General features: G+C 51.0%; 51 protein-coding genes (1 of these 51 running past the window's edge). 40 read left to right on the top strand and 11 right to left on the bottom strand.

The window, feature by feature from the left end:
• The 11 genes from rpoC to H9I36_RS11705 all read left to right on the top strand — a co-directional run.
• Positions 1–2,490, top strand: the 3' portion of a protein-coding gene (rpoC, locus tag H9I36_RS11755; protein WP_187385541.1) for a DNA-directed RNA polymerase subunit beta'. 1,770 nt of this gene lie to the left of the window's left edge; 2,490 of the gene's 4,260 nt are visible here — the last part of the coding sequence; the start codon falls outside the window, past its left edge; its stop codon occupies positions 2,488–2,490.
• 132 nt (positions 2,491–2,622) lie between these two features.
• Positions 2,623–2,997, top strand: coding sequence for a 30S ribosomal protein S12 (gene rpsL, locus H9I36_RS11750; protein ID WP_016521736.1), 375 nt, complete (start codon positions 2,623–2,625; stop codon positions 2,995–2,997).
• Positions 2,998–3,011: 14 nt separating this feature from the next.
• Positions 3,012–3,482 (top strand): 30S ribosomal protein S7, encoded by a 471-nt coding sequence (gene rpsG, locus H9I36_RS11745; protein ID WP_021330590.1) that lies wholly within the window; start codon positions 3,012–3,014, stop codon positions 3,480–3,482.
• Positions 3,483–3,678: 196 nt separating this feature from the next.
• Entirely contained in the window at positions 3,679–4,692 is a 1,014-nt protein-coding gene (locus tag H9I36_RS11740) for a BMP family ABC transporter substrate-binding protein (RefSeq protein ID WP_187385540.1), read from the top strand.
• A gap of 29 nt (positions 4,693–4,721) precedes the next feature.
• Positions 4,722–6,155, top strand: coding sequence for an ATP-binding cassette domain-containing protein (locus H9I36_RS11735; protein ID WP_187385539.1), 1,434 nt, complete (start codon positions 4,722–4,724; stop codon positions 6,153–6,155).
• A complete protein-coding gene (locus H9I36_RS11730) occupies positions 6,152–7,168 on the top strand; it encodes an ABC transporter permease (protein ID WP_187385538.1) in 1,017 nt (338 codons plus the stop codon). Before H9I36_RS11735 ends, H9I36_RS11730 begins: the two co-directional genes overlap by 4 nt.
• A complete protein-coding gene (locus H9I36_RS11725; protein ID WP_187385537.1) occupies positions 7,149–7,982 on the top strand; it encodes an ABC transporter permease subunit in 834 nt (277 codons plus the stop codon). The genes H9I36_RS11730 and H9I36_RS11725 overlap by 20 nt, the downstream gene beginning before the upstream one ends.
• Before the next feature lie 284 nt (positions 7,983–8,266).
• Positions 8,267–9,949 carry a 2-isopropylmalate synthase gene (leuA, locus tag H9I36_RS11720; protein WP_187385536.1) on the top strand — a complete coding sequence of 561 codons (1,683 nt, stop codon included), beginning with the start codon at positions 8,267–8,269 and terminating at the stop codon, positions 9,947–9,949.
• Positions 9,950–10,262: 313 nt separating this feature from the next.
• Entirely contained in the window at positions 10,263–12,128 is a 1,866-nt protein-coding gene (locus H9I36_RS11715; RefSeq protein WP_187385535.1) for an ABC transporter permease, read from the top strand.
• A gap of 2 nt (positions 12,129–12,130) precedes the next feature.
• Entirely contained in the window at positions 12,131–13,261 is a 1,131-nt protein-coding gene (locus H9I36_RS11710) for an ABC transporter ATP-binding protein (protein ID WP_187385534.1), read from the top strand.
• A gap of 295 nt (positions 13,262–13,556) precedes the next feature.
• Positions 13,557–14,726 (top strand): ABC transporter substrate-binding protein, encoded by a 1,170-nt coding sequence (locus tag H9I36_RS11705; protein ID WP_187385533.1) that lies wholly within the window; start codon positions 13,557–13,559, stop codon positions 14,724–14,726.
• Positions 14,727–14,855: 129 nt separating this feature from the next.
• Here H9I36_RS11705 and H9I36_RS11700 read toward each other — a convergent pair whose 3' ends face one another.
• From H9I36_RS11700 to H9I36_RS11680, 5 genes are all read right to left on the bottom strand, one after another.
• Positions 14,856–16,397 carry a hypothetical protein gene (locus tag H9I36_RS11700; protein ID WP_187385532.1) on the bottom strand — a complete coding sequence of 514 codons (1,542 nt, stop codon included), beginning with the start codon at positions 16,395–16,397 and terminating at the stop codon, positions 14,856–14,858.
• Between the two features lie 61 nt (positions 16,398–16,458).
• Positions 16,459–17,286: an outer membrane lipoprotein-sorting protein gene (locus H9I36_RS11695; RefSeq protein WP_187385531.1), complete on the bottom strand. Its 828-nt coding sequence runs from the start codon at positions 17,284–17,286 to the stop codon at positions 16,459–16,461.
• 524 nt (positions 17,287–17,810) lie between these two features.
• Positions 17,811–20,684, bottom strand: a complete 2,874-nt coding sequence (locus tag H9I36_RS11690; protein ID WP_187385530.1) for an efflux RND transporter permease subunit — start codon at positions 20,682–20,684, stop codon at positions 17,811–17,813.
• Positions 20,685–20,845: 161 nt separating this feature from the next.
• Positions 20,846–23,515 carry a polynucleotide kinase-phosphatase gene (locus H9I36_RS11685; RefSeq protein WP_187385529.1) on the bottom strand — a complete coding sequence of 890 codons (2,670 nt, stop codon included), beginning with the start codon at positions 23,513–23,515 and terminating at the stop codon, positions 20,846–20,848.
• A complete protein-coding gene (locus tag H9I36_RS11680; RefSeq protein ID WP_187385528.1) occupies positions 23,505–24,905 on the bottom strand; it encodes a 3' terminal RNA ribose 2'-O-methyltransferase Hen1 in 1,401 nt (466 codons plus the stop codon). The genes H9I36_RS11685 and H9I36_RS11680 overlap by 11 nt, the downstream gene beginning before the upstream one ends.
• A gap of 279 nt (positions 24,906–25,184) precedes the next feature.
• On the opposite strand from H9I36_RS11680, the gene infC reads away from it, so the two are divergent.
• From infC to H9I36_RS11650, 6 genes are read left to right on the top strand one after another with little or no spacing between them, the layout of a single operon-like run.
• On the top strand, positions 25,185–25,739 hold the full coding sequence (gene infC / locus H9I36_RS11675; protein WP_187385527.1) for a translation initiation factor IF-3: 555 nt from the start codon (positions 25,185–25,187) through the stop codon (positions 25,737–25,739).
• Positions 25,732–25,932, top strand: coding sequence for a 50S ribosomal protein L35 (gene rpmI, locus H9I36_RS11670; RefSeq protein WP_016520365.1), 201 nt, complete (start codon positions 25,732–25,734; stop codon positions 25,930–25,932). Before infC ends, rpmI begins: the two co-directional genes overlap by 8 nt.
• A gap of 17 nt (positions 25,933–25,949) precedes the next feature.
• Positions 25,950–26,309: a 50S ribosomal protein L20 gene (rplT, locus tag H9I36_RS11665; protein ID WP_187385526.1), complete on the top strand. Its 360-nt coding sequence runs from the start codon at positions 25,950–25,952 to the stop codon at positions 26,307–26,309.
• 1 nt (position 26,310) lies between these two features.
• Positions 26,311–26,667, top strand: a complete 357-nt coding sequence (locus H9I36_RS11660) for a cell division protein ZapB (RefSeq protein ID WP_187385525.1) — start codon at positions 26,311–26,313, stop codon at positions 26,665–26,667.
• Positions 26,668–26,970: a cell division protein ZapA gene (gene zapA, locus H9I36_RS11655; RefSeq protein WP_187385524.1), complete on the top strand. Its 303-nt coding sequence runs from the start codon at positions 26,668–26,670 to the stop codon at positions 26,968–26,970. It begins immediately after the preceding gene.
• Complete coding sequence (locus H9I36_RS11650) at positions 26,967–27,464, top strand: DUF188 domain-containing protein (RefSeq protein ID WP_187385523.1); 498 nt, start codon at positions 26,967–26,969, stop codon at positions 27,462–27,464. The genes zapA and H9I36_RS11650 overlap by 4 nt, the downstream gene beginning before the upstream one ends.
• A 101-nt stretch (positions 27,465–27,565) precedes the next feature.
• Here the strand turns inward: H9I36_RS11650 and H9I36_RS11645 are convergent, their stop codons facing one another.
• The 3 genes from H9I36_RS11645 to H9I36_RS11635 form a co-directional block, all read right to left on the bottom strand.
• Positions 27,566–28,852: an HD domain-containing phosphohydrolase gene (locus H9I36_RS11645; protein WP_187385522.1), complete on the bottom strand. Its 1,287-nt coding sequence runs from the start codon at positions 28,850–28,852 to the stop codon at positions 27,566–27,568.
• A 155-nt stretch (positions 28,853–29,007) separates the two neighbouring features.
• Positions 29,008–30,375: a sensor histidine kinase gene (locus H9I36_RS11640; RefSeq protein WP_187385521.1), complete on the bottom strand. Its 1,368-nt coding sequence runs from the start codon at positions 30,373–30,375 to the stop codon at positions 29,008–29,010.
• Positions 30,372–31,100 carry a response regulator transcription factor gene (locus H9I36_RS11635; RefSeq protein WP_187385520.1) on the bottom strand — a complete coding sequence of 243 codons (729 nt, stop codon included), beginning with the start codon at positions 31,098–31,100 and terminating at the stop codon, positions 30,372–30,374. Before H9I36_RS11635 ends, H9I36_RS11640 begins: the two co-directional genes overlap by 4 nt.
• Before the next feature lie 257 nt (positions 31,101–31,357).
• On the opposite strand from H9I36_RS11635, the gene H9I36_RS11630 reads away from it, so the two are divergent.
• The 20 genes from H9I36_RS11630 to H9I36_RS11535 all read left to right on the top strand — a co-directional run bounded on the left by H9I36_RS11630 (position 31,358) and on the right by H9I36_RS11535 (position 50,047).
• Positions 31,358–31,555 carry a flagellar FlbD family protein gene (locus H9I36_RS11630; protein ID WP_187385519.1) on the top strand — a complete coding sequence of 66 codons (198 nt, stop codon included), beginning with the start codon at positions 31,358–31,360 and terminating at the stop codon, positions 31,553–31,555.
• Between the two features lie 6 nt (positions 31,556–31,561).
• Positions 31,562–32,344: a motility protein A gene (locus H9I36_RS11625; RefSeq protein ID WP_187385518.1), complete on the top strand. Its 783-nt coding sequence runs from the start codon at positions 31,562–31,564 to the stop codon at positions 32,342–32,344.
• A 2-nt stretch (positions 32,345–32,346) separates the two neighbouring features.
• Positions 32,347–33,075, top strand: a complete 729-nt coding sequence (gene motB / locus H9I36_RS11620; protein ID WP_187385517.1) for a flagellar motor protein MotB — start codon at positions 32,347–32,349, stop codon at positions 33,073–33,075.
• Positions 33,076–33,138: 63 nt separating this feature from the next.
• Entirely contained in the window at positions 33,139–33,687 is a 549-nt protein-coding gene (locus H9I36_RS11615) for a flagellar basal body-associated FliL family protein (protein WP_187385516.1), read from the top strand.
• 25 nt (positions 33,688–33,712) lie between these two features.
• Positions 33,713–34,750, top strand: coding sequence for a flagellar motor switch protein FliM (gene fliM / locus H9I36_RS11610; protein ID WP_187385515.1), 1,038 nt, complete (start codon positions 33,713–33,715; stop codon positions 34,748–34,750).
• Positions 34,743–35,879 (top strand): flagellar motor switch protein FliN, encoded by a 1,137-nt coding sequence (fliN, locus tag H9I36_RS11605; protein ID WP_187385514.1) that lies wholly within the window; start codon positions 34,743–34,745, stop codon positions 35,877–35,879. The genes fliM and fliN overlap by 8 nt, the downstream gene beginning before the upstream one ends.
• A 25-nt stretch (positions 35,880–35,904) precedes the next feature.
• The gene (locus tag H9I36_RS11600; RefSeq protein WP_187385513.1) at positions 35,905–36,543 is read left to right on the top strand and encodes a flagellar biosynthetic protein FliO; all 639 of its coding nucleotides are present in this window, start codon (positions 35,905–35,907) and stop codon (positions 36,541–36,543) included.
• A gap of 1 nt (position 36,544) precedes the next feature.
• Complete coding sequence (fliP, locus tag H9I36_RS11595) at positions 36,545–37,414, top strand: flagellar type III secretion system pore protein FliP (protein WP_255422746.1); 870 nt, start codon at positions 36,545–36,547, stop codon at positions 37,412–37,414.
• 8 nt (positions 37,415–37,422) lie between these two features.
• Entirely contained in the window at positions 37,423–37,695 is a 273-nt protein-coding gene (gene fliQ, locus H9I36_RS11590) for a flagellar biosynthesis protein FliQ (RefSeq protein WP_187385551.1), read from the top strand.
• 17 nt (positions 37,696–37,712) lie between these two features.
• Positions 37,713–38,510: a flagellar biosynthetic protein FliR gene (gene fliR, locus H9I36_RS11585; RefSeq protein WP_187385512.1), complete on the top strand. Its 798-nt coding sequence runs from the start codon at positions 37,713–37,715 to the stop codon at positions 38,508–38,510.
• Complete coding sequence (gene flhB / locus H9I36_RS11580; RefSeq protein WP_187385511.1) at positions 38,507–39,628, top strand: flagellar biosynthesis protein FlhB; 1,122 nt, start codon at positions 38,507–38,509, stop codon at positions 39,626–39,628. Before fliR ends, flhB begins: the two co-directional genes overlap by 4 nt.
• Before the next feature lie 17 nt (positions 39,629–39,645).
• Complete coding sequence (locus tag H9I36_RS11575) at positions 39,646–41,823, top strand: flagellar biosynthesis protein FlhA (RefSeq protein WP_187385510.1); 2,178 nt, start codon at positions 39,646–39,648, stop codon at positions 41,821–41,823.
• A complete protein-coding gene (locus H9I36_RS11570; RefSeq protein WP_187385509.1) occupies positions 41,816–43,072 on the top strand; it encodes a flagellar biosynthesis protein FlhF in 1,257 nt (418 codons plus the stop codon). Before H9I36_RS11575 ends, H9I36_RS11570 begins: the two co-directional genes overlap by 8 nt.
• 3 nt (positions 43,073–43,075) lie before the next feature.
• Complete coding sequence (locus H9I36_RS11565; protein WP_187385508.1) at positions 43,076–43,963, top strand: MinD/ParA family protein; 888 nt, start codon at positions 43,076–43,078, stop codon at positions 43,961–43,963.
• Positions 43,964–44,443: 480 nt separating this feature from the next.
• Positions 44,444–45,166, top strand: coding sequence for a hypothetical protein (locus tag H9I36_RS11560; protein ID WP_187385507.1), 723 nt, complete (start codon positions 44,444–44,446; stop codon positions 45,164–45,166).
• 14 nt (positions 45,167–45,180) lie between these two features.
• The gene (gene whiG / locus H9I36_RS11555; protein ID WP_187385506.1) at positions 45,181–45,969 is read left to right on the top strand and encodes an RNA polymerase sigma factor WhiG; all 789 of its coding nucleotides are present in this window, start codon (positions 45,181–45,183) and stop codon (positions 45,967–45,969) included.
• Positions 45,969–47,933, top strand: a complete 1,965-nt coding sequence (locus H9I36_RS11550) for a FapA family protein (RefSeq protein WP_187385505.1) — start codon at positions 45,969–45,971, stop codon at positions 47,931–47,933. The genes whiG and H9I36_RS11550 overlap by 1 nt, the downstream gene beginning before the upstream one ends.
• A complete protein-coding gene (locus tag H9I36_RS11545; protein ID WP_187385504.1) occupies positions 47,914–48,249 on the top strand; it encodes a hypothetical protein in 336 nt (111 codons plus the stop codon). Before H9I36_RS11550 ends, H9I36_RS11545 begins: the two co-directional genes overlap by 20 nt.
• 2 nt (positions 48,250–48,251) lie before the next feature.
• The gene (locus H9I36_RS11540; protein ID WP_187385503.1) at positions 48,252–48,926 is read left to right on the top strand and encodes a hypothetical protein; all 675 of its coding nucleotides are present in this window, start codon (positions 48,252–48,254) and stop codon (positions 48,924–48,926) included.
• Positions 48,927–48,985: 59 nt separating this feature from the next.
• Positions 48,986–50,047: an aldose epimerase family protein gene (locus H9I36_RS11535; RefSeq protein ID WP_187385502.1), complete on the top strand. Its 1,062-nt coding sequence runs from the start codon at positions 48,986–48,988 to the stop codon at positions 50,045–50,047.
• 250 nt (positions 50,048–50,297) lie between these two features.
• Here the strand turns inward: H9I36_RS11535 and H9I36_RS11530 are convergent, their stop codons facing one another.
• A complete protein-coding gene (locus H9I36_RS11530; RefSeq protein ID WP_187385501.1) occupies positions 50,298–50,471 on the bottom strand; it encodes a hypothetical protein in 174 nt (57 codons plus the stop codon).
• 174 nt (positions 50,472–50,645) lie between these two features.
• Here H9I36_RS11530 and H9I36_RS11525 point away from each other — a divergent pair, with 174 nt between their 5' ends.
• Positions 50,646–51,554 carry a phosphatase PAP2 family protein gene (locus H9I36_RS11525; protein ID WP_187385500.1) on the top strand — a complete coding sequence of 303 codons (909 nt, stop codon included), beginning with the start codon at positions 50,646–50,648 and terminating at the stop codon, positions 51,552–51,554.
• A gap of 237 nt (positions 51,555–51,791) precedes the next feature.
• Positions 51,792–53,960 carry a DEAD/DEAH box helicase gene (locus H9I36_RS12980; protein WP_255422745.1) on the top strand — a complete coding sequence of 723 codons (2,169 nt, stop codon included), beginning with the start codon at positions 51,792–51,794 and terminating at the stop codon, positions 53,958–53,960.
• Between the two features lie 73 nt (positions 53,961–54,033).
• Here the strand turns inward: H9I36_RS12980 and H9I36_RS11510 are convergent, their stop codons facing one another.
• Together H9I36_RS11510 and H9I36_RS11505 are read right to left on the bottom strand one after the other, a co-directional pair.
• Positions 54,034–55,488 carry an NFACT RNA binding domain-containing protein gene (locus H9I36_RS11510; protein ID WP_187385499.1) on the bottom strand — a complete coding sequence of 485 codons (1,455 nt, stop codon included), beginning with the start codon at positions 55,486–55,488 and terminating at the stop codon, positions 54,034–54,036.
• 37 nt (positions 55,489–55,525) lie between these two features.
• The gene (locus H9I36_RS11505; protein WP_187385498.1) at positions 55,526–56,839 is read right to left on the bottom strand and encodes a cyclic nucleotide-binding domain-containing protein; all 1,314 of its coding nucleotides are present in this window, start codon (positions 56,837–56,839) and stop codon (positions 55,526–55,528) included.
• Between the two features lie 233 nt (positions 56,840–57,072).
• Between H9I36_RS11505 and H9I36_RS13110 the strand changes: the two genes are divergently transcribed.
• Entirely contained in the window at positions 57,073–57,351 is a 279-nt protein-coding gene (locus H9I36_RS13110; protein WP_486389540.1) for a WCX domain-containing protein, read from the top strand.
• Positions 57,352–57,671: the final 320 nt, after the last annotated feature.

The following is a 57,671-nucleotide window of genomic DNA, read 5'->3' as shown; positions in this document are numbered from 1 at the left end:
AAGGGCCCCTGGCTCACGATAAAGATGCTCGACGCGATCAAAGCGTGCGGCTATAAAAATGCGACGTTCTACGGCGCGACGCTCTCCATGGACGATATCCTCGTTCCCGACGAAAAGAAAAAGATGGTCGACAAAGCGAACAAAGAAGTCGAAGAGATCGTCGGACAGTATTCGAAAGGTATCATCACCGCCGAAGAGCGCTATCAAAAAGTTACCGACTTGTGGGCGAGAACGAACGACGAACTTTCAAAGATAATGATGGACAACCTCGCCAAAGACAAAGACGGCTTCAACACGATCTATATGATGGCAAAGTCTGGCGCGCGCGGTTCTCCGAAACAGATTTCGCAGCTTGCGGCGATGCGCGGTCTTATGGCAAAACCGAACGGCGACATCATCGAACTGCCGATCCGCTCGAACTTTAAAGAAGGTTTGTCCGTTATCGAATTCTTTATTTCGACGAACGGCGCTCGAAAAGGTTTGTCCGATACCGCGCTCAAAACCGCGGACGCAGGTTATATGACGCGGCGGCTCGTCGACGTTGCGCAGGACGTCGTCGTCAACGAAGACGACTGCGGTACGATAAACGGCATCGACTATGCGGCGATCGAAGACGGAGACGAAGTGATCGTCCCGCTTGCCGAGCGCATCGTGGGGCACTACACGATAGAGCGCGTCATCCATCCGATTACCGGAGAACTCTTGTGCGACGTCAACCGCTATATCGACGGAGATTTGGCGAAAAAGATCGATGAAGCGGGCGTAGAAAAAGTAAAGCTGCGCACCGTACTCACGTGCGAAGCGCACCACGGCATCTGCGTGCGCTGCTACGGACAGAACCTCGCGCGGAACAAAATCGTCGAAATCGGAGAAGCCGTCGGTATCATCGCCGCTCAGTCGATCGGACAGCCGGGTACGCAGCTTACGCTCAGGACCTTCCACTCGGGAGGGGCTGCCGAAAAGACGACGGAAGAAAACCACATCGTTCTCAAATTCAACGCCTTTATCAAAGACATCACGGGTACGCACGTAGAGATAAAAGGCGGCAAGTGGCTCTTTACGCGTAAAGGCTTTATGACCGTCATCCGCATCATCGACGAAATCAAAATCGGAAAAGACGCGTCCGTCAAAGTAAAAGACGGCGGCCGCATCTTAAAGGGCAGCGTCGTCATGACGATGAAAAGCGGAGAAGTAAAAGCAGCCGCCGACGCAAAGGTAATGATCATCGGCGATACGGTCTATTTGACGAGCAGCGAAGTAAAAGTCGAAATCGCAAACGGTTCGACGATCTATGTTAAAACGGGCGATATCGTCTCGGCGGGAAAACCCATCGGCGAGTTCGATCCGTTCAGCGAACCGATCATCGCCGAAAGCGACGGCTACGTACACTTCGAAGATATCATCGTCGGATCGACGCTCGAAGAGCGGCACGATATACAGACGGGAAACATCGAACGCATCATCACCGATTTGCACTTGGACGTAAAACAGCCGCGCATCCTCATCACCGACGAAGCGGGCAACGAACTCGGAAGCTATTATCTGCCGGCGGGTGCCGTCCTCAACGTCGATGACAAAAAGCAGATCTCCGCGGGCGTTACGCTTGCAAGATTGCCGAAAGTCGCCGCGAAATCGAGCGATATCACCGGCGGTCTTCCGCGCGTTTCCGAACTCTTCGAAGCGCGTAAACCGAAAAATCCGTGCGTGCTCGCAAATATTTCCGGCCTTGTCAAATTCAAGGGGATCATCAAAGGCAAGCGTATGGTGACGGTCGAAGACGAATTCGGCAAACAGGAAGCGCACGCCGTTCCGATGAACAAGCGTATGCTCGTGCGCGACGGCGACCATGTGGAAGCGGGAGAGCCGTTGTGCGACGGTTCACCGAGCCCGCACGACATCCTTGCCATACTCGGTGAAAACGCGCTGCAGAATTACCTCATGGATGAAATCCAGCAGGTGTACCGCGCTCAGGGCGTCGATATCAACGACAAGCACATCGGTATCATCGTGCGGCAGATGCTGCGCAAAGTGAAAATCGTCACGGTCGGCGATACGAACTTTATTTACGGTCAGCAGGTGGATAAATACAAATTCCACGAAGAGAACAAACGGGTCAAAGATGAAGGCGGAGAGCCCGCTACCGGCAGACCGATGTTCCAAGGAATCACAAAAGCCTCTCTCGGCGTCGATTCCTTTATTTCGGCGGCATCGTTCCAGGAGACGACGAGGGTGCTCACGAACGCCGCGATTTCCGGTTCGACCGATTATCTGCACGGCATCAAAGAAAACGTTGCGATCGGCCACATGATCCCCGCGGGAACGGGCATCAGAAACTACCGCAATATCAAACTCTTCGACGGAAGCGACAAAGATTTGGATATTCAGATGGCTGAAATTCTCGAACGTCGCCGTATCGAAAAAGAGCAGGAAGCGCTGCGCATGACCGAAGAGGATGCCGCGCTCGATGCGGAAGAGCCGGAAGCCGATTGAGCTATTGACGAGAGATGAGGGAATGAAGTATGATATAATTCCCTCGTTTTTCAGGATAACGAGGGCTTGTGTTCCGGGGTGCTGACCGGGATTTTGTTAAAGATTATTAATTATTGCGATAGGAGATAGGCAATGCCTACAATTAATCAGTTGATTCATCAGGGACGCAAGTCGAGCGCAAACAGAACGAAAGCGCCCGCTCTCGATTCGTGTCCGCAAAAACGCGGCGTGTGCACTCGTGTTATGACGATGACGCCGAAAAAACCGAATTCCGCGCTTCGGAAAATCGCGCGTGTGCGCCTCAGCAACGGTATGGAAGTGACCGCATACATTCCGGGCATCGGACATAATTTGCAGGAACACTCGGTCGTGCTCGTGCGCGGCGGACGTGTAAAGGATTTGCCGGGTGTGCGCTATCACATCATCCGCGGTACGAAGGATACGCTCGGTGTCGACGGACGCAAACGCGGCCGATCGAAATACGGTGCAAAACGCGCTAAAGCCTAACGGAGGAACGGAAAATGGGAAGACATAAAAAATCGATCGACCGTCCCGTTATGCCGGACGTAAAATACAACAGCAAAGTCGTTTCGAAATTCATCACGCGTATGATGTTGCAGGGCAAAAAAGAAACGTGCAAGCGCCTCATGTACACGGCGATGGATAATTTAAAAGCGAAAACCGACAAAGATCCGCTCGAAGTGTTTTTGAAAGCGCTCGAAAACGTCAAGCCGATGGTGGAAGTAAAATCCCGCCGCGTCGGAGGCGCAACATATCAGGTTCCGGTGGAAATCCGCGACGTGCGCAAAGAAGCGCTTGCGATGCGCTGGATTATCACCGCTGCGCGCAACAGAAACGGACACGGCATGGCCGAAACGCTTGCCGCCGAACTGCTCGATGCGTACAACAGCACGGGCACCGCGTTCAAGAAAAAAGAAGATACGCACAAAATGGCCGAAGCGAACAAAGCGTTCGCGCACTACCGCTGGTAGTTTTTGGCGAACCGAAAATCTTTCAAAGCGCGCCGCTCACGTCCGTGGGCGGCGTTTTTTTATGTGCGGCGGAGGGGGAGTGTGCGTGCGCCCCCTGTCGGGTGTGCGTCGCGGGCGTCAGCGTTTTTTTATTCTGCTACGGCTTGACAAAAGTTTTATATAAAACTATATTTGTCGGCAAGAGGTTTACTGTTTTATGAAAAAATCGATATATGCTGCAGTTTTTGCCGCATTCGCCTTCGCTTTGTTTTCGTGCGGTGCAAAAAAAACACAAACTTTATCAGTTGCAGTCTTTGTGCCGGGTATCATAGCCGACAGCCCCATCTACGCGATGCTCGCCGAAGGCGTACAGCATGCCGTCGCTTCGTATAACGACGGAAAAGACGGAAGCGCACAGGCTTCAGTCACGGTACTCGAAGCGGGAACAAACCAAGCCGAATGGTCGGCAAAGCTCACCGCCCTCGCAGCGGAGCAAAAATACAGCGTCATCATTTCGTCGAACCCGTCTCTGCCGGAACTCGTCGAACCGCTTACCGTGCAGTTTCCGAATCAAAAGTTTATCCTTCTCGACGCCTATAAGTCGGGAAACTCGTCGGTCGCAACCGTACGCTACAATCAGCACGAACAGTCGTATATGACAGGCTATATGGCGGGCCTCATGTCGAAGTCTAAAAAGATAGGTCTCATTGCGGGGCAGGAATATCCGGTCATGAACGGCGTCATAGTTCCGGGCTACAAAGAAGGCGCGGAAGCTGCTTGCCCGGGTACGACAGTCGATTTCCGCGTCGTCGGTAACTGGTACGATGCGACGAAGGGCGCCGAATTTGCAAACGCGATGTACTCTTCCGGAGTCGATGTGATTCTTCCGATCTGCGGAGGGGCATCGCAAGGCGTCATCAACGCGGCGAAGGAAAAGGGAAAATATCTCGCATTTTTCGATAACGCGAGTTTCGATCGTGCGCCGGACAATATCATATCGTGCACACCGCTCGATCAATCGAAGATGGCGGAAAACGTAACGGTCGATTACCTTGCAGGAAAAACCGAATGGGGTACGGCGAAAACCGTCGGCGTCGCGGACGGCTTCGTGCACTTTGTGCAGGATGCGCCGGATCACAAAAACGAAGCGGTCACGGATGAAATGCGCGCAAAGATGCGTGACGTCGTCGCGAGCATAGAAAACGGTACGCTCGTTCTTCCGCAAAATTGACATGACAAATTTTTATTAATTAATTTACTATGAACGTTGCGCTCGAACATATTTCCAAGCGGTATCTGCACAAAACGGTACTCGACGACATTTCCCTCGTCTTTCAGGGCGGTATGATTCACGCGCTGCTCGGAGAAAACGGCGCGGGAAAATCGACGACGGCGGCTATTTTAAGCGGCGCGCTCGAAGCCGACGGCGGTACGATCCTCATCGACGGAAAGGCCGTACATTTTTCTTCTCCGCGCGATGCTCTTCGCTCAGGTATCGTCTGTGTGCGTCAGAGGCCGCTCATCGCCGACGGTATCAGTGTATGGGAAAACATTCTCCTCGGAACGGAATACGGAGCTGCGGGAAAAAAGCTCAAAAAAGGTGAAATCTTTTCGCGCGCGGAATTGTTAAAATCGAAATGGGCGCCGCACTTAAACTTCCGCGCTCTCGCCGCGCATATTGGCGGGGACGAACGCTTTTATACGGCGCTCATATCTGCCCTTATACGCGAACCTCTCATGCTCATCCTCGACGAGCCGTCCGCGCTGCTCGACAGGGAACAGAGGGTTTCCCTCTATGCAAATATCCGCGAACTTGCAGATGCGGGTATGAATATCATCGTCATCACGCACATCATGCAGGAAGCTTCTCGCTATACCGATACGGTAACTGTGTTGCAAAAGGGGAAGGGTGCCGAATATTATGAGCGGAGCGCGCTGTATGCGCTGAAGACGAAATCGGAAACCGTGCACCTTCATGCCGTTCGGGCGGAAAGGGCGGGCGACGATTGCATTTCGTTCGAGCATATCGGCGTGCGGCCGAAAAAGCGACCGGCTCTTTTCGACGTGTCATTTACTGCGAAGAGCGGCTGCATTACCCTCATCGAGGGATTGCCCGAAAGCGGACTCGGCACGCTTGAAAACGTCATCACGGGTATGGAAAGCGCGCGTACGGCGGGATTGTGCCGCATCAAAACGGCGGAACGAAGCTTATGCATCGATCTCAAATCGGGAAAGTGGACGCCGTATTTTTTACGAACCGAAGCGAAACTCCGTACGGCTATCATCCCGTCGGACAGAACGTTCCGCGCGTCGAATCCCGACCTTTCGATCGAACAGCTTTTATGCGCAATGTACGGCGGAAAGAGCGCGGACGAATATACGAAGCGACTGATAGAAAAAGCGAAGGTTTCCATTCTGCCCGATGAAAAAGCGGCATCTCTTTCGGGCGGCATGCTGCAGCGTTTGATCCTCGCGCGCGAATTCGAAAACGATCCGAATCTGATCATTGCGTGTGAGCCGCTGCAAGGACTCGACGGCAAAGCTGCCGAACGTACGCAGGAGCTGCTTTTAAACTTTGCACATCGCGGCGCCGTCGTCATCGTGCTTTCGTCGTCGGAATTTCCGAAAGCGCTCTGTACGGCGCACTACGTACTCGAAGGCGGCGCTCTCCGCGAAGTGCGGGAGGCTGCGTGAAAAAATTAACAATATTCGATGCGCTCCCCGTTATCGCAGGTCTCGTTCTCACCGTCGCAGTCCTCGCTCTCTTTTCGCGCACCCTCGTTTCCGCCCTCGATTTTTTGGGGGGCTCTTTTACGTCGCGCTACTATTTCGGAAGCGTGCTCAATACGGCAGCCCTCCTCGCTTGCGGCGCGCTCGGAGACGCGATCGTGCTCGCGGCGGGTGAATACAATTTAGGCGGTGAAGGTCAGATTTATGCCGGAGGATTTGCCGCAGCCGTCGTCTTTACGCTTCCCGTCGGATGGCCGCCCGTCTTCGTTACGGCTGCCGCCTTTGCCGCCTCTCTTTTGCTTCCCGCCGCGATGGCCCTCGTATCGGCATCTCTTCGACAATTAAAAAACGCCGACGTACTTCTCACGTCCTTTCTCGTTTCGGCGGCGGCGATTCCGTTTATCGATTCGCTTATCGCGGGAAAGTTCCGCGGACAAACGAACAATCTTCTTGCGACACCGTTTATCGCGGAGCGGTTTCGCTTTGCGCATATTTTAAATCCATCCCCGCTTTCGGCTTTGGCGCTTATTCCGATTGCACTGTGCGGCGCGGTATGGTACGTCAAATACCGCACGGTAAGCGGAAGACACCTTCAGATCACGGGTATATCGAAAGAGTTTGCAAAATATTCGGGCTATCGGCAAAGCCGCACGCTCTATGCGACGCTCGCAGCGGCAGGCGCGCTTCACGGGCTTGCGGGTTTTATCGCCGTTGCGGGAACGTACTACACGTGCCACGCGGGATTTTACGGCGGTATGGGATGGAATGCGCTCTCGTGTGCGCTCATCGCAAATTCAAATCCTGCAATGATCGTTCCGGCAAGTCTTGTGCTCTCGTGGCTTTTTACGTCGGCAAACAGGGTTGCGCTCAACAATAACTTCGGCTTCGATATGGGCTCTCTCATTCAAGGCGTCATGCTTTCGTGTATCGCCGTCAAATATGCGGGAGGTATGCGGCATGCAAAACGCGGTCTTTAGCATAGCGCTTTTATCCGCACCCCTGCTTTTGGCGTCGTTCGGCGCGCTCACAAGCGAATACTCCGGCCGCATGGCGGTTTTTCTCGACGGCATCATCAATCTCTCGGCATTTTTCTGTTATGCGTTCAGCGTATTGACCGGTTCGTTTATTGCAGGCGTTTTCCTTTCAGTCTTCTGCTGTACGCTCATCATATTCGTTTCGATCCGCGCCGTGGAATCGCTTCACGCAAATCCCTTTTTGGCGTCTCTCGGTTTAAATCTTTTTACCGGTGCGCTCGCATCCGTCATCTCCGTCGCGCTTTTCGGCACCCGCGGCGTACTCACCTCTCCTCTATTTTCGTTTCCTGCAGCGAGTGCACGCCTTTGGACGGGAGTCGTCGCTCTTGTGTTTATGGCGGCGGGCTTCGCATTCTTGTACGGAACAAAATACGGACTCTACATCCGCATCACCGGAAAAGATGCCGACGTTCTCGTGTCGCGCGGCATCGATGTGTCGTCGTGCAGGACGGGGGCGTGGTGCATCGCAGCTTTTTACGGTTCCCTTGCCGGCTGCATACTGTCGTTCAGGCTTTCGTCGTTCGTGCCGAATATTTCAAGCGGACGCGGATGGCTTGCCCTTGCGGCCGTATTTTTAGGCAGGCGGACGGGATGGGGTACGATTCTGGCAGTGATCGTGCTCTGTGCGGCGGAGTATGTTGCGGCGAACTTGCAAAACGTTTTTCAAAACATCGCCTCTCCTCTTTTGATCGCGCTGCCCTATATTGCATCTCTCGCGCTCATCGTGCTCGTACCGGATACGAAGCGGGGCGAATAGATTTGCAGATCGGCGATCGCGTATATCGCTCCTCGATGCAAGGCTGATATTGTCTGCTGCAGGCTGTCATCGGCTGCTCTCGGCTGCCTTGACACAGCCGTCCTTTTGTGCAATACTGATTTTATGATATATGCAGCGCTACTATATGTAAATGCTTTCTCGATGTGTCGACGGTGACGGTGCTGTATATCGTTATTCTATAAATTACAGACCTGTCGCTCCGGCGGCAGGTCTTTTTGTTTTTTAAACAGCGGTGTGCGGCGCGATGCGCAAGGAGCAATACAATGGCAGGAATGGATGCAAAAGGAAAGTACCGGCAGTTTCCGCAAATCGATATCGGAAAGCGCGAGTGGCCGGATAAGCTTATCACAAAAGCGCCGGTGTGGTGTTCGGTCGATCTCCGCGACGGCAATCAGGCGCTCGTCAATCCGATGGGCGTAGAGCAAAAGCTCGATTTTTTCGATCTGCTCGTAAAGATCGGATTCAAAGAAATCGAAGTGGGATTTCCGTCCGCATCCGAAACGGAGTATATATTTTTACGCAGGCTTATCGAAGAAAACCGCGTGCCCGAAGACGTAACGCTGCAAGTGCTCTGCCAGGCGCGCGAACACCTTGTCAAAAAAACTTTCGCATCGCTGAAAGATGCGCCGAAAGCGATTTTCCACATATACAATTCGACGTCTCCCGCGCACCGAAAATATACGTTCGGCATGACAAAGGCGCAGGTTACGCAGCTTGCCCTCGACGGCGTCAAGTGCGTACAGGACTGCCTTTCGGAGGCGGGCGACACTCACATCCGCCTCGAATATTCGCCTGAAAGTTTTTCGACGACCGAAATCGAATACGCGGTCGAAATCTGCGAAGCGGTAAAAGAAGCGTGGGCGAAAACGACGAGCGATAAAATTATTTTGAATTTGCCGACGACGGTCGAATGTGCGACGCCGAACATCTTTGCCGATCAAATCGAATATTTTTGCAAACACATTTCGAACCGCGAAAACGTCATCGTCAGTTTGCACAATCACAACGACCGCGGGGAAGCCGTCGCATCGTGCGAACTCGGCTTGCTTGCGGGAGCAGACAGAGTTGAAGGTACGCTTTTCGGAAACGGCGAGCGCACGGGAAACCTCGACATAGTAAACGTCGCCCTCAATATGTATACGCAGGGTGTCGATCCCGCTCTCGATTTTACGCATATCGACAGTGTGCGCGAACGCTACGAAGAGTTTACCGACATGGCCGTCGGCCCGCGCGTGCCTTATGCGGGCGAGCTCGTATTTACCGCGTTTTCGGGTTCCCATCAGGATGCGATCCGAAAAGGCATGGCCTATCGCGCGGAAGCCGGAGAAAATGCGCTGTGGGATGTGCCTTATCTTCCGATCGATCCTCACGACATCGGAAGGCAATACGAAGGTATCATCAGGATCAACAGCCAAAGCGGAAAGGGAGGCGCGGCTTTTATCCTCGAACAGGACTACGGCATCATGCTGCCCAAAGCGATGCATACGGCTTTCGGCGATATCGTTAAAGCTGCTGCGGACGAAGCGCAGAGGGAACTCAAAAGCGAAGAGATATACGATATCTTTGCAAAGACATGGCTCAATAAAACCTCTCCGCTTAAAATACTCGATTTGAACGAAACGCATCTCGACAGCGGCAGCGAAAACGCAGACAACGAACAGGTTATGTGCCGCGCCGCAGTCGAATGGAAGGGTGAAAAGTACACGATCGGCGCAAGGGGAAACGGTCCGCTCGACGCTTTCGTCAATGCGCTGAAATCGACACCGGTTCCGAAATTCAATATAACATCGTTTCACGAACACAGCATCGGACGCGGCAGCGATACGAGCGCTGTGGCGTACGTGCAGATTACGACGGAAGACGGAAAACAAGTGTGGGGCGCCGGCAGGAGCAGTAACGTCGGGCGTGCGGGGGTCGCCGCAGTCGTAAGCGCGGTAAATTTTTAATAATTTTTCGAAAAGTGTACGGCTTTAAAGAATTATTAATTTTTGTTTGCGATCTTAACTGCCGCACGTAAGCGGCAGCGACGTACGCTGTGGTGCATGCAGCAGTGTGCGTGCAATGCGAAATGTGCAATGCGAAATGTTGACTTTTCACAAGATGTGCTATACACTTATATCAATCGATTAAATCATCGCGGTTTTGCTTTGCATAAACCGCGTTTTTTGTATCGGTGAACCTTTAAAAATGCAACCGAGTTTTTCGGGGGTGCCCCTCAGTACCCTGTGACCGATGTCGGATCTTTCAATGGAGTATGTGATGCAATCTGTTTCGAACGATGCCGCTTCTCCGTTTCCGCCCTTTTCCCGGCGGAGGCGGCTGCAAAATCGCCTGAAAAATTATTTTACCGATCCGTACAATATCATCATGCTCGTTTCCGTAGCGATTTTATGCTATCTCATCGTCGTGCCTCTCGTGCAGATGATCGGTACGACCTTTACGATGGCGAAAACCGACCTCCGTCGCGTGCGCGGTGCGGTCGAAGGTCAGTTTACGCTGTACTATTGGAAGCGGCTTTTGGCAAGCGATGTTTCGCGTAATCTCTTTTGGATTCCGCTCCGCAATTCCCTTGTCATCGCCGTTTGTACGAGTGCGCTTTCGATCCTCATCGGCTCTCTTGTCGCGTGGCTTTTAGTGCGTACCGATCTGCCGGCAAAAAGATTTTTCTCTCTTGCGGTGATCGTGCCGTATATGCTGCCGTCGTGGTGCAAATCCATGGCTTGGCTCACCGTGTTCCGTAACGAAACGATAGGCGGGGCTGCAGGATTTTTGAGCTATTTCGGCATCAACGCTCCCGACTGGCTCGCCTACGGGCCGCTTCCGATCGTATTCGTGCTTTCCATACATTATTATGCCTATGCGTATCTCCTCGTTTCCGCAGCTCTCCGTTCGATCAATTCGGAACTCGAAGAGATGGGAGAGATCGTCGGCGCGTCGAAGGGGCTTATGCTTAGGAAGATCACCTTTCCGCTCGTGCTTCCGGCCATCCTTTCGAGCGTCATATTGACTTTTTCAAAAGTGATGGGCACTTTCGGCGTTCCGTCTTTCCTCGGTCTCAAAGTCGGCTACTATACGATTTCGACCTCGCTCTATGCGACCGTTCAATCGCAAAAGGGTACGGGTTTTGCGATCAGCATCATGCTCATCCTCATCGCGTCGGTAAACATCTTCGTCAATCAAAAGCTCATCGGTTCGCGGAAATCCTATGCGACGATCGGCGGAAAGGGCGGCCGCTCGACGCCGCTTTCGCTCGGTTCGTGGAAAGCGCCGACGGTCGTTGTGCTCTCCGCGTTTTTGGCCGTAGCCGTCATACTGCCGCTCGGCATTTTGCTTTATCAAACCTTTATGCTCCAAGCCGGTGATTACAGTTTTTCGAATTTTACGCTGCATCACTGGCTCGGCGAAAGCGACCCCGCGATTTCCGACGGACTTCCCGGCGTTTTCAAATCGCCGCAGTTTTGGATGTTCGTCAAAAATACGCTCTTACTTGTTGCGTGGACGGCCGTCATCGCGACGATCTGCGGACAGGTCATCGGCTATATCAATTCGCGCGGCAGGCATTTAAAAAGCGGAAAGCTCGTCGAACAGCTCGTGTTTATCCCGTACCTCATTCCGTCGATCGCTTTCGGTGCGATGTACCTTGCCATGTTCGCATCTCCGACCCGCGTTTCGTTTTTCGGACATCCGCTGACGCTCATTCCGTCGCTGTACGGTACCTTTGCCGTACTCGTTCTCGTTTCGATCGTAAAGCATTTGCCCTTTGCTTCCCGCGCGGGTACGTCCAATATGCTCCAGATAAGTACGGAGCTTGAAGAAGCGGGGCAGATCGCAGGTGCGAATTTTTTAACGCGCTTTTTCAAAATCGTGTTTCCGCTTTCCAAAAACGGTTTTATGAGCGGTCTCATGCTCATTTTGATAAGCATCGCAAAGGAGCTCGATTTAATCGTCATCCTCATGACGCCGACGCAGGCGACGCTGCCGTATATGGCGTACACGTATTCGACGAACGGCTTTCAACAGCCGGCGAGCGCCGTCGCAATCGTACTCTTTATCCTCGTGTTTTTATTTTATTGGATCGCAAATAAATTTTTCCACGCCGATATTGCCGGCGGGCTCGGAGGCTAGACGTGAGCAAAATCGTATTGACCGGCATCAACAAATATTACGGAACGAACCGCGTTTTAAAAGACGTCGATTTGACGATCGAAGACGGAGAGTTTATGACGCTGCTCGGTCCTTCGGGCTGCGGCAAAACGACGACGCTGCGCGTTATCGCGGGACTTGAAAAACCGCAGTCGGGTTCAATCGTTATGGACGGAAAGCGCATCGTAAACGCGGCCGAAAGTTTTTTCGCACCTCCTGCAAAGCGAGGCTTAAATCTCGTGTTTCAGTCGTACGCTTTGTGGCCGCACATGACGGTATTCGATAACGTCGCCTTCGGTCTTCGCGTAAAGCATACGCCGAAAGACGAAATCAAAAAGCTTGTCGAAAGCGCGCTCAGCCGCATGCAGATCGGCGAATATGCGGGGCGCTATCCGTCCGAGCTTTCAGGCGGACAACAGCAGCGCGTCGCGATCGCCCGCGCTATCGCTTCGCCGGTCGAACTCCTTTTGCTCGACGAACCTCTGTCGAATCTCGACGCAAAGCTCCGCGTCGATATGCGCAGCGAACTGAAGCGATTGCACGAGGAGATGGGTACGACGATCATCTACGTAACGCACGATCAGGTGGAAGCGCTCACGCTGTCGACGCGCATCGCCGTTTTTTTCAACGGGCACATCGAACAGGTTGCAAGTCCTATGAGCTTATACCAAAATCCTGCAAGCGTGCGCATCGCGGAATTTATCGGAAATCCGAAAATAAATCTCACAGGCGGAAAAGCGAAACGGACGGAAGCGGGACTCGAAGTCGAAAGCGCGCTCGGAAATTTCACATTTCAAAAAAGCGACTGCACCGATGCTCTTTCCCAAGGCACATTCGACTGCAGAATAGGCTTTCGACCGGAAGAAGTGACGGTTTCCAATACGGCTTCCAAGGGCGCCGTCGAGTGCCGCGTGTATTCGAGCATGCCTGCGGGAAGTGAAACGCTCATACGCCTTTCCCTCGCCGGAGAAGCTTTCCTTGCAAAGCGGCTCGGTATCCGTCACTACAAAGCCGATGAAACGGTTTACGCGGCGATAGCCCCCGAAAAGCTCAACGTGTTCGACGCGTCGTCCGGCGTTCTCGTAAAAAAATCCGCCGAAGGCGAAAGCGATTGATCGTATCGAGGTAATTATCGGATATTGTAATTAATTATTAGGTCGAATGTCGAGTTTCGAAAGTATTTCTAAATAAAGGTATGCTTTCGGCGAGGACCCGTCCGCTTAGCCGCGGTCGAGCTTTTTAAGTCAGGCTTCCGTAAGCCTAACGCTCGAAACGGCACGCAGCCGGAACCTCGCCTCCACATCATTTTATTTGTTTTCGAAACTCGCCATTCAATTGATGCGCGAAACGGATGGAAAATTTCGAGTTTTCGAAAACTCGAAATTAAACTTATGAATATAGGAGTATATGATGAAAAAGATTGCAGTAGCGATGTTGTTGGCGGCGGCGATGTTTTCGTCCGCATTTTCGATGGGACAAACCGAAACGAAATCGAACAGCCAAGAAGCGAAGTGGGCGAAGGACAACGGACTCGATAAAGACGAAAGCGTCGACGAGCTCTATCAAAAAGCGAAAGCCGAAGACTCCCTCGTCATTTATTCGATTTCGAGCCGTACGCAAACAGTCGCAAACGCTTTTAAAGAAGCGTACCCCGGCATCAACGTGGAAGTCTACGATATTTCTTCGAGCGTATTGAAAGAAAAATTCACGACCGAATATAAATCGGGCATCCGCACGGTGGATATTTTGCATTCGAAAGAGCAGGTCGGCGAATACACGTATGAAATGTTTTCCGAAGGCATGCTGCACAACTATCAGCCTGCATCGATTTTCAAAAACGTTCCGGCTTCTTATATGACGCTCACTCCGCTCATGCTCGAACTCAATCTGTGGTTTTACAATACCGAAGTGTATAAGACGTGCCCGATCACGTCGTGGTGGGATCTTACAAAACCCGAATGGAAGGGGCGCGTCGTATTTCAGGATGCGGCGAGCAACGATGCCTACTGCGCTCCGCTTACGGCTATGGTGCAGCACGCGGACGAAATGGCGGCTGATTACCAAAAAGTGTTCGGTAAAAAAATTCAGCTTGAAAAAGACGAGCCGAACGCGGGCTATGCTTTTATCAAGCGCTTTCTCGCAAACTCGCCGATCATCGCAAAGGGCTCCGATGAAGTTATCGAACTCGTCGGTGCAAAGGGACAAAAAAATCCGCCGGTCGGCTACGCGTCTTCCGTAAAGCTTCGAAAGCAGCGTGACGGTTACGCGATCAATTACGGTCCGACGACGATGCACGTGTCGAACGGCATTCCCGCGCTGAACTTTATTTCAATCGCGAACGAATGCAAACATCCGAACGCCGCAAAGCTTTTTATTAAATTTTGGATGGGAGGCGAAGACGGAAAAGGGAAGGGCTATGAGCCGCTCGTTTCTCTCGGTTCGTGGTCGGTGAGGCCTGAAAATCCGTCGGCGAAAGGAAACATCCCGCTTGCCGATATTCCGCTGTGGAAGATCGATTTCGATTATATCTACAACAATATCGAAACCGTCCGCGATTATTGGATCGCGCACAGAAACTAAACTGCGGATCGTGCAAAGATCGCATATCGATTTTTGCGCGCCGCATGCGTTTTTGCGCGGGGCTGTCCTTTACGAAGTTTTCAATACTTTCCGGGACAGCTCCTGCTTCCTTGTTTGTTATCCTATTTTTTAAAACCTGTATTTCATACCCAGCTGCACAAAGCTGTTGTGACGGAAGGCGGGGAACTCGCTTTTGTCCGAATCGAATGCGTGGATAAATAAACCCGATGCGATGATGTCGAAGCTGTCGGCGACGTTCCACGTTATCTGCGGCATGACGATGAGGTCTTCGCGCTCGATGCCCCAGATGACGCTCAGTTCCGGTTTGATCTTTTCGTGATTCCAGCTGTCGGAAATGTTTACGACGATTTTGTCGTTCGTGTAGATGCCGTTCGCATTGTAGTCGACGTCGTATGTGCCGTTGTCGCGCACGCCGCCGTCGTTCAGCACGCAGCTTCCGATCGTCTGCACGTTTATGTTGAGGTTATTGAGCGGCAGATCTTTGTCGAAGCCGAATACCCAGCCGATCGAGTGATTGCGGATCGCCGCGTCGCTGCCGGAAAAATCGTTTGTCATCGTGTACGCCGCTTCCGCGCGGAAATTGAATCCGCCGAAGGTTTTCGCTCCTTCCGCGCCGAAGACGTGCAGCCGGTCGTAGTCGATGAATTTGTCGCCCTCGGCGGCATTTCCGGTCTTAAGATACGTTTCAACATAGCTTTGCAGCTTTGCAGCATTGACCGACGCTTTTTTGCTGCGCCCCGTATAGTACGAAAGCCCCACATCCCAAGTACCGAGCGTCGCCGTCGCTCTCACTCCCGCCTGTCCGTATTTCAGCCGGTACAGGTTCGGATAAAAATTATTGCCGGCGAGCGAATTTGCGAGCGAAAGCATTGTCACATATTGTACGGCCTCTTGAGGTGTCGTAACGCTGAAAATGCCGCTTGGAAATTTGTGTTTGACGACACCCGCCGCTGCCGCCGTCACACTTGCTTTCAGCGCGCTCATTTCAGCCGGCTGCCACATACCGCTTCCGTAGCGATCGGCGGTCATAAACGGCGCGTAGACGCCTTCGACGCGCAGGCTGTTTACTATGCCGACATCTTTCGGCGCGTTCCACACGAGGCGCACCATCGGTTCGGAAATGCGCCTGTCGATGTAGTCGGGGATGATAAAATCGGTATAATCGTTCGCGTTGAAGTTGTCGAGCACGTGCAGTTTGTCGCCCTTGCCCCAGACGACTTTCATTTTACCGCCTTCGAGCACGAAATTTCCGAGATACGCGCGGAGCGTCATCTCATCGATGATATCGAAGGGGTAGTCGGCGATGACATCTTTGTTGAACGCGAATGTTACGTCGGCTTCCGTTTTACTCCCTTCGTATGCGAGTTCGATCTTCCCTTTCGGTTTGATATACGTATCCCAATCGGAAAACGATTTATTGTCGCCGTCCGAGTTCCTGCTGTCGACGTAATAGCGGAAATCGATTTTCGCTTCGCCTCCGATGCTGAGTCCCGCGCTTTTAGCGCCCTGCGATGCGCCGCCGAAATCGTCGGACACATCGCTTCCGAAATCCGCGTTTCCGAAATCGAGCGCATCCTGCGCGTGCGCAAAATAGGGCAGTATAAAACACAGTGCACCGATCAGCGCCGCAATGGCTTTTGTCTTTTTCATATCCGTGTCCCCTTTGTTTAATTATTAATAATTTTTACCGTTGCCGATTTCACTGCAGCCTTTATTTGCCCGTGTTGAGAAAGCTCTGAGTAAATACGCGGTCGGGGATCGGCTTATCGAGGACGATGTTGTCAAGCGCGTTTCCGTTTGCGTCTTTCCGCTGCGTGATTGCAATGCGCGTCGAGTGACCCGTCTGTACGTTTTTGAGTACGTTTGACATCGGAATATTGTAGCCGCCGATGTTTTTAAGCTTTTCTACGGTGAGCACTTTTAAAAGCGAGCCGTCTTTTTTATCGTACATTTCCGCGTACACCGGAACGTAGGTCGCTTTATCGATCCACTGGATGCGGTATTTGTACTGCGCTTTCGACGCGTTTACCGGAGTCGATTTGACGACGTAGCAGCCAAAGCCGTTTTTTTGCTCTTCTTTCAGCAGTTCGTGCGTGTCGTCGTCGAGTTCGCGCGTCGACATATCGTCGTAGGTTGCATCCGTTCCGGTAAACGATTTATCGCCTTCGCTCGAATTGACGCGGCGCGTATTGCGGAGCGCCGGAAGGTAGATCCATTTGTCGTCGTCGTCGTTTTTCTTTTCCATTTGGAGAAAGCGCGTGTTGATATTGCCCTTGTTCGTACTGTTTTTGAAAATGATGACGACGTCCGACGTGTCCGTCTGTGCGTTGTGCCGCCCGTATTCTTCGATTTCGCGGCTTTCTTCGATCGAACCGTTTTTTGCAATCAAATCCATTTTAATAAGGGAATGATTGTAAGCGGGCTTTTTTACGTTGAGCACCTTTTCGATGACAGCGCGCCCGTCTTCGGCAAATGCCGCTCCCGCTGCGGCGAAAGCCGCCGCCGCAAAAGTGATTTTAATAAGCGATGCTTTTTTCATAATACCCCCTATAAAGAGTTTTGCAGAAAGTTGCAACTTTCTGCAAAACTCTTTAGCCGTGCGCGTACGCGCACATGTTTAATAATCGAGTTTGCGAAAATATACTGCATCGTATTCATTCGATTTTCATCAGAACGATGCGTGTACCTATCTTCCGCAAACATCCGCGCAAACTCGAGATCCGAAGCGGCGGCGATATTTCAGACGGCGCTTCGGATCGTCCTCCTGATAAAAACTTTTGCAGGAAATTAGAGCCTTCGGCTCGTTCTGCAAAGAACTGATTCTACGTGTCCGCTTTCGCGGACTTCGAATCAATTTCCGAAAAAGTTTTTAGTCGTGCGCGTACGCGCACACGTTTAATAATCGAGTTTGCGAAAATATACTGTATCGTATTCATTCGATTTCCATCAAAACGATGCGTGTACCTATCTTCCGCAAACATCCGCGCAAACTCGAGATCCGAAGCGGCGGCGATATTTCAGACGGCGCTTCGGATCGTCCTCCTATAAAAACTTTCTTATTTCCTATTCCGTGTCGTTTTCGCCGATATCGCGTTCGACCTCCTTTTTCGCTCGTATGAATTTCGGATCGTAGGCGACGAGGAAGCCCGGAATTATCGTCATCGCGAGCGCCGAACTTGTGAACATGACGATCGCGACGAGGATGCCGATAAAGCGGAGCACGACGAATTGCGAAAAATAGAGCACGAGAAAACCGAGTCCGACGGCGAGCGCGTTCGTGATGATACCGATGCCGCTTTTTCTGAACGTCCGCTTTGCCGCGTCTTTTCCGTCTCGCGTGAGCGCCTTCTCGGCGCGGTACGTTTCGAGAAAGTGAATCGTATAGTCGATGCCGACACCTATCGCAACCGACGCGAGAATGCTCGTCACGAGGTCGAGCTTGATTCCGGAAAATCCCATGACCATGTAGTTGAGCAAAATGGTAAACGCGAGCGGCACGGTGCCGAGCAGTCCCGCCCAACCGGAGCGGAACGAAACGGCGATGACGATGAACACGCAGATGAGCGAAAAGAGCAGCGATTTGAGCTGGCTCGAAATGACCATATCGGTCATCGTCGCTTCCATTTCTCCCGGACCGGTGAATTCGACCGTATAGCCTTCGGGAAAATGCTTTTGCGCATAGTCGCTTGCCGTATCGATAAAGTGCGTGATATCGTCCGTACTGTGAGAGCGGAATTGCACTTGTGTGCGCAAAACCGACGGCTGGAGCTGGTTATTTGCAAAGCGGTCGAGCGAACCCGAAAAGAGGAGCAGATACTGCGACACGAGATCCGAAAGCGCTTCGCGGTTTGCCGCGGGATATTTTTTTACGTCGTCGGGGATTTCGTAATAATCGATCCCGTTGTAATTGAATTTCTTTTCGAGGGCGGACACGATTTTTTCGACGGTCGCGTGCTGCCCGCCGGCTTCTACATACGCTGCAGAAAGCATATCGAGCATATCCCGTACCGACATCTTTTCGGAAAGTTTTCGCGCATATTCTATATTCGGATCGATAAAATCGACCGGCGCTTCCGTTTCGGGTGCGGAAGAAGAACCGAAATCTCCTCCGAAATCGCTTGCGGCAAAGTCGTTTCCGAAATCGCTTGAACCGAAATCGCTTGAACCGAAATCGCTGCTTCCGAAGCCGTCATCGGCGATCAGGGATGCGCTTGCATCCGAAACGTTTTCCGTTGACGGAACGTGCATGACTTGATTCATGCGTTTGATAAACGTCGTAAACGAAACGATTTTTCCGACGCTGTCGAAGTTGTCGAGCAGATAGGTTTGCATATCGTCGAGCGGTTTTAATATTTCCGGTTTTGTCATGCTTCCCGCAACGTACACGCGCTTTCCGTCTTCGTCGAGTACATCGTTTCCGTTTTCGTCTTTTTGTACGGGCCCTTTGACGATCATGTATACGGTATTCGTTCCGGCAAAACGCTCGTCGACGTAGTAGACGTCCTGTCGCAGTTTCGACATATACGGAAAATAGCTGATGAGCGCGGTATCGATGTGCAGGCGCGAAAGACCGACTGCGGAAAACAGCACGATGAGCGTACAGAACAGATATATGCGCGGTTTAGAGCCGCAAAAAAAGCTGTAGATACCGTACAGCGTTTCGCTTGAGCGGTGCGATCCCGTCCGCTTCGCTTCGATTTTCGCTTTGACTTTTGCTTCCGCTTGTGCAAAGCGCTTCGAGCGGTAGCCGACCTTTTCCGGATTTTTTATCATGAGCAGCGCGGGGATAAACGTCGTTGCGAGGATCAATGAAAAGGCGATGCCGAGTGCGGTGAATATCGCAAAGCTGTGGAGCGGCCCGATGGGGCTTGTGACGAGAGAGATAAAGCCGATCGCCGTCGTGAGCGCTGCAAGGAACACCGCAACGAACACGTCTTTGAGGCTTTCGATGATGAGCGCTTTGTGTGTCTCTTTTGTGAGCGTACCTCCTTTTTCGAGCGCATCGTCGAGGGCTACGTAGTAGTGCGTGAGCACGTGGATACCGTATGCCGACCCGCACGCGATGAGCGCGACGGGGATAATGCTCGTGACGATCGTAAACGTAAAGCCCGATGCCGCCATCGTGCCGCACGTCCATATCGTCGCCATGAGTACGGCGATGAGCGGGAGCAGCGTTCCGTCGAGCGTTTTAAAGCTTAAAAACAGCGTGATCAATACGACGACGACTACGAGGGGAATGAGATTTTTCAAATCGCGCAGCATGAATTTTCTCGAGCTTTCGGTGAGGACGGGATCTCCGTAATAGATGACGTTGAGGTTCGTGTGTTCCGTCGCTTTGCCTGCGATGTCGCGGATCGCATTGAGCGTCCGCTGCCTCACGGCTTCGTCCGATTCGTGTACTTCATTCGGATCGGGATGGTTGTTCGATTTTAAGATGATCTGCATTTGAGCTGCACGCCCGTCGTCGGAGAGGATGACGCGGCGGTACATATCGTCCCAATCGTTTATGTTTCGCTTTACCGTTTCCGCCTGCTCGTCGGTGAGCGGCGGCAAAAGTCCGTTTTCACGTTCGACGCCGATAAGGTTTCCCGCAATGAGCGCGTCATCTTTTCCGTAGATAAAGTCGATGTTCGTGAGCGAATCGACGCTTTCCACGTTTTCAAGCGCTTCGATTTCGGTCGTAATGCGGTCGATGATCGCGATGTTTTCCGGCGTGATGATCGATCCGCCGTCCGTTTCGAGCGAAACGCCGATGACGACGGTACTGCCGAACATATCTTCCGTGTCGATGAGACGCGTGTAGGATGCGTGCTTGTGCGGGAAAAATTGTCTGACCGAATTGTCGAGCTTAATGTTTTTGAGCTGGATACCGAGTATGCCCGTTATGACGAGGCATACGACGATGATGATCCTCGGATGCTTAAAAAATCGCTGCATGGAGTCTCCTTGTATTTTGTTTATGTGTTCTTTGGTTTAAGTTCTTAAACGTATGAACATATACTAATAAAACCGCTTTGAAAAGTCAATAGGGCATCGCGAAAAAACTCACTTTCCCCGCGATGTTTTTGCGTATGTACTCGGATGTGCGGCGGGGATGATTACAGACGGGGATCGGTGGGTTCGCTTTCCGTTGCGAGTACGGCGAAGACGCTTTCATGGATCCGCCTGAGCGGTTCTTTTTTGACAAAACGTTCGAGCGCTTCGATCCCCAACGCAAATTCCTGTACGGCAAGCGCTCTCTTTTTTGCAAGTCCGCGTTTTTTCAAACGGCTGAGGTTTCCCTCCTCGCAATACTCCGGACCGTAGATGATGCGGAGATATTCTCTTCCGCGGCATTTAACGGCGGGCTGTAAAATGCCGCCGTCCTTACCGTATGCGATAAAATCATAGGGCTTTACCACCATACCTTCTCCGCCCTTACCCGTGAGATCACGCCACCATATCGTCGCATCGTTTATTTCAGCTTCATCTTCCAAATGCACGATTTTATACGGAGTCATTTTGAAAAGCGTCGTGTCCGCACGGCATATCTCCGCTATATGCTCCATATGCCATTGATGATTTTTATCGGTATGGACGCTACCTTCCGTTGCCAAAATATGGAAAGGTGCAAGTTTATAATCGTCTACGCTTGCAACTTCCCAGCAATAGGCACGGTACGCGGAAACGAATTGTTCCGCCGACTTCTTTTTTTCCAAAAACGTGTGCAACAGATTTTGGGAACCTTCAATGCCGCGCAGTGCCGTTAAACGTAAAACCTCTTCCGCTTCCGAAAGCGCGTTCAGCGCGGCTGATCCGGTTGCGGCATATTGATCGTGAATAAGGCTTTGCGCTTTTGCCGACCAGGGCATGAGTTCGGCATCGAGGCACACCCAGTCGGTATCGTGCTTTTCCCAAAAACCGGAACGGGTCAACGCATCGCGTACTTTTTCCAAAAACGCTTTTTCGATTTCCTTATCGTTAAAAAAATTGCGTCCCGTGCGGGTATAGCAGATACCGAAGCCCTCACCTGCAGTACCGAATCGGTTTTTGGCGGTCCGTTCATCCCGACAGATGATCAATACGGCGCGGGAACCCATGTGCTTTTCTTCGCAGACTATTGTTCGGATGCCGCGATTTTTATAATACGCAAATGCTTCGACCGGATATTCCAAAAAATCGTCGAGTGTACTCGTTTCGCTCGGCGACATGGTCGGCGGCAGATAGATGAGCCACTTGGGGTTAACTGCAAAACGACTCATCGCTTCAAGGGCGGCGATGGAATTTTCTTCCCGAATCAAAATATTGTTTTTAAGTCGCGTCTGAACGATACGCCGTCCCGTAACGTCTTCGATGTCGAGAACGTCGTCATCCAGATGCTGAAGCGCCATGAAAGCATAGTTACCGCTGGTTGCGTCTGCTGCCCCTGTCTCCGACGCAATCGCATTTTCTCGCTCCGCCTTTTCGTTTTCCGATGTATTCGCAGTTCCGGATCCTATCGCTTCAAGCGGTTTGACCGGTTTGCAATATGTCTTTTGAGCTTTTACCGAAACGAGTTCTTCTTCGGGATAGCGCAGCGCCGTGAGCGAACCGCCGAAGGCGCAGCCGGTGTCTATATCGATCGTATTGTTGAGCCACTGGGCGGAGGGAACGGGCGTATGACCGTAGACGACCTTTGCGCGTCCGCGGTATTCTGACGCCCAGTTGTACCGCACCGGTAAACCGAACTCATCCGTCTCTCCGGTAGTCTCCCCATACAGGCAAAACGAACGCACCGCTCCTGAGCCGCGCCCCTGCATTTCCTCTTTAATGCCTGCATGAGCGACAACGAGTTTGCCCGAATCCAATACATAGTGGCTGATCAAGCCGTATAAAAATTCTTTTACGTCGCTTTTAAATGTGTCGGATTCTCCTGTCAGCTGCTCAAGCGTTTCGGCTAAGCCGTATTTTTCCTGTACCGTCTTTCCGTTCAGTTTCTTTTGGAGCTTCATATCGTGATTTCCCGGAACACAGAGTGCCGTCCCGCCTCTCACCATACTCATAACGAGTTTTAATACGGCCGGAGAAGCGGGTCCCCTGTCGACCAAATCGCCTAAAAAAATAACCGTACGATTTTCGGGGTGGCTTACTTTCAATCCGAAGTTTGTTCCGTCATCGGTTGTCGGTTCTATCGCATAATGCAGTTTTTGCAAAAGCGCAACCAACTCTTCATAGCAGCCGTGCACGTCTCCGATGATATCGAATGGACCGTGCAGTTCGGTTTTATCGTTGTATAATTTTTCCCGCACGATCGATGTAACGGCGTCGACTTCGCCTTCGGACTTAAAAACATGAATCTTTTTGAAGCCTTCTTTTTTTAAGTTTCGAAGAGAGCGCTTTAAATCATGCATCTGCCGCCTGATGACATGGACGGAAACGGATCTGTCCGTACGCGCCGCATTTCTGTTTTCGCACAGCTCCTGCGGCATATCGAAAACGATTGCGACGGGAAGAACGTGAAAGGAGCGCGCGATATCGAGCAATTTTTTCCGTGCGTCGGCTTGAACATTTGTCGCATCGGCAACGGTGAGCAAGCCGTTTTTAAGGCGCATCGAAAGGATAAAATGAAAGAGCTCGAAGGCATCGCCTGAAGAAGTCTGATCGTTTTCATCGTTGGAAACAATTCCGCGGCACGTATCGGAAGAGACTATCTCATATTTTGCAAAATGTTTTTTCGCAAAACTGCTCTTGCCCGAACCGGAAACCCCGACGAGCACTACCAATGCAGTTTTCGGTATATTAATTTCCATATGTAAATACCGCCATCTGAGACGGCGCTCCTATACTTTCCTCTTCTTCGCCGACCGGAAAAAACGCAAGGGCATAATTGTTTTTGCGAGCAACCTCTTCCGCCCATGCTTCGAATTCTTTCCGCGTCCATTCAAAGCGATGATCGCCGTGCCTCATTTTTCCCTCCGGCAAATGTTCATAACGTACATTGTATTCGCTGTTCGGGGTGGTAAGCACGACTGTCTTCGGCTTGGCATACATGAAGATCGATTTTTCCAGTGCAGGCAATCTGTTCGGATCGAGGTGTTCTATCACTTCAACGACGGCTGCGGCATCGAACCCGTCGAAACGCCTGTCCCGATAGGCAAGCGAACTTTGAAATAATGAAAGCCGTTCGCGCTGCTTGGCAGGCAGTTCTTCCCAATGCAGTTTTTCTTTACATTTTGTCAATTCCGAATATGAAACGTCGGTACCGGCAATACGCGTATATTGTTTTTCTTTTAAAAGCAGCTTCAACAGTTTGCCGTCGCCGCAGCCTAAATCGATAACGCTTGCCGCCCCGCTCATGCGCAATTTTTCGGCGACGAGCCGTAAGCGTATGTCGTGGAGCCGCTCTTTCTTTTCTTTTTGCGCCGGTGTTTCATCGGCAGCGTCTTCATCGCCGGTGTTTTCTTCCGTCTGCAGTATTTCAAAGGCGGAACGCATAAGCGATTTTAAATTGATCAAATACCGCGAAACGATAGTTTCCTTTTCAGGATGCCCTTCGATCCATCCTTTTCCTTTTCGAAGCAGTTTATCGACTTCATCCTGCGTGATAAAATAATGCTTTTCGTTATCCAAAACGGGAATCAAAACATAGAGGTGGGACAGTAATTGCTTTAAAGGCAGTTTGTTTTTGAGCGTCAGGGTAAAATATTTTCCGTACCCCCATTCGGGAAACTGCGTATCAAGCGGATGTCGCTCCGCTTCGACCGTGTAGCCGAGCGGTTCGAAGAGTTTTTTGATCAGTATTTCCCCGCCGTGCGGAGCCGGCAGCACGGATATCTTCGCCGTTAAGGAAAGCGGCACATCGACGAGTTCCGGCCGTTCTTTGCAGTTTCCGTTTAAAGCGCTTGAAAAAGCTTTTGAAATCGCCGTACTCATGAAAGAGGAAGCCGCATAGGGGCGATCGTTGACGTATTGTCCGAGTAAAAAATCTTTCCCCGCAAAGTTTTTTGCGTTGCGAACCATGCCGACGGGATCGATATCCAAGAGGAGGGCGGCCGTCGCTTTTTCTTTTCCGTATTCGGGATAAAAAATATACGCCTTGCCGACCGACAGCTTCGCCGTCTGCAGCGTGTCGGGATGTTTGTGCAGCAGAAAACTTAAAGCTTCGGCGTTATCTCCTTCTGCCCTTATCGTCAGCAACATATTCGCTCCGTCTCTACGATCTGTATGATGCACTTGAAAATCTTCAAAGATTGCGATTTCGGAAAACAGTATCAATTATATATAAAAGCAAAACGGCATTCAATCGACATCTCGCTTGGATTGTTACGTGTGTAACTGCGTCGATGCTCGCGCTCTTTTCGACATTCGTTCGGCACAATCTTTTTTATGCGATGCGAGCACTAGACATTTCGGCATACATTATTATATAATACTACTTACTTTACATGGTAGACGTGTTTTCAGACACAGGGAGGATAGTTGGCCTATACTAACAACAATAAGGGTTTACGGATTAACGAACAAATCCGCGTACGGGAAATCAGGTTAATAGATGATGAGGGTAATCAAAAAGGGATCGTACCTACGATTGATGCGCTCAGAATGGCTAGGGATGAGGACCTCGACCTTGTTGAAGTTTCGCCAAACGCGAATCCGCCGGTCTGTAAAATACTCGACTTCGGCAAATACCGGTTTGAAATGGAAAAAAAGCTCCGAGACTCCAAGAAAAACCAAAAGGTATTGAAGCTCAAGGAAATCCGTATGCAGCCGAAAATCGGCCCGGGCGACCTTGACACGAAAGCCAAGCATGTGCAGGAATTCCTCGACGAAGGCAATAAAGTCAAAATCACGATCCGCTTCCGCGGACGCGAATTGGCTCACACCGAGCTCGGATACGGAGTCCTGCAGGAAGTTCTGAAAAGGCTTACTTCCCCATACGTCGTCGAAAAACCGGCCGCTATGGAAGGCAAGTTTATGTCGATGACCATTTCGGGAAAAGCCAAAACAACAAGTGAGGTAAAATCGAATGCCTAAGATGAAGACGAAAAAATCCGCCGCCAAGCGCTATTCGCTTACGGGCAGCGGAAAAGTCAAGTACAAGAAAATGAACCTCCGCCATATTCTCACCAAGCGTTCTTCAAAACGGAAACGCCAGCTCCGCGCTGCAGGAATTATGGCCGAAGACTCTGCAAAAAAAGTAAGAAAGCAGATGCTGCCGTACGGCTGATTTTCAGGAGTTAAAACATGTCAAGAGCAATAGACGGATCAAAACGTAAAAATCGCCGCATCAAAATCCTAAAGCTTGCAAAGGGTTTCAGAGGCGACAGAAAATCGAATTTCAAAGCCGCAAAAGACGCGGTCGTAAAAGCGCTGCGCCATGCCTACGTCGACAGACGCGACAGAAAGGGCAATTTCCGCGCGCTGTGGATTGCACGTATCAACGCGGCTGTCCGCGACGAAGGGCTTTCGTATTCCCGCTTTATCGACGGTTGTACCAAGGCCGGAGTTGCGATCAACCGAAAAGCACTTGCAAATATGGCAATCGAAGATCCCGCGGCGTTCAAAGCCGTCGTGGACATCGCAAAGAACGCACTGAAGGCATAATATGATATCGCTCGATCAGATTCTTCTTCTTGAACGAAAAGTGGAAAGCGCTGTGGAAAAAATCTCACAGCTGCAGTCGGAAAACGATGCTCTGCGCACCAAGTGTGCCGAGCTCACAAATGCGCTTGCCGACAAATCGGAGCGGCTTTCCTCTATCGAACAGGATCAGAGCAAGATCGAAGACGGTATATTAAAAGCGCTCGACCGGCTCAATTCCATCGAAAATTCCGTACTGAGAGCCGGAAGCGCAGCCTCCGCTGCAAAAACGCCGCAAAGTCCGAAAGCGCACGAGAGCGCACCCGTCCGTGCCGCCGAACCGAAAAAAGCGGAAGACGACGGACAGTTCGACATTTTCTAAATGGGTTCCCTTCAAATCGACCTGCTCGGCTCTTCTTTTGCAATCAAAGCGAACGAAGAATCGGCCTACCTTGAAAAACTGCTCGGCTATTATAAACGCATCACCGAAGAAGTGAAAAAAACGGGCGGTTTGACGAAGCCCGTCGAAATAGCGATCATGAGCGGTATCACGCTCGTCGACGAATTATACAAAGAAAAATCGAAAAACGTAAAACTCTCGAAAGACGGGCAATCGACGGACGATGAGGAAGTCGAACGCCTTACGCTTCGCATGATAGACAGGATCGATAAGGCGCTCGAGTGAAAGTTGTGCACGTGTGGGTGGATGCCGACTCCTGCCCTCGATCGGTACGCGATTATATTATTAAAAAGGCGGCGTCTCTTTCGCTTGCCGTCACCTTCGTCGCAAACCGCGCCGTCCCCGTCGATGATAAATTATTAATTAATAAAAAATCGTCTTTCGAAATGCTCACTTGTGAAAATACGCCCGGAGCGGCCGACGACTATATCGCAGATCATGCCGAAGAGGGCGATATGATCGTCACGCGCGACATTCCTCTTGCAGCGAAACTTGCCGAACGCGGTTTTTGCGTTTTGAACGACCGCGGTACGTGCTACACGAAAGAAAGTGCCAAAAAAAAACTTGCCGACAGAAATTTCAATATGCAGCTTGCAGAGGCGGGGCTTACGGGCAATAAAAAAAACGTCTACGGCAAAAAAGAGTTTGCAGCGTTTGCCGCGTGCTTCGACAAAGAAATTATTAAATTGATACGCGATCGCTCTCATTCGATCCTATAAACGATACCGTTCTCTCGCAGCGTATGTGGAAGCGGCGGCATCTCGTGCGCCTTTGCGGGGCATTGTGTGTGATTGTACGGCGTTCGGCGGCCGAATCTTTTTTAAATGGATTCGCCGCGTTCTTCGGGGGCGGATTCTTCGTCGGGATAGGCGAGGAGAATGGCCGAGATGCGGCTTTTTATCTGCAAAAACGCCGAGACGATTTCAGGGTCGAACTGTCTGCCCGCCTCTTTTTCGATCTCTTCAAACGCCTGTTCGGGCGACCACGCTTCTTTATATGAGCGGCGATGACTGAGCGCATCGAACACATCGGCCACGCTTATGATGCGCGCGGCGAGCGGGATCGCATCTCCGCCCAACGCGTCGGCATGGGGAATGGGCTCGCCTATTTTATAGGCGCGGTAATCGATATCGCCGGGATAGCCTGCGCTCGATTTATTCCACGCTTCGTGATGATGAAGCGCGACGTCACGGCACATCGAATCGAGCTGGGAAGATCCTTCTCCGAAAATCTGAGCGCCGATGCACGTATGTCCTTTTAGTATGGCTCGGTTTTCGTCATCGGGACCGTAGCGCTTCGGGCTGTGGAGCACCGCATCGGGAATGCCGACTTTGCCGATGTCGTGAAATTTTGCGGCGATTTTTAAACAGTCGCGAAAGCGATGCTTTTCCTGCTCGGGGACATTGTGGTTGAATGCCCAGCGGTCGTATATTTCGAGAGAATTTTCGGCAACGCGCATGACGTGGGGATAGGTTTCTTTCGGGTCTCGGAACTCCGCCATCCTCAGCATACGCTGCACCATCAAATTCGTCTGATACGTATTTTGCAGCGCTTGGCGGACGCTGGAGGCAAAGTGCGTAATATAGAGCACCGCATCTTCATCGAAGCCGATAAGTTTTCCCGATTCGTCCTGCGCGTTTATGAGCTGCATGACGCCGAGCAGTTTTCCCGACTGCATTTTAAGCGGCAGCGTGTAGATCGATTTTGTGTGATAGCCGGTCGAGATATCGGTTTCTTTATTAAAAACGAAAGGCTTGTCAGCGGATATTTGATATGCGTCTTGAATATTGACCGGCTCTCCCGACAGTGCGACGTAACCGGAAATCGACTTTTGATTGATCGGAACGGAAAACGACAGATACGGAAGCTTTTCTCCGGGTTTGAGTTTTTTCAGCTGCGTATCGTTTTGCGCGTATTTTATACGCAGCTTGTTATCTTCGATTTCGTAGATGGAACCCGCGTCCGCGCGGACGATGGCGCGCGTTTCGGTGAGAATGCGTTCGAGAAGCACGTCGATGTCTTGGATCTCTTCAAGCTTTTTTTCAAGCTCAAGAATTTTTTGCAGCTTCTGCTCTTTTTGCAAAACACTTTTTTTTGTTCGTCTCATGCACACTTTTTCCTGATACGATATCGAAAACACTTTCCGCGCACAGAGCACGAAAGCCGATTGATTATACTATTGTTTGAAATAAAATACAATGTAAAAACCGAGCCTTGCAAGCGGCGCGGGGAACTCGCGCTCGGCAAGCGACGAGGTTGTACTCATTTCGGAATCCTTATCGTAAACGTCGAACCTTTGCCGGTTTCCGACTCGACACCGATCGTCCAGCCGTGTGTATCGACGATGCTCTTTACGACGGTGAGGCCGATCCCCATGCCTTCTTCCCGCCGCGAATCGGTCGCCCGATAAAACATATCGAATATGTGATCGAGGTCTTTTTGCGCTATGCCGATCCCCGTATCGCTGACGCTTACGACGCACGCGTCGTCCGTCTCCGTCGCAGAAATCGAGATTTCGTCTCCGTCTTTCGAATAACGTATCGCGTTGCTTAAAAGGTTTTCGAGCGCGCGGGAAAAAAGCTGCCTGTCCATCGGCACTTTGCATTCGGGAGAGAGGGTGATATCCGACGTGATTTTGCGTTTAAAAACCGCCCCCGTCATTTCGGCGCTTTTTGCGAATTCGGAAACGACGGAAAAGACGCTTTCGGGGACGAGCTTTTGCCGCCAGTCGGCGCTGTCGAGCTTTACAAAATTGATGAGCGTGTCGATCATGCTTTCGAGCTGACTCGTCTTCGTCGAAATGATTTCGAGCGATTTTTTGATTTCATTTTTGTCGGTGATGACGTCGTCCGAAATCGCTTCCGTGTAGCCTTTGATGACGGCGACGGGAGTACGGAGATCGTGGCTGATCCCCATGATAAATCTCGTGCGCCGCTCGTGCGCGTCGAGCAGCGCGCTCCGCATCTTTTCAAGGTTTTCGGTCAGAGAAATGATTTCGTTGCTTTTCGTTTTTGACTGCTTCGCGTCGTCGGTGAGAGGCACGCTCAAATCCCCGTCGGCGATCTTCTGTGTCTTTTGTTCGAGGATCGTGATCGATGTAAATATGTCTCCCGAAATTTTTGCGATGATGATGAGTACGAGGGCTGCAAAGCACAGCAAAATGCCGACCAGGTAGCTGACGTAATCCATGCCGTGCCTTTCACGTTTATTGAATTTATCGACGCGGGTCAAAATGACGATCGTATCGTTTCGACTTGAAAAACGGAAACTGGTAAATTGATAAAAATACGTATCGCTCGTCGAAGATGCGAATCCCCACAGTACGAGCGGAGAGAGAGAAGTGCCGGCTTTGAGCTCTGCGATCGATGAAATTAAAATATCGGCCGATCCGGAAAGCGAAAAGACGGCAACTTCCACATCCGGCGGCAGGCGACGGATATAATCGTGGAGCTTACTCCATTCACGCACCGAAAGTTTAAACGCATCGCTTTTGCGCAGCTCTTTGTAATCGTGGATGAGCGCCCGTCCCGGAGACGTAAAATAGTGGTACGACGGAATAAAAAGCGCGCAGCATATCGGAATGACGATGATCGCTGCAAGAAGGATATGAAATTGGCGCCTGATCGTCATGCGTCTTTTTTCGCTCCTTGCCTCGAGGCGATCGATTCTTTTGAAAAGCAATAGCCGAGCCCGAACACCGTTTTAATAAATTCGGGATTTGACGGATCCTTTTCGATTTTTTTACGAAGCCGCTGGATGTACACTGCGACGGCGGTTATGTCCCCGTACTGCGCTTTCCACACGTCCGCGTAGATTTTTTCCGGTGAAAGAGATTCGCCCGCATGCTTGACGAGGTATTCGAGGACGGCGTACTCTTTTGCCGACAGGGCGATCTTTTGTGCGCCTTCTTTGAGCACGCAGCTGTTTAAAAGCAGCGTGTACGGACCGAACGAAATCGTCTCTTCCGCAGCGGCTTCGGTTGCCGCCTGTCTCCGCAAGTTTGCCTGAACACGGGCGACGAGGACGCGCGGCGAAAAAGGCTTTGTGACGAATTCGTCGGCTCCGAAACCCAAACTTTTGATGATGTCTTCGTCGGCATCGCGCGCAGAGACGATGACGACGGGTATCGTCGTTTTATATTCGGCGCGGAATTTTTCAAGGAATTCGAAACCGCTCATACCCGGAAGATTCAAATCGAGGATGACGAGGTCGGGTGTCGTGTCCGATTTCAGTTTTTCGAGCGCAGCTTCCGCCGTACCGAAAGAAAGAGCATCCATACCGGCTTTTGAAAGATACATCGCGATAAGGTTGGCAATTTCGGAAACATCTTCTATAATAAAAATACGGGAACGCATAGCTTTTCCTTTTTTAAGTTCGATTTCAAGTTCGATGCAAGTCGATATGCAATCTTTTTAATAATTTAATGGAAAACGGAAAAACGCGCAACAATCACGGGGAGTGATAACATTTTTTTATGGAGTAAAAACGAAAAATTATCCGTAAACAAGTATATCGGCTTGTCCGATAATGAAATGACGCGGTTTTTATCGAAATGCGGGCACGGGTATGGTGAATACTTGACGGCTCGAAGCAATCGGAGCATTATATAACGATGATCGAAGTGGTGCGTTTAAACGGAAAAAAATATTGGATCAATCCGCACATGATCGAAAGTATGGAACAAAATCCCGATTTGACGCTTGCGATGCTGTCCGGCAGAAAAATCGTCGTAAAAGACAAGCCCGAAGATATAATTGAAAAGATCATAGCCTATCGAAAAAAGATCGGCATCAATACGCAAGAGGTGTGAGGAATTATGGATATAGCGACAATAATCGGAATCGTAGGCGGCGGCGCGTGTATCATGGTCTCCGTTATCTTTTCCGGCGGTTCATTGGCGGGTATTTTCGATGTGCCTTCCATTTTCATGACGATAGGCGGTTCATATTTTGCGCTGTGGCTCTGCGCTCCGATTTCATATTGTATCGGTCTTTTCCGCATCATGGGGCGCTCGTTTAAGGTGTTCGATTTCGGTGAAAAACAGATCATCCAAAATATGGTCGCTCTTTCCGAAAAAGCTCGCCGCGAAGGCATCCTCGCCCTCGAAGACGGACTCGACGATATCGAAGACGCGTTTATGAGAAGCGGACTTCGCCTCGTCGTCGACGGTACGGACGGACAGGTCATCCGCGCGATCATGGAAAACGAAATGAATCAGTGTGAAGCGCGCCACATGATGTGGATAGGCCTCGTAAACCAGTGGGCGGGTTTCGCTCCGGGCTTCGGCATGATGGGTACCGTTGTCGGTCTTATCGGCATGTTGCGCAACATGGAAGACAAATCGGCTATCGGTCCGAACATGGCCGTCGCTCTTATCACGACGCTGTACGGGTCTTTGCTCGCAAACTGGATCATCGGTCCTATCGGGCAAAAACTCGTCGGACACAATGCCGCCGAAATGCGGACGAAAGAGATGGTTATCGAAGGCGTGCTTGCCATTCAAGCGGGAGAAAATCCGCGCATCATGGCGCAAAAGCTGCTCACCTATCTTGACCCCGTCGCGCGTCACGCGATCGAAGCCGATGTTCTCAAGGATTGAGTATGGGACGGAAAAGTAAACAGCCCGAAAAGCCGTCAACGGCATGGCAGGGTACATACGGCGATATGATTACGCTCATGCTCTGCTTTTTCGTCATGCTGTACAATCCGTCGGAAATCGATGTGACGCAGCTTGCGACGATAACGCAGTCGCTCCAAATGCGCGAAACGGAAACGACGGCCGGCGGTCTTTCGCTTGCGACGGGACGGCTTGCGGATTTGGGAAACAATATCAATGCTCTGCCTGCGATGGAAAAGGGGCGTTCCCTTGCAAACGCGCGAAAAAAAGCGGTGAGCCTTTTTGCACCCGATATCAAATCGAACAGGATAACGATAACGAGCGACGAGAGGGGGCTTGTCATCACGCTTGCATCCGACAGTTTTTTCGCCGAAGGAAGCGCCGAAATCAATATCGATGAAACGCGCGATACGCTTTTGCGCCTTTCGGAATTTTTCAGCGATCCCGAACTGAAAGCAAGGAGATTTCGCATCGAAGGGCACACCGACAGTACGCCCGTTCCCGCATCCTCGCCGTATCCGAGCAATTGGGAGCTTTCCGCTTCGCGCGCGATGAACGTGCTCCACTATCTTGCCGACTTCGGCGTAAACGAGCAGCAGTTTTCGATAGCAGGCTATGCGGATACCCGCCCGATGTTTTCGGACAATACGCCGGAAGGCAGAGCGTACAACCGGCGGGTCGATATAATTATCCTAGACGAAGGACATTTTTGATGGTAAAATATATAATTAAATATTCCGTAAAATGTAGACCGTGCGTTTGTATAGGTGGGGATCATGGCAGACAACGATATTAATTTCGATGAAAGCGCGTCCGACGGCGGAAGCGGCAGTGCGAAAGGAAAAGGAATCGGCGGACTCGTTCCCGGATTATTAAAATGGATACTCATAGCGCTCGGCGCTGTCATCCTCATCGTCGTCGTCGTGTTCGTTACGGTGCGCATCGTTTCGAGCAATACGTCGGCGCAGACGGCGATCCCGATGAGCGACGAATATCAGGCGCAGCGGGAAGTGCTCGATTGGTACTCATCGCTCGGAGCTATCAGGACGCGTACAAGCGACGACATCCCCGCGAGCGTCGTCGTGAATGTGTTCCTCGGTTATAAAAAAGACGACCGAGTTGCGGCAACCGAGATAACCGAACGGAGAGTTGAACTCACCGATTATTTGCGCCGATATTTTACACAGAAGACGATCGACGAATTGAAGCCGCAAAACGAACAGAAATTGAAAATAGAATTGCGCAACGCGATCAACGACGAAATCTTAAGCGGTTCGAAGATCCGCGACGTTTCGTTTCAGCAGCTCGATGTCATCGAGCAATAGCACGGCGGTTTGATTAGGAAAAAGCATGAACGAAGTTCTGTCACAGGATGAAATAGATCAGCTGCTCACCGCGATAAGTTCGGGCGATTCGGAAACCGACGATTTTAAGCCGGTCAGCGATACGCGTAAAATCAAGATTTACGATTTTAAGCGTCCCGACAAATTTTCAAAAGAACAGCTGCGTACCGTGTCGAACATGCACGAAACCTTTGCGCGTTTGACGACGACGAGCCTTTCCGCTCAGCTGCGGAGCCTCGTGCACGTTCACGTTGCTTCCGTCGATCAGCTCACGTACGAAGAGTTTATCCGATCCATTCCGACGCCGACGACGCTTGCCGTCGTCAATATGGATCCGCTGAAAGGGAACGCGGTACTTGAAATCGATCCGACGATCACGTTTTGCATGATCGACCGCCTGTTCGGCGGCCGCGGTACGACCACGGGCAATAAAAACCGCGATTTGACCGATATCGAACAGTCGGTCATGGAAGGCATCATCGTGCGCATCCTCGCGAATATGCGGGAAGCGTGGACGCAGGTCATCGATTTGCGCCCCCGGCTCGGGCAGATCGAAACGAATCCGCAGTTTGCCCAGATCGTGCCTCCTTCGGAAATGGTCGTCCTCGTTACGCTCGAAATGAAAGTCGGCGAAGAAGAAGGCATGATGAATTTCTGCATCCCGTATTTGACTATCGAACCGATCATTTCAAAGTTGTCCTCTCAGTTTTGGTTCAGCTCGGTGCGCAGAAGTTCGACGACTCAGTACCTCGGAACGCTGAAAGAAAAACTTTCGTCGGTGGAGATGGACGTTGTCGCCGAAGTCGGTTCCATCGATTTACCGATACGTGAAGTGCTTTCTCTTCGCGTGGGAGACGTCGTGCGCCTGTCGAATATCCGTGTCGGTGATCCGCTTACGCTCAGCGTGGGCAGCAAAAAGAAATTTTATTGTCAGCCGGGCGTCGTCGGAAAAAAGATGGCGGTGCAGGTGACCGGCAAGTTGGAAGATATTTCGGCGGATGATTTTGAAGAACTTTCTGTAGAAGGAGATGATTCGTATGAGTGATGGTGCAATATCGCAGGATGAGATTGATGCTCTGCTTTCGGGCGTATCCGTAGACGGTCTCAATGCATCCGGCAGAGTCGGAAGCGCTCCTTCCGTACAGGTGGATACCGCCGTTCTCCAGAAATTTGCGGATGAACTCAAAACGCCGCTCGCAGAAAATCTCAACAAAATGACCGGTGCGAATTTTTCGGCCGATACTCCCGTCGTCGAACAGCTCGACCGCGATCGCTTATTGGCAAAGTTGCCGGAAATCGTCGTCAATATCCTCGCCGACTTTTCAAGCGGACTCTCAGGCGATCACCTCTACATCCTCGCGCCCGAGTTTGCGCAAAAGATCGTCGGTCTCATGAACAAAGAGGACAACGCGGACATCGACGACATGGCGCTTTCAGTCATCGCCGAAACCGTGTCCACGCATACGAACGACGAAATTCAAGCCCTCGAAAAGACGGGTAAGCTTTCGGGTATTTCGTGCAACCCGCCCACTGCCCGTAACGATCCGAAAGCGATGATAAGAGTTCCGCAAAATCAATTTATCCTTTTCAACTATCCCCTTTCGCTTGACGGGCAGGGCTATACCTTGTGGGAAGCCGTCAGCGCTTCGGTTGCCGAACAGATATGCAACGCACTCGGTGGCGGAAATTCGGCTCCCGAAATGAGTTCGGGCGGAACGCTCAGCGCTGCCGATATCGCATCCGTGGGAACGATGGCTTCGCCCGGTATGAATATGGGAAGCATGGGGCAGGGCATGAACATGGGACAGGCGATGCCCATGATGGCTCAGATGGGAAGCGGCATTCCGAACGTGCAGTCCCTGCAGTATCCGATGTTCCAAGGCATGCAAGGCAATACGGCCGGAAGCGCCGAGCAGGGCAATATCGGTCTTATCATGGACGTGTACATGGAGATGACCGTAGAGCTCGGCCGTACGAAAAAACAGATCAAAGACATTCTCGGCATGGGAGAAGGTACGATCATAGAGCTCGACAAACTTGCAGGGGAGCCGGTCGATATCCTTGTCAATCACAAGCCGATTGCAAAGGGCGAAGTCGTCGTCATCGACGAAAACTTCGGTGTGCGTGTTACCGAAATCCTGTCTTCGCTTGAGAGGGTGACGGAACTGCACTGATAGTTTTACAGGGTGGGGGGAACAGTTGCAATACTCGAAATTATTAAAAACGGCGGCGTTTTCGTTTTTGCTGCTCGCCGTATCTCTTTCGTTGTACGCGCAGACGCAGGTGACCGAAGATACGCGCATCGAGCGGACTGAAAGTGCGGCCGTCGACGAATCTTCTCTTCCGATAGCCGATCCCGCGCTTTCGCCGTCCGCAGCAGAGCGGCCGTCGTCGACGCTTTGGCTTTTTATACGCATGATACTTGTTCTTGCCGTAGTGGTTGCGTGCGTGTATGCGGTCGTCTATCTTATGAAGCGCAGCATGAATAAAGACGTCGGGGAAGGCGATCAATTTTTGCGCGTCGTCTCTTCCGTGTCGATCGCTCCCGGAAAATCGGTGCACGTCATTTCGCTCCTCGACGATAAAGCGTATCTCATCGGCGTCACCGACAACGCGGTCAATCTCATCGGTGAAGTTACCGATAAAGAGACGATCCACGCGATGAACCTCTATGCGGATACTCGCCAAAACGTGAGGCGTCCGCGAAATTTCGGCGATATCCTTTCGATCTTTATGCCGCAGGGAACGAAAAAGGGCGAAAGCGTTTTCAGCGGCGACGGCGATAAAGCGCGCGATATGCTTCGGGCGCAGAGAAGCCGCCTCGATTCGGAAAACTGATATGAGAGTTTCATCTATTTGTACCGAAAAAAAAGCGTATCGAATGCGGGCGTCGCGCATCGTCCGTGCGGCACTCGTTCTCGCTCTCCTTTTGTGTACGCTTTCACTTTCCGCTCAGCAGAATAATAATTTTCCCGAACGCTCTGCGAGGGGGACGACGGAGATGAATCGCAATGTGCGAAATCCTGTCGTGCCGAACGTCGATATAACCCTTACGCAGCCTCAAACGGGCAGGGAAGTCGCGTTTTCGGTACAAGTGCTTCTCCTGCTTACGGTACTCACGCTCGCGCCGAGCATTTTGATTTTGACGACGTGCTTTTTGCGTTTTTCGATCGTCCTCGATTTTATTAAACGCGCGCTCTCTTTGCAGCAAGTGCCGCCGACCGCCGTGCTCAACGGGATCGCGTTTTTTATGACGCTCTTTGTCATGTGGCCGACTTTTACGAGGGTGTACGACAATTCGTTCCGTCCGCTTTCGAGCGGAGAAATCGGCGTCGAAGAAGCGTACCGCGAAGCCGAAGCTCCGATTCGTATCTTTATGTATACGCAGATGGCCGAAGATACGAGCTATATTTCCCTTTTTATGTCCATGGCGAAGATGGATCGGCCGAATACGCTCGCCGACGTTCCGACTCATATCCTCGTGCCCGCTTATATTTTGCACGAGCTTACCGTCGCGTTTAAAATCGGCGTACTGCTTTACATTCCGTTTATCATCATCGATATGGTCGTCGCGAGTATCCTCATGTCGATGGGCATGATGATGCTGCCGCCGGTGCAGATATCGATGCCGTTCAAACTGATGCTCTTCGTCCTCGTCGACGGATGGGGACTTTTGACGCAGCAGCTTTTCGTTTCCGTGTTGCGTTAAGGATGGTAGTGATGTCGATAGGGCAGCTTGTCAATTTAATCCGCGGCGGCGTATTTGAAATCTTTATCCTCGCTTCTCCCGTACTCGGAGCCGCGCTGCTTATCGGGCTCGTCGTTGCGATCTTTCAAGCGACGACGTCGATCCAGGAACAGACGCTGACTTTTTTGCCGAAGGTTTTGACGATCCTTGCGGTGCTGGCTCTGTTGGGGGGCTGGATGTTTACGCATCTGAGAAATTATACGGTTTCTCTTTTTAATCTCATACCGCTCATGGCGCGCTAGAGATAAGGACGAAAGCGGTGATCGATCGTATCGTAAGTCATGCGCCGATATTTTTGCTCATTGCCGTGCGCTGTTTTGCGCTTTTGATGACGCTGCCGCTTTTTTCGATGCGCTCGGTGCCGAGGACGGCGAAGGTCGCGCTTGCAGGCTATATGGCATACGCCCTCGTTCCGCACGTCGATTTTTCATCCTACGCTCCGTATATTTCGTCGAGCGGTCTTTTCGATCTGTCGTATGTGTTTTTGCTTGCGGGAGAAGCGATGATCGGACTCATCATCGGTTTTTTTATCACAATCCTTTTTTCCGCGTTCAGCACGGCAGGTCAATTTTTCGCATTTCAAATGGGATTGAGCGCATCCGAAGTGTACGATGCGCTTGCGCAAATCGAAAACCCTCTTATGGGACAGTATTTGAATCTCGTCGCGATGCTACTTTTTTTGCAGAGCAAGTGGTTTCAAAAATTGTTTTTGCGCGGACTGGTTTCAAGTTTTGCGTCGATGAACGTGTTTGCGCTTTTGGATGCGAAAGAGCGAATCGTGCGTTTTTTGGTCGGAAGCCTCACCGAGCTTTTTTCGGCTTCTCTCGTTATCGCGCTTCCGCTTATGGGAACGCTTTTGCTTATCAATATCTGCATGGGGATCCTTGCGCGGGCGGCTCCTCAGATGAATCTTTTGTCCGAAGGATTTGCGCTGCTTTTGCTCACGTCGTTTTTCGTCATCGCAGCTCTCATGCCTCAATTGTGCGATTTTTTCGAACGTTCGTTCAATGCGGGCATCACATCTCTTATCGCAATCATTTCGGGAGGCTCTTCGTGAACGATGTGCTTCCCGTACCGCCGTATCTGTATATCGACCTTCAGTGGTTCGCCGCGGAAGACGAAGGCAGAACCGAAGAACCTTCGGAATATAAGCTCGAAAAAGCGCGGAAGGAAGGGCGTGTCGCAAAAAGCGCCGAACTCAACAGCGCTCTCGTCATGCTTTTGTGCGTGGTGCTCCTCATCGTCCTTGCGCCTTCGATGCTCAAAGAATGTGCGGCGATTTTCCGTTATTATTTTTCGCGCTGCGCTTCATCGAGCGTAAACGATCCCGCGATCGCTCGCGCATTTTATTATTTTTTTTTACGCCTCGTGCTGCCGATCGGCATCATCGGTATCGCAGGCGGAGTTGCGGGAAATATCATTCAAAACCGAAGTTTTATCTTTACGACGAAGACGATCGAACCGAAGTTTCAAAAAATCGTTCCGAACTTCATCCAATATTTCCGCAACACGCTTTTTTCGTTGCGCGGACTTTTTAATGTCGCAAAATCACTGGGCAAAGTGACCGTCATTTCGATACTCGCTTTTATGCTGCTCCGTCGAGACGTTCCGATTCTCATGCTCGAAATTCAAAACGGAAGCATCGGCATGGCGATTCGGCATATCGGAGTTATGAGCGCGGAAATTTTAATAATGGCGAGCCTTGTCTTTCTCGTCATCGCGATTCCCGATTATTTCGTGCAGCGTCGCGAATTTATGGAACAGATGAAGATGACGAAACAGGAAGTAAAAGAGGAATACAAAGAATTCGAAGGCGATCCCGAAGTAAAAAACAGACTGCAGCAGGCCGAACGCGCTATCCTGCAGCAAAATATGCCGCAGGCCGTCAGAGAATCCGATGTCGTCATTACGAACCCGACGCACTTCGCCGTCGCGCTCAAATACGATGCGGCAGCCGGTTACGAAGCTCCGCGTGTTACGGCAAAGGGCGAAGACGAAGTCGCGTTTTCCATGCGCAGGATAGCCGAAGAAAACGACGTGCCCGTCGTGGAAAATCGCCCCGTCGCGCGCGGTCTCTATGCAAACACGAATGTTGGTGATATAATACCTGAAGAATACTTTAGAATTATTGCCGATATCTATGCTCATGTTATGAATTTGCATAAACGGCTTTAGTAGGCGGGTGGGGACTGATGCCTGATGAAGCGAGACGAATTTCAAATCAAAGCATTTTAAATTTTTTGCAGCGCAATATCGTCGGTGTCGCAGTCGTCGTCGTTGCGCTCTTTCTCGTTATACCCATGCCTCGCATCCTCATCGATTTTTCGATGGCGCTCAATATCGCGTTTTCGATCGTCGTCCTGCTCATCGTCATGTATACGCCCCGCGCGACGAATTTCATAACCTTTCCGCGCGTGCTTTTGTTTATGACGCTTTTCGGACTCGGTATCAATATTTCGTCGACGCGCCTCATCCTCGCGAACCCCGTAAATCCCGCGGGGCTTTCGAAAAGCCAAAGCGCGATGGTGCAGGCCTTTGCAAACATCGTTACGGGAGGAGGTGCCGGCGCGACGCCTGTCGTCATCGGCTTTGTGATTTTTATTATTTTGATCGTCGTGCAGGTCGTCGTCATCACAAAAGGGGCCACGCGCGTATCGGAAGTCGCCGCACGGTTTTCCCTCGATTCGATGAGCACGAAAAAATTCGATATCGGCAACCGGCTCAACAGCGGCATCATAACGGAAGAGGAAGCGCAAAAAGAGCAGGAAGCGCTCGACCGCTCGGTCGATTTTTATTCGACGATGGACGGCGCTTCGAAATTCGTTTCGGGCAACGTCAAAGCCGGCATCTTTATCACGGCGATAAATATCTTCGGCGGCTTTGCCGTCGGTATGGCGATCAACCGCATGTCGGCGGGAGACGCGCTTTTATCCTATGCGAAGCTTACGATCGGCGACGGTCTCATGTCGCAGATCCCTTCTCTCATGCTTTCGTTTGCGACCGGTCTCATCGTTACGGGAAGCAGTACCGATGAAGCTTTCGACAAACAGCTTTCGAAAAATTTTTCGGTCGACGGGCACATCTACGAAATCGTCGGAGCCGCGCTTGCATTTATGGGCATCGCGTTTATAGGAAACGGTGCGGGGGCGACGGTGCTCTTGGTTTTGCTCGGGGCATTTTTCTTTTTTATGGGATACCGCATCTCCTCTTCCCAAGTGCGCGAAAAAGCGCAGGCGGCGGCAGCCGTGACGGCAAAGGAAAAGACGGGAGGAGCGAGTCCTGCAGACACTGCGGCGATAGCACCGCTGGACACGCTGTCGCTCGAACTCGGCTATGCGCTCATCCCCCTCGTCGATAAAGAAAACGGCGCGGAGCTCGTCGAGCGGATCGGGCGCATACGGCATGAAGCCGCTCTCGATATGGGACTCATCGTTCCGCCGATCCGCATCCTCGACAATATGACGCTCGATCCGAACGAATACAGTTTTAAAATACGCGGTATCGAAGCGGGACGCAGCACGATCAGGCTCGGCTACTATATGTGCATGAACAACGGCACGGTGACCGAAGAGCTGCAGGGAGAAAAGACGAAAGATCCCGCTTTCGGTATGAACGCGATTTGGCTGCCGGAAGAAAAAAGAGCCGAAGCCGAGCGGAACGGCTATACCGTCGTCGATCCTCCGACGATCATCGCAACGCATTTGACGGAAATCATCAAAGCGCATGCGGCGGAAATCATCGGTCGGCAGGAAGTGTCGAGGATCATCAACAATATCAAAGAGACGAATCCGGTCGTCGTCGACGAAGTGCTCAACAGTGAAAAATGCAAATTCACCTATGGCGATATTGAAAAAGTATTGAAGATGCTTTTGCAGGAGCGCGTTTCGATACGCAACATCGTTATCATTCTCGAAACGCTCGCCAACTTCGGACCTGTCACGCACAACGCGTGGGATCTCGCCGAAAAAGTTCGCGAAGCGCTGGGGCTGCAGATATGCAAGCAGTACGTGGACGAGGACGATACGCTGCGCGTTATGAGCCTGTCGCAGGGGCTGTCGCAGCTCCTCCTCGATCATGTCGCAAAGAGCGCGGGCACGGAGCCTTTCGTCGCCCTCGATCCTGTCGATTTGCGGATGTGGGAGCGCGCGATCCACGGCGCCTACAACGCGCTTCGCAGCAAGGGCAGTCTTCCGATCGTCATGTGTTCGTCGGTCGTGCGCCGCCTCGTGTGGAATATGACGAACCGTGAAATGCCCGACATCATCGTCATTTCCGACAGAGAAATCATCGCCGCGGGCAGAAGCATAAAAGTTGAAGTACTCGGAGAAATCGCAGAGGAAAAAGCAGGAGTGACGATACAGAATGTATAGCGCAGAAAGACGGGATATGCCCGTATTGAAGATAACGGGTCGGACGCTCGACGAATGCAAAGCGAAGCTGTTTGAAAAATTCAATAACGAGTATACGATCTGCGGAAAACGCACGATGCTCAAAGGCGGATTTTTCGGCATCGGACAAAAAGAAGTCGTCGAAGTTTCTTACACGGTAGACCGCGAAGAGGATGTGCAGAAAAATACGGCCGCATATACGACAAAGCTTTCATCCAGAGACGGAACGGATGCGCTCGATGCGGCCGCCGCGTTCAATAAAACAAAAGACGAACTTTTGCGCGCGGCTCAGATGACGGCTTTCAATACCGCACTCAATGCCCGCATGACGCAAATGGAGGAGAATTTTTCGAAGCAGCTCAAAAGCATTTCATTCGCCGCTTCGGAAAAGCATCCGTCGATCAAAAAAATTGAAGAGCTTTTGGAAGAAAACGAATTTACGTTTTCATACATCAACGAGATAACGGAAAAGCTGCAATCGAATTTTACGCTCGATTCTCTCGACGATTTCAAAGCCGTGGAGCGCAAAGTCGTCGATTGGATCGGAAAGACGATTTCGATCGCGCCGGAAAAAATCCAGCGGCCGCCGCACGTCGTCGTTATCGTCGGTCCCACGGGAGTCGGTAAGACGACGACGCTCGTAAAGCTTGCGACGAAAATGGTGAGTGAAGCGAAGAGAGAGGAACGGAGAATTCCGTCGTTCGCGTTTATCACGACCGATACGATGCGTGTCGGAGCTTACGAACAGCTCGCTTCGTACAGCACAATCTTTGAAACGGAACTCGAAAAAGCGGAAACGGTCGAAGACTTGAAAAAGCTCTACGACGAAAAGCGCGAAAACCTCGACGCGATCTTTATCGACACGAGCGGTTACAGTCCGAACGATACCGAAAATATCGGCAAGATGAAAGCCGTTCTCGATGTGCGCGGAATGAAACCGGATATATACCTCGCCGTCGCCGCTTCTACGAAAGCCAAGGATTTGGCGAACATCATGCAAAATTACGAGCAATTCGGATACAATTCCGTCATCGTGACGAAGTGCGACGAATCGAAGCAATACGGAAACATCATCAGTGTACTCCACGAAAAAAACAAAAAAATTTCATACATCGCCGACGGGCAAAAAGTCGTGCGGGATATCCACCGTGCGGACGTCGTCGAGTTTCTCATCAGGCTTTCGGGCTTCGATGTCGATCGCGTGCATATTGAAGATGAATTTGGAGAATAAGGTATGGAAGAACAGGCAGAAGGTTTGCGTGAATTGATGAAAGACAGCGCTCAGGAAAAAAAGAGGGCGTCTTCGGCAAAAGACGCGCATAAAACGCGTATCCTCGTGATCACGAGCGGCAAAGGCGGCGTCGGTAAATCGAATATAGCCGTAAACATGGCCATAGCCTACGCGCAGACCGGCAAGCGTGTCATTTTGATCGACGGGGATCTCGGCATGGCGAACATCAATGTGCTGCTCAATCAAGTGCCGCCGTACAATCTCATGCACGTCATCGATAAAAAAAAGACGATGAAAGAGATCATTCTCGATACCGAATTCAATATCAAATTCATCGCGGGTGCAAACGGGCTTTCAAAAATCGCAAACCTCTCCGTCAAAGAGCTTGAAGATTTTGCAAAGCAATTCGCGTCTCTCGGTTCCGCCGATATCATCATCATCGATACGGGAGCGGGCATCACGAACAACGTTTTGCAGTTTGTCGCCGCCGCCGATGAAGTGTACGTCGTGACGACGCCCGAGCCGACGGCGATCACCGACGCATACGGCATTATTAAAATCATCACGACAGAAATAGTCGAGCATCCGGTCAACTTAAAGCTGCTCGTAAACCGTGCGCATTCAGCGGACGAGGGTAAGCGTATTTCGGAGCGCATCATTACGATCGTAAGCCAGTTTTTGAATTACAAAGTCGACTACATCGGCTTTGTGTACGACGATCCTGTCGTACAGGCTTCCGTCATCCGGCAAAAACCCTTTATCGTCATCAATCCGACATCGAAGCCTTCAATGTGCATCAAGCACATCGTCGGCCGCATCGAAAAAACGGAGCCAGCGGAAAACGAAGGCGTATCGAATTTTTTGAAAAAGTTTTTGCGCAGAAAGCGCTGAGCGCGTCGCAGAACGAGGAAGGCGCTGCAAACTGCGGGCGTTCTGCAAGGGGCGAGTGCGGGCAGAAAAGCAGCGGTACGTGCACCGTCGCGAAAGCGGCATTGTATTTTTATTATTATGAGAATATAATAAGTAATAAAAGTTTTTAGGGAGGTAGGATAAAAAATAACGTCTGAAATATCGCCGTTGTTGGAGTCTGGAGCCAAAAAACGCTGAAGCGTTTTTCTTTTATCGGAGACACTCGCGATTTCTGCGCATTGCTCGAAATCGCAGCGTTCTTATCGCGAGTTTGCATGGATGTTTGCAGAAAACGTGCATACGTATTGTTTTGATAAAAATTATTATGAATACGATGTACTGATTTTGCAAACTCGCATATTTACCGTGTGCGCTCTCGCGCACGGCTAAAAACTTTTTCGGAAGTTGCACCTTGCTTGAAGCTTGGCTGCAATTACCTGCAAAAGTTTTTAGGGAGGTGTGGTGAAGCAGGTTCGGTTTATCGCAGGTTTTGCTCTTGCCGGCTTTCTCATCTCGTTTTTTTTCGGCTTTTTTTCCCGCGGGGGCATCGGGCGTATGCTGCTCTATGCTTTTATGTTCTCAGCGGTATTTGCCGTCGTGGGCTTTGCCGTGCAGTTTATCGGTTCGACGTTTTTGAATATCGATGCGTCGGCGGGAGGTGAGGGCGAAGCGCCGCGCGGAACGACGGGGAACAACGTCGATATCGTTGTGCAGGACGAAGAGCTTCCGACGGAAGAGGGATCACCTGAGTTTTATGTCGGCGAAAACCACCAGATGTTGAACAAAGATGATTATGCGGGCGGAGAAAAAGAAGGTCGTTCCGCCGGAAGCGGTGCCGTCGATACGATTCATGCGGTAAATGGAGATGTCTTGTCTGCGGATCGGACGGAGCAGTCGGATGACGGTTTCGTTCCCGTGCAGCTGCATGAGAATGCGCGGACGATTTCGGGAAAAGAAGCGGGAGTCGATTCCGACGACGGTTTTTCGCTCAAAGACGATACGCTCGACGATTTACCCGATCTTGAGGATTTGGCTCCGTCCGGAGAGATCGTCGAAGATACCGCTTTTTCCGCCGCTTCGGACAAAACGAAAAAATCCGATAAGGCGAGCAAATACAGTGAAAAAGATACGACGCTTATGGCGAAAGCGATAAGCACAGCGCTCGCGAAGGATAAAGAAACATAAGAAAGGTGCATAGTATGGCAGACCCGGTAAACGACGAAAAAGAAGAAGACAGACTCTGGGAAGAATACCGAAAGACGAAATCGCAGGCGCTGCGCGACGCGTTTATACGGCAGTATATGCCGCTTGTTAAATACGTCGCGGGAAAAGTGTCCGTCGGTATGCCCGGCAGCGTCGAATTCGATGACCTCGTCGGCTTCGGTCAATTCGGTCTGCTCGATGCGATCGAAAAATACGATCCGTCGAAAAACGTCAAATTCAAAACATACGCCGTTACCCGCATCCGCGGCGCGATCTTCGATGAGCTCAGGCAGATCGATTGGGTGCCGCGCTCAGTCCGTCAAAAATCGCGCGAAATAGAGGACGCGATCAATACGCTCGAATCGCGACTCGGACGGACGGCGAGCGATGCTGAAATCGCGGAATCTCTCGGCGTGAGCGAAGACGATTATCACCGCATCATCATGAAAGTGTCGGGGACGAGCGTGCTTTCCCTCAACGACGTGTGGCATAACGGGGATGATGCGGCGAACGCATCGATCGGTGACAGTATCGAATCTCCGTCGAGTATGAACCCCGATGCGATCGTCGAACGCGAAGAGATCAAAAAAGTGATCGTGCAGGCGATAAACGAATTGCCTGAAAAAGAAAAGATGGTCATCGTTTTGTACTATCACGAAGATTTGACGTTTAAAGAAATCGGGCAAGTGCTCAACGTAAGCGAGTCGCGCATTTCACAGCTGCATACGAAAGCGAATATCAGAATGCGTGCAAAATTGACGAATCTCAGGAAAGGAATCATGTGATGGTATCGCTCGAGAAAATGCGTGCGGATATGCAGGAGCTCTTGGAACGCGATAAGCAGCTGCACAACGTCGACGTCCATGCCGAAAGTATCGACGAAGCGCTTGCCGATGCCGCAGTTCAACTCGACACGAAAGCCGTCAATCTCGAATATGAAGTCGTCGAAAAGGGGAGCAACGGTTTTCTCGGTTTCGGGAAAAAACCGTGGAAGCTTCGCATCTATGAAAATCCGAATACGCTTCACGCAAAACGGAAGACTGCAAAGGACGACCTCTTCGGCGAAGACAGCGGAGAAGAGGAAACGAAAATCGTCGACAGAGACGGTGCGTATTACGTCCGTCACTTCGGCGACAGGATCATGCTGAAAGTTTTGCTTCCTACGGGAACGGGAAAAGCCGTCGACGTGAGCGAGGTTGCACAGACGATTTCGCGGCCGGATACGGTTTCCGTAGAAGACGATCTCGTAAAAAAATATGTCAAACAGGGGACGTCCGGACGCTATGAAGAAGTCGGCATCTACAAGCATATAGCAGCCGGAGACGCGAGCATTTCGGTGAGCATTTCAAGCGACGAAATGAAAGCGGAGATCGTCGCATCGGCTCCTTCGATGAGCGGCGCGGATGTTTCCTATTCGATGATCGAGCGGGCGCTTCGCGCTCAAGGTATCGTCACGGGGTTTGAAGAAGATAAAATCGAAGCCTTTGTCGATGATCCCGTGTACGAAACTCCGTACGAAGTCGCTGCAGGCACTCCCGCACAGGACGGTAGAGACGCGTATATCGCATACGATTTCGAAACGGATCCGAAAAAACTGCGTGCGACCGAATCGGCGACGGGACAAGTCGATTTCAAAGAGCTGAACCTCATTCAAAACGTCATCAAAGGCGGACGCCTTGCACAAAAAATTCCCGCGGAAAAGGGAAGACCCGGCAAAACGCTGTTGGGGCGCTATACCGAAGCGAAAAACGGAAAAGATATTCCCATCCCGCTCGGGCAAAACGTTTCGCTCGCTCCCGACGGTATGACGGTGATCGCCGATACCGACGGCCAGGTCATGCTCTTTGCCGGCAAGATTACCGTGGAACCCGTACTCCAGCTCATGAGCGTCAACATCAAAACGGGAAACATCAAATTCCTCGGCTCCGTCATCATACGCGGAAGCGTCGAAGACGGTTTCAACGTGGACGCGTCGGGCAATGTCGAAGTCGGCGGCACGGTCGGCAACTGTAAAATCAACGCCGGCGGCAATATCATCGTGCAGCAGGGCATATTCGGTAAAAACGGCGGAACGCTGACGAGTAAAAAATCGCTGTGGGCGAAATTCATACAGGCGGCGAAAGTCGAAGTCGATGAATCCGTCATCGTTACCGACAGTATTATGAATTCGGAAGTGATGGCGATGAAAAGCATCGTTTTGAGCGGGAAAAAAGCGCAGATCATGGGCGGGCACTTGTTTGCGACGGAAGAGATTTCCGCAAAGAGTATCGGCTCACCGGGAGGGGGAGCGGAAACGATACTCGAAGTAGGATTCGATCCGAGAGCGAAGCAGCGCCTCGACAGCTTGCAGGAAAAGCAGGGAGCGCTTGTCAAAGAGCTTGAAAATCTCGAACTCGATATTTCGACGCTCGAAAATCAAAAAAAGATACGCCGCTCGCTTCCGAAAGAAAAAGAAGATAATCTTACGAAACTCAAAGAGCGCAAAGCGCAGATCGATTCGGAATCGGCGGAGATGACCGAAGAAATTCAAACGCTGCAGGAACACTTGCGCGAATTGAAAGCGGTCGGAAAAGTGAAAGCGTCGGGAACGGTGTACGCGGGCGTCAAAATCTACGTGCGCGACGTACTCGATGAAGTGCACAACGAAGTGTCGGGCGTAACGTTCTATTTCGACAATAATTTCGTCAAGCGCGGCAAATACGAGGCTGCTTCGAAGATAAAGGGACCCGATGGCTATACAACCAATTGACTTGCAGACGATGTATTCTCAAATGGCGAATATCGCGCAAAACGCCGCGCATGCCCAAGACGGCGGTAAGCTCGCCGAAGCGATGCAGCAGCAAAATATCGTGCGGCAAAATTTGGAAGAAGTCGATCGCGTCTCCCGTCCCGCATCGGATGAATCGGAAGCCGAATCGCGCGCCGTAAAAAACGACGGCTCGTCTCCTTCTCACGGCGGGACTGAAAAAAAAGGTAAAGACGGAAAGCGCGAAAAAAAAGACGAAGGGCGCGAATGCCTCGTACGGGAATCCTATATCGGACAGCACATAGATATTACGAGGTAGACGTGTCGACGGTTTTATTTGCGATCGTTGCAATCAATGTCGCGCTCTGGGTCATCTTTCTCATCCGCTTTAAGCGCCTCTTTTCGTCCGACGATGTTATCGAAAAAACGAGAGCCGAAATGGACAATATGATCCGCGACATCAACAATAATACCGTCCGCGCGATCGATATCATCGACGATAGAAAAAAGCAGCTGAATCGCCTCATCGAAGAAGCGGACAGAAGGATAGCGCTTGCTCGAAGCGAAGAAGCGAAAAAGATTTCGGTGTCCGCTCTCCGCGATACGCTTGATAAAAAGGCGGTTTCCGAAGTCTCCCGCCGCGCTGCGAACACTTATAAAAAAAACGCTCCTCGCTCCCGCCCCGCCCCCGATGCGTCCTATGCCGTAACGAGAGAGGGTGAAGCGATTTCGGAAAGGCAGCATTCTCTCTTCGATGACAGGCAAGAAGAAGTGCGCACAAAAACCGAGATGAACGTGACGGGCGACGGTGCGTCCTATGCGAAAGTGCCGGTTATAAAACCCGACGTGTACTTTTCGGAAACGCCGATCGTACCGAAAAAGAATTTTACAAAGCAAGTGCTCGAGATGGCGGAGATGGGACTCGCAATCGAACAGATCGCAAAACAGCTTTCGTGTTCGAAAACCGAAGTGCAAATGATACTCGATATGCAGTAAAGACCGCTGGAAAATCGCTTTGATTTTGACGGTTCTCAAAAATTTTTATGGGGGAAGATATGAAAACAACGGTGCAAAATTTCGGCGTGCTTTCCGACGGAACAAAGGTTTCTCTTTTTACCGTCAAAAACAAGCACATGTCCTTTTCCGTTACGGATTACGGCTGCAGGATTACGAGTATCGTGCTGCGCGATCCTGACGGCAGCGAAACCGACGTCGCGCTCGGCTATTCGACGCTCGAAGGCTATATTTCCGACACGAGCTATTTCGGCGCTTTTGTCGGGCGTTTTGCAAACAGAATTAAAAATGCGTCGTTCACGCTTGACGGCAAGCTTTATACGCTCGATAGAAACGACGGGCGCAATATGTTGCACGGAGGTTTTGACGGCTGGGACAAAAAAGTGTGGAAAGCGAAAATCGTTTCCACCGATAAATACGCGGGAGTGGAATTTACGCGCGTTTCGAAAGACGGAGAGCAGGGCTTTCCGGGGACCATGCGCGTAAAAGTACGCTACCTCCTCGACGAAAAAAACAATCTTACCTGCCGCTATACGGCATCGAGCGATAAAGCCTGTCCCGTAAACCTTACCAATCATTCGTATTTTAATCTTGCAGGAAAAGGCACGATCGAAGATCATGTTTTAAAACTCGACTGTCCTTCCTATCTCGAAAGTACGAGCGCTTTGATGCCGACGGGAAAAATCCTTTCGGTAAAAGATACCCCGTACGATTTTTTAAAGGAAAAACGCATCGGACGCGATATTAAAAAAACGGGGACGGGTTACGATGACTGCTTTGTCACGCGGATCTACGACGAAAAAGGCGGAAGCTCCGGCGTTCCCGAATCGGCTAAAAAAATCATCCGTGTCGCCGAATTATGCGATCCCCAATCGGGCAGGACGATGACGGTCGACACGAATGCGGAAGGCATACAGCTCTATACCGGCAATATGCTGAAAGCCGTGTGCGGCAAAAACGGACGCATCTACGGCAAGCACAGCGCGCTCTGCCTCGAAACCGAATGTTTTCCGGATTCACCGAATATCGCGCGTTTTCCGTCCTGTGTTTTGCTTCCCGGAAAAAAATACGAATCGGTTACGGTATACGGATTTTGCCGGTAAAAGGGCGGAGAGAAAGCAGGTAGACGGGGGACGCGTCTTTTGTGATGTTTGCATCTCCCGGATACCTCTAAAGAATTGCAGTTTTTACGAAAAAGATAAAGCTGAAAAACATCAAGATAATTTAAAAAGACGATCCGTGTACTGCATGAGGTTTTGAAAGATATTTGTCAATTCTGAAAACGGTGTTATGTGATTGTTCTATTCTGCAATTCAATTTGCAGCATAATGCTTTGCATATTGAGAAAGCACTTCATTCATCATAGTCTGATATTTTGTATGATTCTTTTTTAGCTTCTGTTCTGAAAAAATTAATACAATCTGAATCGATTGAAATTGTTATTTTTTCTTTTATAGATTTTTTTACAAGCTCTGATGGAGCAGGAAGGAAATCCGCCACTACGACGGCAGAATCCAATGCTTTCATTACTGATTTCTCGGGGTTATTGTAAATGCTCTTCATAGAGTTTCTTTTGCTGTCTCAAAAGAAACCTTGTGTTTCCGTTTCGCGATTTTTTTGAGATTGCTTTCCGACTGAAATTCCTTGATACTGAAATTCATCTATCTGGACAGCGCCGCAGTGTTTTCGTATAATGCGCGAATGATAAAGTCGATTGTTGCATTCTGTGTTTTTGCCGCGCTGTCATGCGCTTTTGCATATTCGGACGATGCTTTTTCTTTGCTGTCCGAAGCGAGCCTTTCCGACAGTGAAAAGCGGAATGCCGAACGCTCGCCGAACCGATTTCTTCCGTACCTTGCAGGATCGGGCGATTACTTCGTATTAAATCCGATAACGGATCCGATCCTCATCGGAAGCGGGATCGGGCTTTTTGCAGTCGATTTGAATCTGCATCGTTTAAAAAACGATCGACGTTTCGACGGCGCTCTGTACAACCGTGACGATGTGAGCGCATTCGATCGGTGGGCGATGCGGCCGTATTCGCGCGCGCTCGACATAACGGGCGATGTGTTTATAGGATGTACGATGGCGACACCGCTCGTGTTTGCCTCCGTCGACAAGCACGAATGGATTACGATCGGTCTCATGTATGCCGAAACGATGCTCCTCACGCACGTCGTAAAGGATTTGATAAAATCGCTTACGTTTCGTCCGCGCCCCTATATGTACTTCGACGGTTATCCGCAAAAGTACGTCGATTCGGGTGATTGGAACAATTCTTTTCCGTCGGGACATACGATGCAGGCTTTTGCCGCCGCTTCGTTTACGAGCTTTGTGTTTGCGATGTATTTTCCCGGCTCGCTGTGGAATATTCCCGTGAGTGCCGGATCTTATGCGCTTGCGGCGACGGTCGCCGTACTGCGTCTTTCCAGCGGCAACCATTTTTTAACCGATGTCCTTTCCGGCGCCGCCTTCGGTACGGTTTTCGGTATCGGCGTGCCGCTTTTGCACCGGATCGGCATCGGCACAAAGGATTCGTCTGCGAAAAAGAAAAGGGGCGCTTCGCTTACCGTACTTCCGAACGGATTTCAAGCCGTCGTCAGATTTTAGTAAAAAATCGGTAAAAAAACGGCAGTAAATGCGGAATATTTCAAATTATATCACTATTTTCACTTGTAATTGTTTGTTATTTACGTTAGAGTAAAGCTATGTGTGCTGTGTCTGATGGACGCATGCGCGGCGTGTAAAGCCGCATCTATCGATTTTCCGGATCCTGTATAGTGCTTCCTGTCAGTCCCGTCACACAAATCAGGGGCGGGCGTTTGCCCGCAGGGTACAGGTATACACATGGATTCAGAAGACATCTCTTTCGAAGACCTCGGTCTGGACGAACAGACCCTGGCCGCAGTAGCCCGTAAAGGCTTTATCACTCCTTCTCCGATTCAAGTTCTCGCAATTCCGCGCCTTTTAAGCGGAGATGCGAACGTTATCGCACGCGCGCGTACGGGAACGGGAAAAACTGCCGCATTCGGCTTGCCTCTCGTGCAGCGCTTGAGAGGCGGAAGCGATCACGTCAAAGCGCTCATCCTTGAGCCGACGCGGGAACTTGCCGTTCAGACGTGTACCGAAATGCAGTCGTTCGCAGACGGAACGTTTCCGCGCACTTGCGTCGTCTACGGCGGCGCGTCGATGCTGTCACAGATACGCGATTTGAAACGCGGCGTTGAAATCGTCGTCGGTACACCCGGCCGCATTCAGGATCACATCGAACGCGGTACGCTCGACATCGGCAAAATCGATTATTTTATTCTCGACGAAGGCGATGAAATGCTCGATATGGGTTTCATCGAAGACATCGAAGCGATTTTCGAAAAAGCCAATCCCGCAAGCCGCATCCTGCTTTTCAGCGCGACGATGCCTGCTCCGATTCTCAAAATCGCTTCTCAGTTTATGGGCGAATACGAAATCGTCGAAGAAGAAGGCGTCGTCGACGAGCCGCTGCTCATCGAACAAAAATTTTGGGTGCTCCGCGAAAGCGAAAAGATAGACGCCCTCGTGCGCCTCATCGATATTGCCGACGATTTTTACGGCCTCGTCTTTACGCAGACGAAGATGGACGCCGACACCGTCGCGCGCCAACTCGACGAACGCGGCTATGAAGTCGCAGCTCTCCACGGAGACGTTGCACAGAGCCAGCGCGAAAAAATTCTCGCAAGATTCCGCCGAAAAAAAACGCGCATCCTCGTTGCGACCGACGTTGCCGCCCGCGGTATCGATATCACGGGCTTAAGCCACGTCGTCAATTATTCCCTTCCGTTCGACGGTGCGACGTACGTGCACCGTATCGGACGCACGGGCAGGGCGGGAGCTGCGGGAACGGCGATCACCTTTGTCCGTCCCGAAGAGAGGAAACGCAAACTCAGCTATATGCAAAATGCGATCCGAAAAAGCACGAAGGGCGAACTCAAAGAAGAAGCCGTTCCGACGGTCGAAGAAGTCGTCGCAAAGAAACGGGAGCGGCTCTTCGATAAACTTAAAAGCGACATCGGCTTGTCTCCGCGGCACGATCGCAAAAGCGATGTCGAAACCGCTCGTGTTTCGCCCGATATGCAAGATAACGTACGCGGTACCGAAGATGTGTGCAGTACGGAAGATGCGCACACCGCTTTCATCGCGGACGGGGAAGCCGGCAATGCCGATAAATTAATAATTAATAATTTTGATGCACAGGCGGATATCTCCGCTTCGAATGCCGAAAGCGATATGTACGGTGTGCCCGATGCGGAGGGGCAAAACGATGTGTCCGTTGAGACTGCGGCATCCGATGCGACCGCGCAGAACGATACGGAAACGCATGATGATGCGGAAGTTCAAAAGACGGCGCTCATCAAAGCCGATGCACAGTTTGCGGAAATGGCGAAAGAGCTGTGCAAAGACAACGATGCCGAAGACGTGCTTGCGGCGGTTATGTCCGTACTCTACGGCACATCGCTCGATGTTTCCCGCTACGGAAAGATTGTACGTCAAAAAGGCGAAACGGGGCGAAACCGCGCTTCGTTCGGAGAAGCGGGCGATCAGATGCGCCTCTACGTGCAGATGGGACGGCGCGACGGATACGGTCCGCGCGAAATCGCGGATTATTTCAGCGATCTCCTGCATATTCCGGGGCGCTTCGTCGACCGCATCGATATGGCCGCAAATTTTACGCTGTTGAGTCTTCCCGCCGATTCGGCAAAAAAAGCGCTCGAACTGTCCAAAAGCGGCGGCGACGTTCCGCACATACACGTCGATTCGAAATCCGGCGGCTTTGAAAAAAAAACGCGTTCATCGTTTCGAAGCACAGGCGAATCTTTCGGCGGAAAAAAGAAAGCGGGACGTTTTGAAAGGAGCGCGGGCGGTTTCGGCGAAAAAAAATTCAGAGCGCACGGAAGACCGAACGTACACACGCCGACGGAGCGGAGCGGAAGCGCAGGCTTGTATCGGCGTAAATCGTCCGGAAGGGCGGAACGCTTTTAGATCGGCTGTTTTATAGACGCGGCTGCGTTTTCGGCGAGAACTTCGTTCGTTTTGTACGCGTCGTTCGGCGGTTTTATTCGTGCGACAATTCCCGCCGGATATCGTCGAGGCGGTCGAGCCGCCTCTGATCGAGTGCGACGAAAATATTTTTTTCCTGTGTCGGAAGCACGAGTCCTTTCGGTCCGTTTTTTGCGCGTCGGAGATATTTTACCTTCGTATAGTAAACGTCGGCTTTTCCCGCTTTACGTCCCTTCGAATAGTAGACTGCAAGGTTTGCCGCGTCGAGCAGCACATCGCGCGGTACGGTTTTTCCCGGCCGGTTTTTAATAAAAACGTAGCCTCCCGGAAAGTCGCGCGCGTGCAGCCACATATCTTCGCCTCGGACATGGCGGCGCAAGAGTTCATCATTTTCGTCCGCGTCGCGCCCCGCGATGATGTACCAGTCGTCGACCGTGTAGTCGAGACCCGGATGCGCTTTTTTCTTTTGCTGCTCGGGTTTTGTGTTCCGTCTGAGCATCTGCTCTATCTTTACGGGATTTTGTTCGCGTATGATGTCGTCGTAGCGTTTGTCGAGGGCTGCGATCTCCTTTTCTTCAACCGCAATATCGTGAATGAGCTGTTCCGCTCCCCGCGTTTCTTTCCGATACCGCTCGTAATATGCCGCCGCATTTTCCTGCGCGTTTTTTTTCGGATCGATTTTGATCCGTACCGTTCCGCCAGTATCGTAATCGTCGCATTCGAGAAATTCGCTTTTGCCGTCGAGCAAGTGGCCGTAGGATAAAATCAAATCGCCTTGATGTTTGTATTGCCCTGCATTTTTAAAAGATTCCCGTTTCGCTTTCAGCCGTTCGAGTGAGGCTTCTTTTTTCGATTTTTGCGCGGCATACCATTTTTCCGCTTGCGCCAAAAGCGCCGCGCGCGAAAGAGAGCGGGCATGCTCTCCGTACCACAGATCGATTTTTTCATTGAACGAAAGAGGGGCGGCATCGGGATGCTCCCTTGCGTAGCGCTCTTCGATATCGCCGAAGGTGCGGACGGGATGCTCTTTTTGCAGGGACGCTCTTCCGCCTTCGGGAAGTGCAAAGGTGCCGCCTGCGATTTCGCCCTTTGCCGGACGGCGATACATCGTATCGAGGATTATGTTCGATCCCGTACACAATACGATATTTGCAGCTCCGCTCCACAAACGTATGTACATAATAAAATTTTCGTCGGCGTGCGTAAGCGTCATTTTAATAATCCGCTCAAAATCGACTTGAGCGCAGGATGTGATCCGGGAGCCTTTGATGTGCGATTTTAAAAATTCCATAAAGCGCAGCGGCTTATCGTTCCGCGTGATTTTCCGTTTCGTTTCGTGTATGCGGCATGAAGAGTGCGCGGTGCAGATAAAAAGCGTGAGCGCCCTTCCGTTTTTATACGTGCAGAGCGTGAGCGTATCGTAGCAGGGCTGAATGATGTCTTGAATAAAAGCGCCTTCGAGGTCGAGCTCCGAGAGGATAACGTTTATTTCGTTGCAGTTGAGCGACACGACGGTTCCTTTAATAATAATGCGATATAGTAAAAAATCATTTTTCGCTTTCCCTGAGTTTTGCAATCTTTTCGTTCAGCTCGATCGTCCGGTGCGTTTGCTTTTCAAGCCGCTGTGCGAGCATTCGCGAAAGGAACAGGCCGTAGTGCGGATTTTTTCGTATCATCTGAAGAAAATCGCCTTTCGGAATTTTAATAAGTTTGCAGTTGCCGACTGCGAGGATCGTTGCAGAACGTTTGTCGTTGAGCAAAAAGGACATATCGCCGATAAACACGTCGTTCGGCGACATGACGGTGACGAGCTTGCGTCCCGAATAGACGGCGTAACGCCCCGATACGATAAAAAAAAGATCGGTTGTCGCCTCGTTTTGGCGGCAGACAATCTGTTTGTCGGTGTAGGAGATCGTTTCGAAATTCGACATGACGAGCGGCACCGTGTTCGATTCGTCGATCCTGTTGTCGATTTCGAATACGACTTGATTTCCTTTTTCGTTGTACGTGATTTTCGAAACAAGCTCCGATGCAAGGCCGATACCTCTGCCGTGCAATTCCCCCTCGTGTGCGTTTTTTTTGCCGACGTATTTTCGCCAATCGAAACCGTCTCCTTCATCCTGAATCGATACGACCGATTTGCGTTTTCCGATCGCGTACTTGATCGTAATCTGCTTGTTTGCGTATCGCGGGTCGGCGGCGCGCTCGGCGATGAGACTGAATATATCTCCGTGTTCTTCCATCCATCTCGTTTTTTCGTCGTACGAGATATGTAAGTTTCCGTGTTCGAGTGCGTTTGTTAAAAGTTCGGTAAGCGTCATCTGAAGATCACTGCGGTCGTCGCTGTTTATGCGGTTCGTGCTGTATAAATAATTAATAAGAAACGACGTATAAAATCTGATATCGAGCGGATCGTTGCCGCAAACGAAGGTGCCGTTTTCTTCGCCGCCGAAATCTTCCTGCATGCCGCGGCTCAACAGAAACTTTTGGTTTTGCCACAAGATACGCAGCAAGTGAATAAAATGAAAAGAAAAATCGTTTATCGTTTGAATCGAAAGGATATTCGAGTCTTTCAGATCTTCGAGCTCTCGCATCTGCTTTCTGTCTTTGCAGACTGCGATGATGCCGCCGTAGTGCAGCCACGGATCGGCGTTTACTTCGGAAAGAATTGTGTCGTAGTCGATGTTCGCCGAAGTGTAGTCGAGTACCTTTATCTCCGGCAGTTCGTAATTGATATAGCTGATGATATCGTCGATATCCGTTTTGATGTCGATGCCGAAGTCGTCCGAAAATGCGGTGCAGCCTTCGCGCACCGTGTTAATAATTTTTTCATTCGATGACACAACGAGTATCTTTTTCATACGGATATTATAGCGGATATATTTGGTTGTTTTCTATATCGATTTTCTATCGGCTTTTCTTTGCTGCAACGCTGCTCTGTACGTTTGTATCCGGCTATGATTTGAACAAAAAGGCTGTGCGTCTTTTCGCCTTGAACAGAATGAAAGACTTTATCGTTACGAATGAGCATTTTGAGCTTCCTGATAATTTTGATTTTTCTTCATATTGCGGCTGCGGAAAGTTCGGCGCATTTATGTCGGAAGATTCCGTCGATTTTATAATCGATTTTTACGGCGATGCCCGGCCGTATGTAAAAGAGCGTCTTTGGGCGGACAATCAGAAACTTACGGATTTTGAAGATGAAGAAAAGATACGGATAGAATTTTCTTTGACGCAAGTCCTGAAAGTTATGGGATGGATTTTAGCGCAGGGAGCGAATGTCGTTCCGCAAAGTCCGCAGTGGTTTGTGTCGGATTGGAAAAAGATCGTAAAAGCTATGATGAAAAGGGCGAAAAACGATATTAATAATTAATAAATTTTCGAAAGGCGGTTTCATTCGCGCGCTTGCCGTCTGAGTGTATATGCCCTGTGCGCTACTTTCAAGTCGGATGCGGCGCAAGTTCGTGTGGAAACTGTGGTGCGGTGCGAGTACCGGCGGGAGCGGGTGTGGTGCGGTGGTGAAAAAAGTTTTGAAGGGGGGGTAAAGTACTTGACATAGAGGTGAGAAAAGTAGTAAATTACAAGCTACCCGCGCAAATCACGGGTGCGCTGTTTGACAGGTAGAGGGAAGGAAAGAAAGCAAGACGCATGCGGAGATAAAAAAGTCTCCCGAATTAAGCGAGAGCAAGCGGG

Origin of the sequence: Treponema sp. Marseille-Q4130 (genome assembly GCF_014334325.1) — a bacterium.
In the GTDB taxonomy this organism is placed as follows: Bacteria; Spirochaetota; Spirochaetia; order Treponematales; family Treponemataceae; genus Treponema_D.
Note: the sequence above shows the minus strand (reverse complement) of the source record. Positions and strands in the feature narration are given on the sequence as shown.

What these genes read in the sequence shown, in the direction of transcription:
- H9I36_RS12980 (WP_255422745.1), top strand. Translation starts at nt 51,792, where the DNA reads ATGGATTCAGAAGACATCTCTTTCGAAGACCTCGGTCTGGACGAACAG.
- H9I36_RS11625 (WP_187385518.1), top strand. Translation starts at nt 31,562, where the DNA reads ATGGATATAGCGACAATAATCGGAATCGTAGGCGGCGGCGCGTGTATC.
- H9I36_RS11535 (WP_187385502.1), top strand. Translation starts at nt 48,986, where the DNA reads ATGAAAACAACGGTGCAAAATTTCGGCGTGCTTTCCGACGGAACAAAG.
- H9I36_RS11505 (WP_187385498.1), bottom strand. Translation starts at nt 56,839, where the DNA reads ATGAAAAAGATACTCGTTGTGTCATCGAATGAAAAAATTATTAACACG.
- H9I36_RS11705 (WP_187385533.1), top strand. Translation starts at nt 13,557, where the DNA reads ATGAAAAAGATTGCAGTAGCGATGTTGTTGGCGGCGGCGATGTTTTCG.
- H9I36_RS11615 (WP_187385516.1), top strand. Translation starts at nt 33,139, where the DNA reads ATGGCAGACAACGATATTAATTTCGATGAAAGCGCGTCCGACGGCGGA.
- H9I36_RS11565 (WP_187385508.1), top strand. Translation starts at nt 43,076, where the DNA reads ATGGAAGAACAGGCAGAAGGTTTGCGTGAATTGATGAAAGACAGCGCT.
- H9I36_RS11550 (WP_187385505.1), top strand. Translation starts at nt 45,969, where the DNA reads ATGGTATCGCTCGAGAAAATGCGTGCGGATATGCAGGAGCTCTTGGAA.
- rpmI (WP_016520365.1), top strand. Translation starts at nt 25,732, where the DNA reads ATGCCTAAGATGAAGACGAAAAAATCCGCCGCCAAGCGCTATTCGCTT.
- H9I36_RS13110 (WP_486389540.1), top strand. Translation starts at nt 57,073, where the DNA reads ATGTCGGAAGATTCCGTCGATTTTATAATCGATTTTTACGGCGATGCC.
- H9I36_RS11725 (WP_187385537.1), top strand. Translation starts at nt 7,149, where the DNA reads ATGCAAAACGCGGTCTTTAGCATAGCGCTTTTATCCGCACCCCTGCTT.
- H9I36_RS11695 (WP_187385531.1), bottom strand. Translation starts at nt 17,286, where the DNA reads ATGAAAAAAGCATCGCTTATTAAAATCACTTTTGCGGCGGCGGCTTTC.
- H9I36_RS11735 (WP_187385539.1), top strand. Translation starts at nt 4,722, where the DNA reads ATGAACGTTGCGCTCGAACATATTTCCAAGCGGTATCTGCACAAAACG.
- H9I36_RS11525 (WP_187385500.1), top strand. Translation starts at nt 50,646, where the DNA reads ATGATAAAGTCGATTGTTGCATTCTGTGTTTTTGCCGCGCTGTCATGC.
- rpsL (WP_016521736.1), top strand. Translation starts at nt 2,623, where the DNA reads ATGCCTACAATTAATCAGTTGATTCATCAGGGACGCAAGTCGAGCGCA.
- fliP (WP_255422746.1), top strand. Translation starts at nt 36,545, where the DNA reads ATGAGAGTTTCATCTATTTGTACCGAAAAAAAAGCGTATCGAATGCGG.
- H9I36_RS11645 (WP_187385522.1), bottom strand. Translation starts at nt 28,852, where the DNA reads ATGAGACGAACAAAAAAAAGTGTTTTGCAAAAAGAGCAGAAGCTGCAA.
- H9I36_RS11680 (WP_187385528.1), bottom strand. Translation starts at nt 24,905, where the DNA reads ATGTTGCTGACGATAAGGGCAGAAGGAGATAACGCCGAAGCTTTAAGT.
- H9I36_RS11570 (WP_187385509.1), top strand. Translation starts at nt 41,816, where the DNA reads ATGTATAGCGCAGAAAGACGGGATATGCCCGTATTGAAGATAACGGGT.
- zapA (WP_187385524.1), top strand. Translation starts at nt 26,668, where the DNA reads ATGGGTTCCCTTCAAATCGACCTGCTCGGCTCTTCTTTTGCAATCAAA.
- fliN (WP_187385514.1), top strand. Translation starts at nt 34,743, where the DNA reads ATGAGTGATGGTGCAATATCGCAGGATGAGATTGATGCTCTGCTTTCG.
- whiG (WP_187385506.1), top strand. Translation starts at nt 45,181, where the DNA reads ATGGCAGACCCGGTAAACGACGAAAAAGAAGAAGACAGACTCTGGGAA.
- H9I36_RS11740 (WP_187385540.1), top strand. Translation starts at nt 3,679, where the DNA reads ATGAAAAAATCGATATATGCTGCAGTTTTTGCCGCATTCGCCTTCGCT.
- H9I36_RS11635 (WP_187385520.1), bottom strand. Translation starts at nt 31,100, where the DNA reads ATGCGTTCCCGTATTTTTATTATAGAAGATGTTTCCGAAATTGCCAAC.
- H9I36_RS11630 (WP_187385519.1), top strand. Translation starts at nt 31,358, where the DNA reads ATGATCGAAGTGGTGCGTTTAAACGGAAAAAAATATTGGATCAATCCG.
- H9I36_RS11660 (WP_187385525.1), top strand. Translation starts at nt 26,311, where the DNA reads ATGATATCGCTCGATCAGATTCTTCTTCTTGAACGAAAAGTGGAAAGC.
- H9I36_RS11715 (WP_187385535.1), top strand. Translation starts at nt 10,263, where the DNA reads ATGCAATCTGTTTCGAACGATGCCGCTTCTCCGTTTCCGCCCTTTTCC.
- H9I36_RS11700 (WP_187385532.1), bottom strand. Translation starts at nt 16,397, where the DNA reads ATGAAAAAGACAAAAGCCATTGCGGCGCTGATCGGTGCACTGTGTTTT.
- H9I36_RS11690 (WP_187385530.1), bottom strand. Translation starts at nt 20,684, where the DNA reads ATGCAGCGATTTTTTAAGCATCCGAGGATCATCATCGTCGTATGCCTC.
- H9I36_RS11575 (WP_187385510.1), top strand. Translation starts at nt 39,646, where the DNA reads ATGCCTGATGAAGCGAGACGAATTTCAAATCAAAGCATTTTAAATTTT.
- rpsG (WP_021330590.1), top strand. Translation starts at nt 3,012, where the DNA reads ATGGGAAGACATAAAAAATCGATCGACCGTCCCGTTATGCCGGACGTA.
- H9I36_RS11545 (WP_187385504.1), top strand. Translation starts at nt 47,914, where the DNA reads ATGGCTATACAACCAATTGACTTGCAGACGATGTATTCTCAAATGGCG.
- H9I36_RS11685 (WP_187385529.1), bottom strand. Translation starts at nt 23,515, where the DNA reads ATGGAAATTAATATACCGAAAACTGCATTGGTAGTGCTCGTCGGGGTT.
- motB (WP_187385517.1), top strand. Translation starts at nt 32,347, where the DNA reads ATGGGACGGAAAAGTAAACAGCCCGAAAAGCCGTCAACGGCATGGCAG.
- H9I36_RS11640 (WP_187385521.1), bottom strand. Translation starts at nt 30,375, where the DNA reads ATGACGATCAGGCGCCAATTTCATATCCTTCTTGCAGCGATCATCGTC.
- leuA (WP_187385536.1), top strand. Translation starts at nt 8,267, where the DNA reads ATGGCAGGAATGGATGCAAAAGGAAAGTACCGGCAGTTTCCGCAAATC.
- fliM (WP_187385515.1), top strand. Translation starts at nt 33,713, where the DNA reads ATGAACGAAGTTCTGTCACAGGATGAAATAGATCAGCTGCTCACCGCG.
- rplT (WP_187385526.1), top strand. Translation starts at nt 25,950, where the DNA reads ATGTCAAGAGCAATAGACGGATCAAAACGTAAAAATCGCCGCATCAAA.
- H9I36_RS11530 (WP_187385501.1), bottom strand. Translation starts at nt 50,471, where the DNA reads ATGAAAGCATTGGATTCTGCCGTCGTAGTGGCGGATTTCCTTCCTGCT.